The sequence below is a fragment of the Actinospineispora eucalypti genome, from assembly GCF_039543365.1.
Lineage (GTDB): Bacteria > Actinomycetota > Actinomycetes > Mycobacteriales > Pseudonocardiaceae > Pseudonocardia > Pseudonocardia eucalypti.
The window spans coordinates 284,602-339,588 of the sequence record NZ_BAABJP010000007.1 but is presented as its reverse complement, the minus strand read 5'-3'; the positions used below and the strand labels follow the sequence as shown (position 1 = coordinate 339,588).

General features: G+C 71.7%; 59 protein-coding genes and 2 tRNA genes (1 of these 61 only partly in view). 24 read left to right on the top strand and 37 right to left on the bottom strand.

Features of this window, described 5'->3' with window-relative positions:
* On the top strand, positions 1-1,016 hold the 3' portion of the coding sequence (locus ABEB12_RS09155) for an LLM class flavin-dependent oxidoreductase (RefSeq protein WP_345702683.1). Its footprint begins 4 nt before the window's first position; the window shows 1,016 of its 1,020 coding nt (coding positions 5-1,020); its start codon lies off the left edge, out of view; its stop codon occupies positions 1,014-1,016.
* Between the two features lie 329 nt (positions 1,017-1,345).
* Here the strand turns inward: ABEB12_RS09155 and rsmI are convergent, their stop codons facing one another.
* Positions 1,346-2,185, bottom strand: a complete 840-nt coding sequence (gene rsmI / locus ABEB12_RS09150; RefSeq protein ID WP_345702682.1) for a 16S rRNA (cytidine(1402)-2'-O)-methyltransferase — start codon at positions 2,183-2,185, stop codon at positions 1,346-1,348.
* 171 nt (positions 2,186-2,356) lie between these two features.
* On the opposite strand from rsmI, the gene ABEB12_RS09145 reads away from it, so the two are divergent.
* Together ABEB12_RS09145 and ABEB12_RS09140 are read left to right on the top strand one after the other, a co-directional pair.
* On the top strand, positions 2,357-3,820 hold the full coding sequence (locus ABEB12_RS09145; protein ID WP_345702730.1) for a dolichyl-phosphate-mannose--protein mannosyltransferase: 1,464 nt from the start codon (positions 2,357-2,359) through the stop codon (positions 3,818-3,820).
* Positions 3,821-3,850: 30 nt separating this feature from the next.
* Positions 3,851-4,033, top strand: a complete 183-nt coding sequence (locus ABEB12_RS09140; protein ID WP_185064555.1) for a hypothetical protein — start codon at positions 3,851-3,853, stop codon at positions 4,031-4,033.
* Positions 4,034-4,403: 370 nt separating this feature from the next.
* Here ABEB12_RS09140 and ABEB12_RS09135 read toward each other — a convergent pair whose 3' ends face one another.
* The 4 genes from ABEB12_RS09135 to ABEB12_RS09120 form a co-directional block, all read right to left on the bottom strand.
* Positions 4,404-4,901 (bottom strand): GNAT family N-acetyltransferase, encoded by a 498-nt coding sequence (locus ABEB12_RS09135; protein WP_185064553.1) that lies wholly within the window; start codon positions 4,899-4,901, stop codon positions 4,404-4,406.
* A gap of 70 nt (positions 4,902-4,971) precedes the next feature.
* A complete protein-coding gene (locus ABEB12_RS09130) occupies positions 4,972-5,481 on the bottom strand; it encodes a VOC family protein (protein ID WP_185064551.1) in 510 nt (169 codons plus the stop codon).
* 5 nt (positions 5,482-5,486) lie between these two features.
* Entirely contained in the window at positions 5,487-5,996 is a 510-nt protein-coding gene (locus ABEB12_RS09125; protein ID WP_185064549.1) for a GNAT family N-acetyltransferase, read from the bottom strand.
* A gap of 59 nt (positions 5,997-6,055) precedes the next feature.
* Positions 6,056-7,834, bottom strand: coding sequence for a metallophosphoesterase (locus ABEB12_RS09120; protein WP_185064547.1), 1,779 nt, complete (start codon positions 7,832-7,834; stop codon positions 6,056-6,058).
* Positions 7,835-7,881: 47 nt separating this feature from the next.
* Here ABEB12_RS09120 and ABEB12_RS09115 point away from each other — a divergent pair, with 47 nt between their 5' ends.
* Positions 7,882-8,253: a metalloregulator ArsR/SmtB family transcription factor gene (locus tag ABEB12_RS09115; RefSeq protein ID WP_185064545.1), complete on the top strand. Its 372-nt coding sequence runs from the start codon at positions 7,882-7,884 to the stop codon at positions 8,251-8,253.
* A 401-nt stretch (positions 8,254-8,654) separates the two neighbouring features.
* Here ABEB12_RS09115 and ABEB12_RS09110 read toward each other — a convergent pair whose 3' ends face one another.
* The 3 genes from ABEB12_RS09110 to ABEB12_RS09100 all read right to left on the bottom strand — a co-directional run bounded on the left by ABEB12_RS09110 (position 8,655) and on the right by ABEB12_RS09100 (position 10,856).
* Positions 8,655-9,416 carry a hypothetical protein gene (locus tag ABEB12_RS09110; RefSeq protein ID WP_185064543.1) on the bottom strand — a complete coding sequence of 254 codons (762 nt, stop codon included), beginning with the start codon at positions 9,414-9,416 and terminating at the stop codon, positions 8,655-8,657.
* A 101-nt stretch (positions 9,417-9,517) separates the two neighbouring features.
* On the bottom strand, positions 9,518-9,913 hold the full coding sequence (locus ABEB12_RS09105; protein WP_185064542.1) for a hypothetical protein: 396 nt from the start codon (positions 9,911-9,913) through the stop codon (positions 9,518-9,520).
* 124 nt (positions 9,914-10,037) lie between these two features.
* Complete coding sequence (locus tag ABEB12_RS09100; RefSeq protein ID WP_345702681.1) at positions 10,038-10,856, bottom strand: hypothetical protein; 819 nt, start codon at positions 10,854-10,856, stop codon at positions 10,038-10,040.
* A gap of 176 nt (positions 10,857-11,032) precedes the next feature.
* On the opposite strand from ABEB12_RS09100, the gene ABEB12_RS09095 reads away from it, so the two are divergent.
* A complete protein-coding gene (locus tag ABEB12_RS09095; RefSeq protein WP_185064540.1) occupies positions 11,033-11,470 on the top strand; it encodes a CBS domain-containing protein in 438 nt (145 codons plus the stop codon).
* A 49-nt stretch (positions 11,471-11,519) separates the two neighbouring features.
* Here ABEB12_RS09095 and ABEB12_RS09090 read toward each other — a convergent pair whose 3' ends face one another.
* The 4 genes from ABEB12_RS09090 to ABEB12_RS09075 all read right to left on the bottom strand — a co-directional run bounded on the left by ABEB12_RS09090 (position 11,520) and on the right by ABEB12_RS09075 (position 14,837).
* A complete protein-coding gene (locus ABEB12_RS09090) occupies positions 11,520-12,149 on the bottom strand; it encodes a TetR/AcrR family transcriptional regulator (protein WP_345702680.1) in 630 nt (209 codons plus the stop codon).
* 22 nt (positions 12,150-12,171) lie between these two features.
* Positions 12,172-13,080 carry an oxidoreductase gene (locus ABEB12_RS09085; protein ID WP_185064538.1) on the bottom strand — a complete coding sequence of 303 codons (909 nt, stop codon included), beginning with the start codon at positions 13,078-13,080 and terminating at the stop codon, positions 12,172-12,174.
* A gap of 477 nt (positions 13,081-13,557) precedes the next feature.
* Positions 13,558-13,833, bottom strand: a complete 276-nt coding sequence (locus ABEB12_RS09080; protein ID WP_185064536.1) for a DUF1905 domain-containing protein — start codon at positions 13,831-13,833, stop codon at positions 13,558-13,560.
* Positions 13,834-13,889: 56 nt separating this feature from the next.
* Positions 13,890-14,837: a helix-turn-helix domain-containing protein gene (locus tag ABEB12_RS09075; protein WP_185064534.1), complete on the bottom strand. Its 948-nt coding sequence runs from the start codon at positions 14,835-14,837 to the stop codon at positions 13,890-13,892.
* 70 nt (positions 14,838-14,907) lie between these two features.
* Here ABEB12_RS09075 and ABEB12_RS09070 point away from each other — a divergent pair, with 70 nt between their 5' ends.
* On the top strand, positions 14,908-16,107 hold the full coding sequence (locus ABEB12_RS09070) for an MFS transporter (RefSeq protein WP_345702679.1): 1,200 nt from the start codon (positions 14,908-14,910) through the stop codon (positions 16,105-16,107).
* A gap of 285 nt (positions 16,108-16,392) precedes the next feature.
* On the top strand, positions 16,393-16,584 hold the full coding sequence (locus tag ABEB12_RS09065) for a hypothetical protein (RefSeq protein WP_185064532.1): 192 nt from the start codon (positions 16,393-16,395) through the stop codon (positions 16,582-16,584).
* 105 nt (positions 16,585-16,689) lie between these two features.
* Here the strand turns inward: ABEB12_RS09065 and ABEB12_RS09060 are convergent.
* From ABEB12_RS09060 to ABEB12_RS09040, 5 genes are all read right to left on the bottom strand, one after another.
* Positions 16,690-16,762: transfer RNA gene (locus ABEB12_RS09060), tRNA-Ala, on the bottom strand.
* A gap of 52 nt (positions 16,763-16,814) precedes the next feature.
* Entirely contained in the window at positions 16,815-17,645 is an 831-nt protein-coding gene (locus ABEB12_RS09055) for a hypothetical protein (protein ID WP_185064530.1), read from the bottom strand.
* 165 nt (positions 17,646-17,810) lie between these two features.
* Complete coding sequence (locus ABEB12_RS09050) at positions 17,811-18,473, bottom strand: GNAT family N-acetyltransferase (RefSeq protein ID WP_185064527.1); 663 nt, start codon at positions 18,471-18,473, stop codon at positions 17,811-17,813.
* Between the two features lie 17 nt (positions 18,474-18,490).
* Entirely contained in the window at positions 18,491-19,717 is a 1,227-nt protein-coding gene (gene glp / locus ABEB12_RS09045; protein WP_185064526.1) for a molybdotransferase-like divisome protein Glp, read from the bottom strand.
* A 65-nt stretch (positions 19,718-19,782) separates the two neighbouring features.
* Positions 19,783-20,715: a sugar phosphate nucleotidyltransferase gene (locus ABEB12_RS09040; RefSeq protein WP_185064524.1), complete on the bottom strand. Its 933-nt coding sequence runs from the start codon at positions 20,713-20,715 to the stop codon at positions 19,783-19,785.
* A gap of 38 nt (positions 20,716-20,753) precedes the next feature.
* Between ABEB12_RS09040 and ABEB12_RS09035 the strand changes: the two genes are divergently transcribed.
* The 4 genes from ABEB12_RS09035 to mscL all read left to right on the top strand — a co-directional run bounded on the left by ABEB12_RS09035 (position 20,754) and on the right by mscL (position 23,183).
* The gene (locus ABEB12_RS09035; RefSeq protein WP_185064523.1) at positions 20,754-21,350 is read left to right on the top strand and encodes a 5-formyltetrahydrofolate cyclo-ligase; all 597 of its coding nucleotides are present in this window, start codon (positions 20,754-20,756) and stop codon (positions 21,348-21,350) included.
* 47 nt (positions 21,351-21,397) lie between these two features.
* Positions 21,398-21,736 carry an FmdB family zinc ribbon protein gene (locus tag ABEB12_RS09030; protein WP_185064521.1) on the top strand — a complete coding sequence of 113 codons (339 nt, stop codon included), beginning with the start codon at positions 21,398-21,400 and terminating at the stop codon, positions 21,734-21,736.
* Positions 21,737-22,071: 335 nt separating this feature from the next.
* Positions 22,072-22,758 (top strand): SAF domain-containing protein, encoded by a 687-nt coding sequence (locus ABEB12_RS09025; protein WP_345702678.1) that lies wholly within the window; start codon positions 22,072-22,074, stop codon positions 22,756-22,758.
* Between the two features lie 17 nt (positions 22,759-22,775).
* Entirely contained in the window at positions 22,776-23,183 is a 408-nt protein-coding gene (gene mscL / locus ABEB12_RS09020) for a large conductance mechanosensitive channel protein MscL (RefSeq protein ID WP_185064519.1), read from the top strand.
* A gap of 15 nt (positions 23,184-23,198) precedes the next feature.
* Here the strand turns inward: mscL and ABEB12_RS09015 are convergent, their stop codons facing one another.
* From ABEB12_RS09015 to ABEB12_RS08975, 9 genes are all read right to left on the bottom strand, one after another.
* Positions 23,199-23,534 (bottom strand): hypothetical protein, encoded by a 336-nt coding sequence (locus tag ABEB12_RS09015; protein ID WP_185064741.1) that lies wholly within the window; start codon positions 23,532-23,534, stop codon positions 23,199-23,201.
* A 9-nt stretch (positions 23,535-23,543) separates the two neighbouring features.
* Positions 23,544-24,044 carry a molybdenum cofactor synthesis domain-containing protein gene (locus ABEB12_RS09010; RefSeq protein ID WP_185064517.1) on the bottom strand — a complete coding sequence of 167 codons (501 nt, stop codon included), beginning with the start codon at positions 24,042-24,044 and terminating at the stop codon, positions 23,544-23,546.
* 68 nt (positions 24,045-24,112) lie between these two features.
* On the bottom strand, positions 24,113-24,412 hold the full coding sequence (locus tag ABEB12_RS09005) for a hypothetical protein (RefSeq protein WP_185064515.1): 300 nt from the start codon (positions 24,410-24,412) through the stop codon (positions 24,113-24,115).
* A 358-nt stretch (positions 24,413-24,770) separates the two neighbouring features.
* Positions 24,771-26,522 (bottom strand): trypsin-like peptidase domain-containing protein, encoded by a 1,752-nt coding sequence (locus ABEB12_RS09000; RefSeq protein WP_185064514.1) that lies wholly within the window; start codon positions 26,520-26,522, stop codon positions 24,771-24,773.
* 210 nt (positions 26,523-26,732) lie between these two features.
* A complete protein-coding gene (locus ABEB12_RS08995) occupies positions 26,733-27,308 on the bottom strand; it encodes a TetR/AcrR family transcriptional regulator C-terminal ligand-binding domain-containing protein (protein ID WP_185064511.1) in 576 nt (191 codons plus the stop codon).
* Entirely contained in the window at positions 27,305-27,730 is a 426-nt protein-coding gene (locus ABEB12_RS08990) for a VOC family protein (RefSeq protein WP_185064510.1), read from the bottom strand. The genes ABEB12_RS08995 and ABEB12_RS08990 overlap by 4 nt, the downstream gene beginning before the upstream one ends.
* A 16-nt stretch (positions 27,731-27,746) precedes the next feature.
* Positions 27,747-28,235 (bottom strand): DUF2165 family protein, encoded by a 489-nt coding sequence (locus ABEB12_RS08985; protein ID WP_185064508.1) that lies wholly within the window; start codon positions 28,233-28,235, stop codon positions 27,747-27,749.
* Positions 28,236-28,616: 381 nt separating this feature from the next.
* The gene (locus ABEB12_RS08980) at positions 28,617-29,957 is read right to left on the bottom strand and encodes an ATP-binding protein (protein ID WP_185064734.1); all 1,341 of its coding nucleotides are present in this window, start codon (positions 29,955-29,957) and stop codon (positions 28,617-28,619) included.
* 44 nt (positions 29,958-30,001) lie between these two features.
* On the bottom strand, positions 30,002-30,694 hold the full coding sequence (locus ABEB12_RS08975) for a response regulator (protein ID WP_185064506.1): 693 nt from the start codon (positions 30,692-30,694) through the stop codon (positions 30,002-30,004).
* 145 nt (positions 30,695-30,839) lie between these two features.
* Here ABEB12_RS08975 and ABEB12_RS08970 point away from each other — a divergent pair, with 145 nt between their 5' ends.
* Both ABEB12_RS08970 and ABEB12_RS08965 read left to right on the top strand, forming a co-directional pair.
* Positions 30,840-32,147 carry a L,D-transpeptidase gene (locus tag ABEB12_RS08970; RefSeq protein WP_345702677.1) on the top strand — a complete coding sequence of 436 codons (1,308 nt, stop codon included), beginning with the start codon at positions 30,840-30,842 and terminating at the stop codon, positions 32,145-32,147.
* Between the two features lie 44 nt (positions 32,148-32,191).
* Positions 32,192-33,331, top strand: coding sequence for a metallophosphoesterase (locus tag ABEB12_RS08965; RefSeq protein ID WP_345702676.1), 1,140 nt, complete (start codon positions 32,192-32,194; stop codon positions 33,329-33,331).
* On the opposite strand, the gene ABEB12_RS08960 is transcribed toward ABEB12_RS08965, so the two are convergent.
* Both ABEB12_RS08960 and bluB read right to left on the bottom strand, forming a co-directional pair.
* A complete protein-coding gene (locus tag ABEB12_RS08960) occupies positions 33,312-34,220 on the bottom strand; it encodes a lytic transglycosylase domain-containing protein (RefSeq protein WP_345702675.1) in 909 nt (302 codons plus the stop codon). The genes ABEB12_RS08965 and ABEB12_RS08960 overlap by 20 nt on opposite strands.
* Before the next feature lie 66 nt (positions 34,221-34,286).
* The gene (gene bluB / locus ABEB12_RS08955) at positions 34,287-34,922 is read right to left on the bottom strand and encodes a 5,6-dimethylbenzimidazole synthase (RefSeq protein WP_345702674.1); all 636 of its coding nucleotides are present in this window, start codon (positions 34,920-34,922) and stop codon (positions 34,287-34,289) included.
* A gap of 74 nt (positions 34,923-34,996) precedes the next feature.
* Between bluB and ABEB12_RS08950 the strand changes: the two genes are divergently transcribed.
* Positions 34,997-35,072 (top strand) — tRNA-Arg (locus tag ABEB12_RS08950).
* Positions 35,073-35,746: 674 nt separating this feature from the next.
* Positions 35,747-36,775, top strand: a complete 1,029-nt coding sequence (locus ABEB12_RS08945) for a methyltransferase (protein ID WP_185064503.1) — start codon at positions 35,747-35,749, stop codon at positions 36,773-36,775.
* 146 nt (positions 36,776-36,921) lie between these two features.
* On the opposite strand, the gene ABEB12_RS08940 is transcribed toward ABEB12_RS08945, so the two are convergent.
* The 4 genes from ABEB12_RS08940 to ABEB12_RS08925 form a co-directional block, all read right to left on the bottom strand.
* Positions 36,922-37,101: a hypothetical protein gene (locus ABEB12_RS08940; protein ID WP_185064501.1), complete on the bottom strand. Its 180-nt coding sequence runs from the start codon at positions 37,099-37,101 to the stop codon at positions 36,922-36,924.
* 264 nt (positions 37,102-37,365) lie between these two features.
* Entirely contained in the window at positions 37,366-38,355 is a 990-nt protein-coding gene (locus ABEB12_RS08935; protein ID WP_185064499.1) for an alpha/beta fold hydrolase, read from the bottom strand.
* Between the two features lie 69 nt (positions 38,356-38,424).
* Entirely contained in the window at positions 38,425-39,402 is a 978-nt protein-coding gene (locus ABEB12_RS08930) for a WYL domain-containing protein (RefSeq protein ID WP_185064493.1), read from the bottom strand.
* 44 nt (positions 39,403-39,446) lie between these two features.
* A complete protein-coding gene (locus ABEB12_RS08925) occupies positions 39,447-40,088 on the bottom strand; it encodes a L,D-transpeptidase (protein WP_345702673.1) in 642 nt (213 codons plus the stop codon).
* Positions 40,089-40,498: 410 nt separating this feature from the next.
* Between ABEB12_RS08925 and ABEB12_RS08920 the strand changes: the two genes are divergently transcribed.
* On the top strand, positions 40,499-41,107 hold the full coding sequence (locus ABEB12_RS08920) for a TetR family transcriptional regulator (RefSeq protein ID WP_185064489.1): 609 nt from the start codon (positions 40,499-40,501) through the stop codon (positions 41,105-41,107).
* The gene (locus tag ABEB12_RS08915) at positions 41,104-42,711 is read left to right on the top strand and encodes an acyl-CoA dehydrogenase family protein (protein WP_185064487.1); all 1,608 of its coding nucleotides are present in this window, start codon (positions 41,104-41,106) and stop codon (positions 42,709-42,711) included. Before ABEB12_RS08920 ends, ABEB12_RS08915 begins: the two co-directional genes overlap by 4 nt.
* Here the strand turns inward: ABEB12_RS08915 and ABEB12_RS08910 are convergent.
* On the bottom strand, positions 42,622-44,205 hold the full coding sequence (locus ABEB12_RS08910; protein WP_345702672.1) for an FAD-dependent monooxygenase: 1,584 nt from the start codon (positions 44,203-44,205) through the stop codon (positions 42,622-42,624). The genes ABEB12_RS08915 and ABEB12_RS08910 overlap by 90 nt on opposite strands.
* Positions 44,206-44,255: 50 nt before the next feature.
* Here ABEB12_RS08910 and ABEB12_RS08905 point away from each other — a divergent pair, with 50 nt between their 5' ends.
* Entirely contained in the window at positions 44,256-44,978 is a 723-nt protein-coding gene (locus ABEB12_RS08905; protein ID WP_185064484.1) for a TetR/AcrR family transcriptional regulator C-terminal domain-containing protein, read from the top strand.
* Here the strand turns inward: ABEB12_RS08905 and ABEB12_RS08900 are convergent.
* From ABEB12_RS08900 to ABEB12_RS08890, 3 genes are read right to left on the bottom strand one after another with little or no spacing between them, the layout of a single operon-like run.
* Positions 44,975-45,838: an SDR family NAD(P)-dependent oxidoreductase gene (locus tag ABEB12_RS08900; protein ID WP_185064482.1), complete on the bottom strand. Its 864-nt coding sequence runs from the start codon at positions 45,836-45,838 to the stop codon at positions 44,975-44,977. The genes ABEB12_RS08905 and ABEB12_RS08900 overlap by 4 nt on opposite strands.
* Positions 45,835-46,818 carry an alpha/beta fold hydrolase gene (locus tag ABEB12_RS08895; RefSeq protein ID WP_185064480.1) on the bottom strand — a complete coding sequence of 328 codons (984 nt, stop codon included), beginning with the start codon at positions 46,816-46,818 and terminating at the stop codon, positions 45,835-45,837. The genes ABEB12_RS08900 and ABEB12_RS08895 overlap by 4 nt, the downstream gene beginning before the upstream one ends.
* A 12-nt stretch (positions 46,819-46,830) precedes the next feature.
* Positions 46,831-47,868: a dihydrodipicolinate reductase gene (locus ABEB12_RS08890; protein WP_185064478.1), complete on the bottom strand. Its 1,038-nt coding sequence runs from the start codon at positions 47,866-47,868 to the stop codon at positions 46,831-46,833.
* A 288-nt stretch (positions 47,869-48,156) separates the two neighbouring features.
* Here ABEB12_RS08890 and ABEB12_RS08885 point away from each other — a divergent pair, with 288 nt between their 5' ends.
* The gene (locus ABEB12_RS08885) at positions 48,157-49,236 is read left to right on the top strand and encodes a metallophosphoesterase (protein WP_221498522.1); all 1,080 of its coding nucleotides are present in this window, start codon (positions 48,157-48,159) and stop codon (positions 49,234-49,236) included.
* A 50-nt stretch (positions 49,237-49,286) separates the two neighbouring features.
* Positions 49,287-49,784, top strand: coding sequence for a GyrI-like domain-containing protein (locus ABEB12_RS08880; protein ID WP_185064476.1), 498 nt, complete (start codon positions 49,287-49,289; stop codon positions 49,782-49,784).
* A 28-nt stretch (positions 49,785-49,812) separates the two neighbouring features.
* Here ABEB12_RS08880 and ABEB12_RS08875 read toward each other — a convergent pair whose 3' ends face one another.
* Positions 49,813-50,028, bottom strand: a complete 216-nt coding sequence (locus tag ABEB12_RS08875) for a hypothetical protein (RefSeq protein ID WP_185064473.1) — start codon at positions 50,026-50,028, stop codon at positions 49,813-49,815.
* 429 nt (positions 50,029-50,457) lie between these two features.
* Between ABEB12_RS08875 and ABEB12_RS08870 the strand changes: the two genes are divergently transcribed.
* From ABEB12_RS08870 to ABEB12_RS08855, 4 genes are read left to right on the top strand one after another with little or no spacing between them, the layout of a single operon-like run.
* Positions 50,458-51,744 carry a cytochrome P450 gene (locus tag ABEB12_RS08870; protein WP_185064472.1) on the top strand — a complete coding sequence of 429 codons (1,287 nt, stop codon included), beginning with the start codon at positions 50,458-50,460 and terminating at the stop codon, positions 51,742-51,744.
* Complete coding sequence (locus ABEB12_RS08865; RefSeq protein ID WP_221498521.1) at positions 51,741-53,375, top strand: methylmalonyl-CoA mutase family protein; 1,635 nt, start codon at positions 51,741-51,743, stop codon at positions 53,373-53,375. Before ABEB12_RS08870 ends, ABEB12_RS08865 begins: the two co-directional genes overlap by 4 nt.
* Positions 53,372-53,806, top strand: a complete 435-nt coding sequence (locus tag ABEB12_RS08860; RefSeq protein WP_221498520.1) for a cobalamin-dependent protein — start codon at positions 53,372-53,374, stop codon at positions 53,804-53,806. Before ABEB12_RS08865 ends, ABEB12_RS08860 begins: the two co-directional genes overlap by 4 nt.
* The gene (locus tag ABEB12_RS08855; RefSeq protein WP_185064468.1) at positions 53,803-54,747 is read left to right on the top strand and encodes an alcohol dehydrogenase catalytic domain-containing protein; all 945 of its coding nucleotides are present in this window, start codon (positions 53,803-53,805) and stop codon (positions 54,745-54,747) included. The genes ABEB12_RS08860 and ABEB12_RS08855 overlap by 4 nt, the downstream gene beginning before the upstream one ends.
* The last annotated feature ends 240 nt before the right edge of the window (positions 54,748-54,987 follow it).

The window sequence follows — 54,987 nt, the reverse complement described above, 5'->3', positions numbered from 1 at the left end:
CACGCTCCGAGCTCCCCGACATCCCGCTGTCCGTGCTCGACCTCGCGCCGGTCGGCGCCGGTTCGCACGCCGGCGCGGCCCTGCGCGACACCATCGAGCTGGCCCGGCTGACCGAGCGCCTAGGCTTCCAGCGGTTCTGGGTGGCCGAGCACCACAACATGCCGGGCATCGCCAGCTCCGCGCCCGCCGTGCTGCTGGCCCACCTGGCCACCGCGACCGAGCGGATCCGCCTCGGCTCCGGTGGCGTGATGCTCCCCAACCACGCGCCGCTGGTGGTCGCCGAGCAGTTCGGCATGCTCGAGGCGCTGCACCCCGGGCGGGTGGACCTGGGTATCGGCCGCGCCCCCGGCACCGACCCGGTCACCGCGCAGGCCCTGCGCCGCCGGGCCGACGCGCTATCCGTGGACGAGTTCCCCGAGCAGCTCACCGAGCTGATGGGCTACTTCGTCGGGGCCAGCCAGCGGGGCGTGCTGGCGGTGCCGGGGGCCGGCAACCAGCCGGACGTGTGGCTGCTGGGCTCCAGCGGGTACAGCGCCCAGGTGGCCGGGCTGCTCGGACTGCCGTTCGCGTTCGCGCACCACTTCTCGGCGGCCAACACGCTGCCCGCGCTGGCCCTCTACCGCGAGCGGTTCCGCCCCTCGGCCCGGCTCAAGGAGCCGTACGCGCTGGTCGCCGCGTCGGTGCTGGCGGCCGAGGACGACGAGCGGGCGCGCTACCTCGCCGGTCCCGGCGCGCTGTCCTTCCTGCGGCTGCGGCAGAACAAGCCCGGCCAGGTGCCGACCCCCGAGGAGGCGGCCGACTACCCGTACTCCGACCTGGAGAAGGGCTTCGTCGAGGAACGCATGGCCAGCCAGATCATCGGCGCCCCCGACACGGTGCTGAAGGGCATCACCGAACTCCTCGAAAGCACCCAGGCCGACGAGCTGATGATCACCACCCTCACCCACGGCGCGGCGGACCGCCGCCGCAGCTTCGAACTGGTCGCCGAGCTAGCCGGGTTGCCGGCCCCGACGTAAGAGCGGTGCCGGTTCTAAAGACGACCCGGACAACGGAGGGGCGGCCTGCCGTGCCTTGAGTGCCGCTCGTTGCGTTCTCTCGTGGGGGTTTGACCTTGGCTCGTGCCCCACCATGTTCCCTCGCGCAACGGATGGGGCGAATGGGACGCGGGCTCGTCCGTCCGAATGATCAATTCATCCTCACCGACATTACCGACCCGCAAAACGTCTCCCACGATGAATTGACCATGGAAAACGGCACCGGGAAACCCCGGCTCCGCAACGCAACAGGCCGTGCCCGGCCACGGCAGGCCGCCCGGCCGCGCCGTCCAAGCCGTTCTTGAACCGCTCTACTCCAGGGCCGCCTGGTAGAGGTCGCGGGATCGGACGCCGGCGTCGGTGGCCACCGCGCGGGCGGCGTCCTTGAGGCGCTCTCCGGCGGCGACCCGCTCGCGGACCCGCTCGGCCAGCGCCTCCAGCGAGGCAGCCGGGGCGACCGCGCCGCCGAGCACCACGGTGATCTCGCCCCGCACCTCTTCCGCCGAAGCCCACTCCCGCAGCGAACCCAGGGTGCCGCGCAGCACCTCTTCGTAGGTCTTGGTCAGCTCGCGGCACACCACGGCCGGCCGGTCGGCGCCGAGTACCTCCACCGCGTCGGCGAGCGTGGTCGCCAGCCGGCGCGGCGACTCGAAGAACACGCAGGTCCGGGACTCCGACGCCAGCACGGTCAGCCAACGCCGCCGCTCGCCGGGCTTGCGCGGCGCGAAACCCTCGAAGCAGAACCGGTCGCTGGGCAGCCCGGAGACCGCGAGCGCGGTGGTCACCGCCGAAGGCCCGGGCAGGCAGCTCACCGGCAGCCCGGCCGCCACGCAGGCGCCGACCAGGCGGTATCCCGGGTCGGACACCGACGGCATGCCGGCGTCGGTGACCACCAGCACGGTCCGCCCCTCGCCGATGGCCCGGACCAGCTCGGGGGCGCGGGAAGCCTCCACCGCGTCGTAGTGGCTGACCACCCGGCCGGTCACCGGGACCCCCAGCGCGGCGGCCAGCGTGCGCAGCCGGCGGGTGTCCTCGGCGGCCACCACGTCGGCCGTGCCCAGCGCCTCGACCAGCCGCGCGGACGCGTCCGCGGGATTGCCCAGCGGGGTCGCGGCCAGCAGCAGCCGGCCCTCGCCGGCACCCTCACTCACGACTCGCGAGCTTAGAGACATCCGGCAGGTGTCCGGCCGGTGCGGGGCCGCCCCCTACGATCAGAGGCCGTGGCGAGCCTGCTGGAGACCGTACGGCCGACCCAGCGGGCGCACCTGAGCCGGTTGGGCGCGTCGCCGAGGGGCGCGCGCGGGTTCCCACTGGACCGGCCGATGCCCACCGACCGGCTGCGCGGGTGGCTGGTGGCGCTGGGACTGGCCCTCATCGGCGGCGCCCTGCGGTTCTACCGGTTGGGGTTCCCCACCGACGAGGGCACGCCGGTGTTCGACGAGAAGCACTACGTGCCGCAGGCCTGGCAGATGCTGCGCAACTTCGGCGTGGAGGACAACCCCGGGTACGAGCTGGTGGTGCACCCGCCGCTGGCCAAGCAGCTGATCGCCATCGGCGAGGCGGTGTTCGGCTACGACGGGTTCGGCTGGCGGTTCTCCGCCGCGCTGGCCGGCACCGTGTGTGTGCTGCTGGTGGTGCGGATCGCGCGGCGGCTGACCCGGTCCACCCTGTTCGGCGCGCTGGCCGGACTGCTGCTGCTCTGCGACGGGGTCAGCTTCGTGCAGTCCCGGATGGGCATGCTGGACATCTTCCTGACCGTGTTCGTGCTGGCCGCGTTCGGCGCGCTGCTGGTCGACCGGGACGATGCGCGCGCCCGGATGGCCAAGGTGGTGGCCGAGGGCCGGGTGCACGACACGCCCTACGGGCCGCGCCTGGGCGTGCGCTGGTGGCGGTTCGGCGCCGGGGTGCTGATCGGCATGGCCTGCGCGGTGAAGTGGTCCGGGGTGTACTGGGTGGCCGCGTTCGGCGTGCTGTGCGTGCTGTGGGACCTGAACGCGCGGCGGGCCGCCGGGGTGCGCCGGCCGTGGGTGGGCACCGCGGTGCGCGACCTCGGGCCGGCGCTGTGGGCGCTCGCCCTCGTGCCCGTGCTGACCTACCTGGCCGGCTGGTGGGCCTGGTTCGCCAGCGAGACCGCCACCGACCGGTACGAAGTGGGCCGGGGCATCGGCACCGGCGGCCCGTGGGCCTTCCTGCCGGACGCGCTGCGTTCGCTCTGGTACTACAGCTCGCACGTGCTGTCCTTCCACACCGAGCTGCACACCAACAAGGCCGACCCGCACCCCTGGGAGTCCAAGCCGTGGGCCTGGCCGATGAGCCTGCGCCCGATGCTCTACTACTACTCCGGCGAGGGGCACGGCTGCGGCGCGGACGACTGCGTGAGCGCCACCATGCTCATCGGCACGCCGGCGCTGTGGTGGGCCAGCCCGGCCGCGCTCGGCTGGTCGGTGTGGCGGGCGGCCACCCGGTTCGACTGGCGGTACGCGGCCATCCTGGTGGGCTACGGCGCCGGGTACCTCCCGTGGTTCCTCGAGATCGACCGGCAGATGTACTTCTTCTACGCCACCACCATGGCGCCGTTCCTGGTGCTGGCGATCACCCTGGCGCTGGGCGAGATCCTGGGCAAGGCCGGGTCGGGCGCCGAACGGCGGGCCACCGGGCTGCTGGTCGTCTCGCTCTACGTGGGTCTGGCGGTGGCCAACTTCGCCTGGATGTGGCCGGTCATGGTGGGTGACTCGATCACCGTGGCGCACTGGAACGCCGAGATGTGGCTGCCCTCCTGGCGGTAATCCGTAGCCGCGCACACTAAGTTATATCGCGTGAAGCACATCACCCAGCATGAATTGCTCGAGGACTTCCCCGCCATCATGCGAGCGATCGAGAACGGCGCAGGCTTCGTGATCACCCGCGACGGTATCCCCATCGTCGACATCATCCCGCTCGGCCGCACAGAGGTTGTGGTCGATAGGAACACGTCCAACAATTCGATCTTTGGTAGTTGATGGCTTGGACGGCGCGGCTGGGCAGCCGCGGTCTCGGGTGCCGCCTGGCCCGGTTCCGAGGTGGATGCCGTCCATCGGTCACGTCCGGTTACATCGGCGAGACGCGGGTGGAGCTTGGTTCGGAGACCGCGTTCATCGACATCGACACCAGTCTGGTTCGGCCAAGATCGGACCGGACTCACGTCGATGTCGATGAAGCAAGCGGGACAGGACGCCCGCTCAGTCGTCACACACCGTGATGCTGGCGGTGGGACGGCCCACGCCGAACGCCACGGGCCGCACCCGGAGTGCGGTAGGCCAGCCCCAGCCGCGCCGTCCAAGCCATCGGCGAACCCGGTCACCGATGAACCCGGCGGCGGCCGTGCGGGCCCTATTCCGTGAGGTCCTTGGCGAAGGTCAGGCGGCCGCCGGGGCCTTCGTCCGGGGAGACGCCGGGCAGCGGGCGGTAGCCGAGGATCTCGTAGAGCGCCTTCGCGGCCGGCTGGTTGTCGCTTAAATGCATGACGACGCGCCGGTACTCGTCGTCCTTGGCCGCCTCTTCCAGCTCGTTGATCAGCGCCCGGCCGACGCCACTGCCCCGGGCGCCCGGGTTGACGTAGACGCGGACGATCTCGGCGGTCTCACCCGTCGGATCGCCGGGATAGGTGCGGTAGCCGCCGGACGCGGCGGGCCTGCGGTTGGCGTAGGCCACCAGGTAGGCGCCCCGGTTGGCCGGTTCCAGCTCCGGACCGGGCGGCGGGATCATGTCCGGGTGGTCGGGCATCTCCGCCTGGGCCGAAGCGCGCATGACCACCAGGAGACTCTCGTGCGCCTCGCCGTACTCGAACGCGCGAAAGTAGATCTCCGGCCGGTCCGGGCCAGCGTTCAACGTCCCACTACCTATCTCTTACGACACGCCAGTGGCGGCGTGCATAGAACATGTTACTGGCGAGGAACTGTTATCCAACCTGGTGACCGTACATCTCACCCAGCGGATCGGCGATCAGTTCCACCCGCGCGCCGTCCGGATCACGGAGGTAGATCGAGGTGCCGCTCTCCAGCTGGTAAGGCACCCCGGCGGCGTCCAGGCGCTCCCGGGCCGCCGCCCAGCTCTCCGGGGTGACCGAGATGGCCAGGTGGTGCAGTCCGCCGAGTACCTCGGCATACGGCCCCGGGTCCACCCCGGGCAGGTCGAAGAACGCCAGCGTATTGCCGTGGCCGACGTCGAAGAAGAAGTGCGTGGAGCCGGCCAGGTCCCGGTTCTCGAACATCTCGATCAACGGGAAGCCGAGCACGTCCTGGTAGAACTCGACGGTTCGCAGCACATCGCCGCTGATCAGCGCGGTGTGGTGGATGCCACGCGCGGCGCTGGCCGGCCGGTCGTCGCGCGGCGCGAGGTGAAGATCGCGGATCCGGTCCCGTTCGGCGGTGAGTCGGGCAATCTCGTCGGCTGGTACGGGAGCGACCATGGCTCCTAGTTTGCCTGACCGTTCAACTGTTTGACATAGGCCAACCGGCCGCTGTCGTCCTTGGGGTCGAAGTCGGTGTGTCGCCGGTACCCGGCCATCTCGTACAACGCCCGCGCGGCGGCCAGGTCCTCGGTGGCGTAGAGCAGCATCTGGCCGTACTCGTCGTCCCAGGCCCGCTCCTCCAGCTCGGCCAGCATCGTCCGGCCCAGCCCGGAGCGGCGGGCGCCGGTCCGGACGAACATCCGGCGGACCTCGGCGGTGTTTCCGGTCGGGTCGCCGGGGAATGCCCGGTAGCCGCCGGTGGCGGAGGCCTGCCGGCCCAAATAGGCCACCAAAAGCACGCCGCGGTTCTTCGCCGCGTACTCGCCCTCGTCCGGCGGCTCCAGCTCGGGACGGCCCGGCAACTCCCGCTTGGCGGCCTCCACCAACGGGCCGACCACGCTCGGGAACTCGCCACCGGCGTCCAGCGCCCGAAAGACGATTTCGGGCTGCCCGGCGTTCTCGGTCACATTCATCGCGTGTCTCGGGGCCTGACGCTCGTCTCGGGAGGGGAACGTTACGCCTGGGAAATTTACTACGGTCGCTTCGGCACGGTGATCGGTGGCTCGATCAAAGCCGGCCTCGGCTCCACCCCGTCCACCGGGATATACCACCGGCTCACCCCCTTCCCGTTCTCCGTCCGCCGGCCCCCGCCGGCGAATGTCCAGCGCACCGCCCGGTCGATCCGGACCGGGAACACCGTGAGCGTGCCGTCCGCCGCGATGCGCAGCCGCACGAAGCATTTGTAGTCCTGTATAGCCTGGCCGGCGAACAGCTCCTCGGTGTTCACGCCGTGCGGCCCGGCGTGGTCGGCGAGCAACAGGTATACCCCCACCACGGCCGGCCCGGCCAGGCCACCGACCAGCCAGGCGGCCAACGGCACAGCGGCGACCCCGGTCTCCGGCGACCAGCCCAGCGCCTCCGACCAGAGCTCGACGCCGACCACGGTGAGCGTCACCAACGCCAGGTGGGCCGCCGTGTGCAGACCGGAGACCGCCGCGCGCAGCCGGGGGTTGCGTCGCCGGCGTAAGCCGGTGAACAGGCCCAGCCCGGTCCACAGCAGGAACACCAGCACCATCAGCAGCACCAGGTCCGGCACGCTGGCCAGCCACCAGTCGGGCTCGGCCAGCGCCGGGAACGCCCGGCGCAGGGTCACCCCGAGCAGCAGGTACACGATGGCCGGGACCAGCCAGAACCCCTTGTTGCGGTAGATCGAGCCGAGGATGCCCCAGCGCAGCCGCTTGGAGGTGGCCTTGTCCGGGTAGCACCGTTCCAGCTGGTAGGTGACCGGCGGCTGCTTGCCGACGTCGTGCGACTCCACCGGCGGCAGCTGGACCCGCTCGGGCAGCTTGTGGGTGCCGAACAGGTACGCGCCGCCGCCACCGGCGGTGATCTTCTGCTGACCGGCCTCGTCCTGGCCCCGGTAGCGCGCGTAGTGGTGCAGGTCGCCGGACAGCGACAGTCGCAGCATCCGCCGGTCGGGGATGACCGTGCGCTCGAAGTACTCCAGCGGCGCGTAGCCCTCCGGGTTGTCCTTGCCGGACTCCACCCAGGCCGGCATGGCCCAGCACAGCACGATCGCGTCGTCCGGCGCGACCCGCTCGGCCACCCGGCGGAAGTAGTCCAGCTGCTCCTGGTCGATGTCGACGCCGAGCTGGATGTCGATGCCCCACAGCCACCACCCGCCGGGCAGCTTCACCGCGAAGTAGCTGCGGCGCTGCACGGTCCGCCAGCCACCGATCCAGCGGCCCTGGCAGAACTGGCGCAGGAAGCTGGTCAGGCCGTCGTACCAGTCGTGGTTGCCGGGCAGCGCCAGCAGGGTGCGCGGCCGGTCGGTCCAGGGCAGCATCATCCGGTACGGGCCGACCAGCCGGTCGGCGTAGTTGGACCGGGAGGCCACCGGGTAGCACTGGTCGCCCCCCATCACCAGCAACCGGCCGGCCCTGGTCGGGTGGGGCTGGCCGTCGGCGTCCGGCAGCTCCAGCTCCTCCTCGGCGAGTTGGCTGGCCACCGTGGCGGTCGCGTCGAACCCGTCCCCAAGGTCGGCGACGTAGTCCAGCCAGAACTCGCCGTCCTCGACCTCCCCGGAGAGGTCCAGCGGGTCGGCGGTTTCCAGGGCCTGCAGCTCGCGGCGGTCCAGGAACGCGCCGAACACCTGCGACACGGCCACCTGGGCGCCGGTGCGCGCGAGCATGGCCGGGGCCAGCCAGCGCACCTTGGGCCGGCGGGTGAAGCCCAGCGTGGCGGGGTCCTCCCGGGCGGGGCAGTCCGGGGGCTCGCCCTCGGCCGGGGGTAGCCGTTGGGGCTCAGGCATAGCGCCGTGATCTCCTAACCGGTTGGGCGCCTGACAGAATAGGACAGGTGCACCTACTCGATCCGGACAACGCGCGGGCCGTCCAGGACGGGGAGCGGGTGTGCGCGGCAATCGCGCACCTGCCGGACGGGGAGGCCCTGCACGACTGGGCCACCCGGTTCGCCCTGCTGGCCGACCAGACCCGGCTGGCCCTGCTGCTGTGCATCCACCATGCCGGGGAGATCTGCGTCTCCGACCTCGCGGTGGCCACCGGAGTGAAGGACAGCACGGTCTCCCAGTCGCTGCGGCTGCTGCGGGCGCACGGCGTGGTCACCACCCGCCGGGACGGCCGCACCATCCACTACCAGCTCACCGACCGGTCCCTGCGCGGCCTGCTGGACCAGCTCCCCACCCCCACCGTCCCGGCCAGCCACCACTGAGCCTCTCCCGTTGCGTTTGCGGTGGGTGGGGTTAAAGACGGCTTGGACGGCGGAGCTGGGTGGTCTGGCGCGGCTCGGGAGCGGCCCGCGACGTTCGGTTCGGCGTCCGCGCCGGCTTTTGATGATCAACTCATCTGATGATCAACTCACCGTGGGAGACGTTTTACTCGCGGGTAGCGTCTCTGAGGGTGAGTTGATCATGCGGGGCCGATGGTCCGACGCCAAATTCATGATCACCAGGACATGGCGGCCCCTTTCGTGGCCGTCGAGCGACCACGGTGCCCTGGTGACCATGAACGTGGGCGATCGAACGCAACAGGCCACCCAAGCCGCGGCAGACCACCCAGCTCCGCCGTCCAAGCCGTCTTTGAAACCCACTCACCCCAAACGCAACACAGGCCTCAGGTGTCGCTGTAGCAGGGGGACGCGCCGAGCATCGCCAGGCCCTGGCGGTCACCGGGGCCGAGCTTGTCGCTGGTGCTGGACCGGCCCATCACCTCACGCCGGTCGCCGACGTCGTCGAGGCCGAGCACCAGCATGGTCAGGTGCATGACCGAGGCGCGGGTGACCTGGTAGCCGTTGCGCCGGGTCTGCCAGTCGGCGAAGTAGCGGAAGTTGAGCACCACCATGCCGGTGGTGTAGCGCTCCGACTCGGGACCCGAAGGCGAGATCGGGTAGTTCACGCCGAGGCCGCCGGAACCGGCCAGCGCCGGCACCTTGGCCTGGTCGGCCCAGGCGAACATGATCGGCGCCCACTTGTCGCCGTAGCGCTCCTGCACCGGCGGCCGCTCACCGGTCGGCACCGCCTCCTCGGTGGTCCCGTCGTCGGTGAAGGTGAAGCCGCTGGCCTGGCTGATCTGGTCCAGTGCCTCCCGGACCATGTCCGCGCCCTTGTCCGGCATGTTCGCCGTGTTGATCACGTAGTGGATCGGCCGGCACGGGTCGAAGGAGACCGGGCGCCCGGACGGCGTGGAGTGCTTGAACTTGTGCGGGCCCTTGGTCGTCACCGCGACCGGCGGCGCGGCGCGGTCGTCACCGGCGTCGGACGGGAGCGGCGGGAAGTCGCCGGGTCGCCCCGTGCTGGTCGTGCCGCAGGCGGCGAGGAAGCAGGCGATCAAAGCGACAGCCAGTGGCCGCCACCTCATCCATACGGGGGTACCCATGGTCAAACCGTACTGCTCAGTCACCCTGAGAGCCGCCCCGCAAGCGGGTGATCTTGAGGATAGGCTTCGATTACTCCGCGCCGTCTCCGCAGGTCAGCGGCTCAGTTGAGCGCCGGAGAATCGAGCAAACGGGTGGCGGCCTCCAGCACCTCGGCCGACGTCGGGCCCGGCACGCCGCGCAGCGGGACGGGCAGCGTGCCGCCGTGCCGGGCCTGCCAGCGCCACGCGGCCTCCAGCACATCGGTGACCGTGCCCCGGTGGATCGAGTCGATCGCCCCGGACATCAGCAGCTCGGCCCGCACCGGCTCGGGCAGCCCCGCCACCCCGGCCAGGGTGCGCCGGCGGGCCGCGACGATCTCCGCCAACTGCTCGGCCTCGGTCGGCTCGGGGCACATCGGGCAGCGCATCGCCAGGCCGAACACCTTCGGCCCGCCACCGGCGTCCAGGATCGCGAACCGGTGCTGACGCTCGGCGGGACAGCGGAACGCCGTGATCATGATTACCTCACGCATTCACTTCGACGGGTGACGGTTCGGAATGCTAAAGCCACCCGGCCGGACGTAACGGTGATGACACGCCGTACATGCTTTTTGACACATCACTGAGGGCCGAGGGAAATTTTCATTCGTCGGGCGGGCTCTGGCGCAGTCGCAGCTGCCCGTCGGGCGGACCCTCCTCGGCCCACTCACCGGCCTCGGCCGTCCACGAACTGCCGTTCGCGCTGACCCGGTCCACGCCCGCCCGCGCCGCGTGCCCGACCAACCAGTTGGCCAATGCGCGACCCCGCTCCGGCGGCTGCGCACCGCTCAGCGCGGCCGTGCCCAGCTCCCGCTCGGCCAGCCGGACCAGGGTGCCCGGAGAGGCCGGCGCGAGCTTCAGGTTGCGGCACGCCAGCGACGCCTCGGCCTCGCCGGTGAGCGCCGCCGCGGCCGCCCTCGCCATGGGCTCCCAGCGGGCGTAGGCCAGCGGCGTGGCGGACCGCTGAACCAGTTGCGCGGCGTCCGTCACCTCCAGCCGCGTCCAGTTCGGCTGCTGGCGTAACCGCTGGTAGAAGGCGGTGCTGGCGTACACCGTGTCCATCAGTTGGGCCTCACTCCCCCACCCCTGGCTGGGGCGCTGCTGGAACAGTCCGAGGGAGTCCCGGTCGCCGTGCGGGAGGTTGCGCAGGCCGGTCTCCTGCATGGCCGTGGCGATGGCCACGGTGACCGCGTGGTCCGGCATGCCGAGCTTGCGCCCGACCCCCGCGACGGTGGCCGCGTTGTCCGCCTGCTCGACGGTCAACGGGTACTCCAGCACCCGGTCCGGCGCGGTCGCCAGGGTGACCGTGCAGCCGGGCGGCCCCGGGATCCTGGCGATCACCAGGGCCACCGCGCCGACGACCAGGAGCACCAGGGCGCCGGCCGCCACGATCCGGCGGCGGTAATAGATCGATCGGGGCACCGGCAAACCTTAGAACTCTCAGGAACGCTAGGTTTCACGTGACTCCGCAAATGGCGGCTTGACGCGGAGGCGCTGAGATGTCCTCTCAGCCAGCCGGTCAGACCGTCATTGCAGATCCAGAACCAGCGAGTTTAGCCTCGAAAGTGCCTGCACCACCGCCACGATCGGAGGTCAGCATGAAGGTCGAATCAATGCTGCGTGCCAAGGGCAGCTCGGTGATCACCATCCAGCCCTGGGCCACAGTCGAACAGGCAATCAGCCATCTGGTGGGTCCGCCGAAGATCGGCGCTGTGGTGGTGACCGGGGTGCCGCGCGGCTACACCGGGATCATCTCCGAGCGGGACGTGGTGCGGGAGATGCGGCGGCACGGCATCGCGCTGCTGCAGATGCCGGTGTCCGAGGTGATGACCCAGCACGTGCCGCACTGCGCGCCGGGGGACTCGGTCGCCGACGTGATGGTCAAGATGACCCGGACCAGGCACCGCCACCTGCCGGTGCTCTCCGACGGCGAGCTGGTCGGCGTGATCAGCATCGGCGACGTGGTCCGCTCCCGCCTGGACGAGATGGAGCTGGAGGCCGGCGTACTGCGCGACCTCTACATGGCCCGGCACTGAGCGCCGTCCCGTGTCCAGCGCGCCCGACGCCTGGATGCGGGTCGACGGTTCAGCCCCGGGCGGACTTGAGCAGGCCGTGCGCCACCAGGTCACTGGCGGTGGCGAGCAGCCGGCGTAGCTCGGCCGGATCTCGACGCAGGCGGTCCGGCCGCCACGCCAGACTGATCACCCCGTTCCACGCGGCCCAGAGCACGGTCGCCGCCTCCTCCGGGTCGACGTCCCGCAGCCGGCCGGACCGCACCCCGGCCCGCAGCGCCGCGACCAGCCGGCCGTTCTGCTCGTTGACCTCCTTCACCAACCGGTCGGCCAGCTCCCGCCCCGCCGGGTAGCGCCCCGGCTCACCGGGGAACGCCAGCATCCGGAAGTACTCCGGGTGCTCCAGATAGAACGCCAGGTACTGATCGGCCGCCGCGAACACCTGCTCCACCGGGTCCCGCCCCGGCAGGTAGGCGCGGTCCATGTGCTCCCGGTCCACCCGCAGCGCCCGCTCCACGACGGCGGCGTGCAGCCCGGCCTTCGAGCCGAAGTGGTTGTAGATCGACCCCACCGCGACGCCCGCCCGCTCGGCGATCTGCTCGACGGTCACCTCGTCCACCGCGCGTTCGCTGAAGATCTCCTCGGCGGCGCGCAGCAGTGCGTCCAGGGTGCGCCGCCGGCGCGGGTCCATGCGTTCCCCCATGCCCCGAGCTTACTTGTAACGGTTACAAGAAGCCGCGGTCGCCGAACCGCACCCCGGTCAGCCGCTCGGACTCGGCCCACAGCCGGTCCTGCACCTCGACGTCCACGGCCGGCGCGCCGCAGTGCACCCGGGCCGGCCCGCCGAACAGCTCGACCGGATCTCCCGGACCGTAGAAGTCCCCGCCGCGCGCCGCCGGGTCCAGTGCCGCGCGCAGGGTCGGCCGGGCCCCCTTGGCCGCCGTGAGGCCGAACAGCGAGCCGCCGATCACGCTGGTCGCCCAGCGCAGGCAGAACGGCAGCTCACGGAGCAGGTCGGTGCTCACCCCGCCGGGATGCGCGGCCACCGCGATGGTCGCCGCGCCGGCCCGCTCCAGCCACCGGTGCAACGCCAGGCTGAACATCAGGTTGGCCAGCTTGGCGCGCACGTAGGCCCGGCGCGGGTCGTCCAGCCGGTCCAGGTCCATCCGGCCGACGTGGTGCACCAGGCTGCTCACCGTCACCACCCGGGAACCGGCCACGTCGCGCATCCGGTCCAGCAGCAGGCCGGTGAGGGCGAAGTGGCCGAGGTGGTTGACCGCGAAGTGCAGCTCGAACCCGTCCTCGGTGCGGGCCGAGTGGCTGTTCACGCCGGCGTTGTTGATCAGGAGGTCGATCCGCCGGTGGCGCTCGACCAGTTCGGCGGCGGCGGCCCGCACCGAGGCCAGCGAGGCGAGGTCCAGTACCGCGACGGACACCTCGGCGTCCGGCACCTGCTCGTCGATCCGGGCGGCGGCCGCCTCGGCCCGTTCCCGGTTCCGGCAGGCCAGCACCACCGAAGCCCCGTACCGGGCCAGAGCCAGCGCGATCTCGAACCCGATTCCGGTGTTCGCGCCGGTCACGACCGCGACGCGGCCGGTCTGATCCGGGACGTCGGCGTCCCGCCAGGTGGTCACTTGAATAATGTATGCGATAGCTCACCCGTAACATCCACCAACCGCGGCACAATCGATCAAACCCGTAGGCTTCCGCAACATCGCCCCCACCCCTCCCACGCCGGGCGGCCATCGGCCGGTCAGGTGGCTATGTCGGTTCTAAAGATCGGCTTGGACGGCGCGGCCAGGCGGTCTGCCGCCGCTCGGGTGCCGCCTGATGCGTGCGGCCGACACTACGCACGATCACGACCGGTCGGTGCGGACAAGGGAGTGCGCGGCTTCCGTTCACCGGGATGCGGGTGCCACTGCTGGGGCGCTCGCGGGTGGTGTGCGGGCGGCCCCGCTGGTCGCCTTCCACCCCGGTCGATGGGGTGATCGTTGTCTCTGGCGGTTTGGCGTCGATTTTCGACGCTGAGTCGCCACGGATGGCGATCAACCTGCGACGAGGACCGCTAACGTCGGCCGGGCCAGCTCGAAGGGCCGGGCCGGGCCGTACAGCTAGCCGAGGCGCTCGGTGAGGTGCACGGCGACCTCCTCACCGGCCACCTTGCCGAGCAGTTTGCGCAGGTCGGCGCGCACCGGGAGCTTGTGGGTGCCGTCGCCCAGCGCCATGAACGAGCTGCGGAACGGGTGCCCGTCGATGGTGCCGCCGACCTTGACCAGGCCCCGGGTACCGAAGTACTCGGCCGAACCGTCCATCACCACGTAGGTCCAGCCACCCTTGCTCGGGCTCTTGCGCAGGGTGGCGGTGAAACGTTTGTCCAGCTCGCTCATCGGTGCCTCCTCGTCCGTCGGAACTCACGGGTATCGACCAGCAAGGCGGGGAAAACTCATCGCGCGGCGCCGTGGAACGTCCGGCGGTAGGCGTCCGGGGGCACGCCGACCGCGCGGTTGAAGTGCCGGCGCAGCGTCGCCCCGGTGCCCATGCCCACCCGGGCGGCCACCAGCTCCACCCCGTCCTCGGTGCGTTCCAGCAGCTCCCGCGCGCGGTGGATGCGCTGGGTGAGCAGCCAGCGCAGCGGGGTGGTGCCGGTGACCTCGAGGAACCGCCGGGTCAGGTGCCGGGTGCTCAGGTGCGCGCGGGTGGCCAGGTCGGTCACGGTGATCGGCTGGTCCAGGTGCTGGGCGGCCCAGTCGAGCAGCTCGGCCAGCCGGTCGTCCTCCCCGCTGGGCATCGGCGCGGCGATGAACTGCGCCTGGCCGCCCTCGCGGTGCGGGGCCACCACCATCCGCCGGGCGACCGCGTTGGCCACCGCCGCCCCGTGGTCCGCGCGGACCATGTGCAGGCACAGGTCGATGCCGGCCGCCTTGCCCGCCGAGGTGAGGATGTTGTCCTGGTCCAGGTAGAGCACCTTGTCGTCGACCCGGACCCGGGGGTAGCGCGCGGCCAGTTCCGCCGCGTGCATCCAGTGGGTGGTGGCGCGCCGGCCGTCCAGCAGCCCGGCGGCGGCGAGCACGAACGCCCCGGTGCAGATCGAGGCCACCCGGGCGCCGTTGCGGTACGCCTGGCGGAGGGCGTCCAGCAGTTCCTGGGGCGGTTCGGTGCCGGTGTCGTGGCAGGCCGGGACGATCACCGTGTCCGCCCGCGCCAGGTCGGCCAGGCCGTGCGGGGTGTCCGCGCGCAGCCACCCGCCGACCGTGGCACCGGGCGGGGCGCAGGCGATGAACTCGTACCACGGGTCGACCAGGTCGGGGCGCGGGATGCCGAACACCGCGCTGGGCACGGCGACCTCGAACAGCGGGATTCCCTCGGTGACGGCCACGGCAACCACGGTCATGTCTCAAACTGTACGCATATTGGCGTTCCAGCCACTCGCGGCGGCGGAGGCCGGCGGCCAGCATTGCTCCGTGACAACGAAACAGATGCCGGCCGGCCGCGGCTGGGTGGCCGCCGCGGTCGCGGTCGCCACGGTAGGTTGGGGCGCCAACCAGTTCGCCCCGCTGCTGCTGATGTACCGCGCCGAGCTGGGCCTTTCGCCCGCGGTCACCCAGGCCACCTTCGGCCTGTACGCGGCCGGGCTGATCCCCGGGCTGCTGCTCGGCGGGCCGGTGTCCGACCGTTTCGGCCGGCGCCGGGTGCTGCTGCCGTCGCTGGTCGTCTCGCTGCTGGCCAGCCTGCTGCTGATCGCCGGCGGAACCGGTGTCGGCTGGCTGTTCGCCGGCCGGCTGGTGGCCGGGGTGGCCAGCGGCGCGGCGTTCAGCTCAGGCACCGTGTGGATCAAGGAGCTCTCCCGGCCGGGCACACCGGGGGAACCCGGTCCGGGCGCCCGCCGGGCCACCGTGGCGATGACCGCCGGGTTCGGCGCGGGGCCGCTGGTCGCCGGGCTGCTCGCCCAGTGGGGGCCGGCGCACACCGTGCTGCCGTACCTGCCGCACCTGGCGCTGTGCCTGGTGGCGCTGCCGCTGGCGTGGCGCGCGCCGGAGACCCGGGCCCCGTCGCCGCCATCCGGTACGGAGAACTGGTCGCCGGCCGCGCGGCGTCGCTTCCTCGGCGTGGTTGCCCCGCTGGCCCCCTGGGTGTTCGGCTCGGCCACCGTGGCCCTGGCCTACCTGCCCGGCCTGGTCGCGCACCGGCTGGCCGGGCAGGCCCTGCTGTTCAGTGCGCTGGTCACCACGCTGCCGGCGCTGTCCGGGATCGCCGCGCAACCGCTGGCCCGCCGGGTGGCCACCCGGCCGACCCGGCTGCTCGCCACCTCACTGCTGGTGGTGATCGCCGGCCTCCTGCTGGCCGCCGGGGCCGCCGCGGCGGCCGATCCGGTGCTGGTCGCCGTGGCCTGCCTGGCCCTGGGCGCCGGTTACGGCTACTGCCAGGTGTGCGGCCTGCAGGAGGTCCAGCGCCTGGCCCCGCCGCACCGGCTGGCCCGCCTGACCGCCACCTACCAGGCCCTCTCCTACCTCGGCTTCGCGCTCCCCTACCTGCTGGCCGCCGCCCAGCCCCGGTGGTCGCCACCCACGCTGCTGCTGGCCACCACCGCCCTGGCCGCCCTCACCCTGGCCGCCACCGTCCGCCGGGCAAACACCGAAAGGAGGACATCCGCCCACGTGTAACCACCGGCGAGCGGGGTACTGCTAGAAAGCTTCGGTCCGACGGTTGGGGGTGCAGGCATGGGCAGCGTCCCGGCCTACGTATGGCTAACGGTGTTGGTCCCGATAGCAATGCTCCTGGCCACCGTAGCCCTGCAACGCTTCGAGGACGTGGTCTGCGTAAAACCCACCGACCACCCCGACCACCCACCCCTGAGACCTGTGCCGAGGTCTGTGCCAGCGCCCCCCGACGTGCCATCCTGATACGGGCCAACCCTGTGACGCCAGTCACCCCATCAGGAGGCCCCCATGAACCTCAACCTCCACGACGACGAAGTCGAGTTCCTCCGCGAAATCCTCGACTCGACCGCCCGCGCCCTAACCTCAGAAATCGCCCACACCGACAATCGCCTATACCGCCAAACCCTAAAAACCCGCCGCGACCAAACCCGCACCCTAAGAGCAAAACTAGAAACCCCACCAGCGAGCGAAGCAAGCTGACCCCAACCAAGGTGACCACCGCACCGTGGGGGGTCTCGGGGGGCTCGGCCCCCCGGAATTAGGAAGCTCCAAATTGGTCTGCGCACTCCGCAGACATAATCCGAGTGGAGCTGAGGGGAATCGAACCCCTGACCTACTCGATGCGAACGAGTCGCGCTACCAACTGCGCCACAGCCCCAGTACGTCCCGCCGGCTAGGAACCCGGACGCGGGACGAAGCTTATCAGCCCCTCATTGACCCGACGCGCGCCGGTATCCCCGTTGCGTGTCGTGGTCAAGATCGTGCAGGCCAGGGTCCTCGTCGTCGAGTTCGAGCACCACCGTCCCGTCGGGCCGGGGCGGCGGGGCGGCCGGGCGCAACCGGGGCAGCCCGGACTCGCCGTCCGGTTGCTCCCCGGCCGGCTCCGGTTCGTCGTCCGCGCCGGGGTAGCCGTCCAGCTCGTCGTAGTCGTCGAACTCGTCGTACTCGGTGTCCTCGGCCTCTTCCCCGGCGCGGCGCAGCTCCGCCTCCCGGACCGCGTCGGCCACCGTGCGCCGCCGACTGCCGGCCATCCGGGCCGCGCGCCGGGCGCGGATCTCCTGCTCCAGCCGGACCTGCCGGCGCAGGTAGACCAGGTAGCCGACCAGGCCGAGCAGCAGCGCACCGTGCACCGCCCAGGCCTGGTTCAGCTTCGTCACCGCCGCGATCACGCCGGAGGCCACCGCGAGCAGGGCCAGGGCGAGCACCAGGCGCTGCCGGAAGGCGTAGCGGGCGCGCGCGGCCAGCGCGGCCGCCTCGGCGTCGTAGCCGCCCCGGCCGGGACGGAACCCGCGTTGCCGGGGCAGCTCCGCCCGGTACTCCGCCGACTCGGAGGGGGCGGCCGCCCCGGCCACCGAGCCGGCCGGATCCGTAATGGGCATCGTGTTCACCTCCGCTGCGCGGGGACGGGGTCGGTTCAGCACCCGGCTGGACAGCGCCGCGTCGCTGGGACGGGACATCGGTGCACGACGGCGAGCGGCCATCGGCAGCAGCACGGCCAACCAGGTGGCCACCAGCCCAGCGAACAACAGAGAGCTGGGCACCCAAGCCTCCATGGTCGTACTGGCTTGGCCCACGGTAACCAGCGATTCCGTCGCGATCATGGCGACGCGCCGGGGCCGGTGGCGGCTGTGGCCGGTCGGAGCCGGGGATTGCTCCAAGTGGTCGTTGAGGGTTCCGCCGGACGGCCGTCCTCACCGGTGATCGACTTACCGCCGGGTGGCGCGACCCTCGCGGATCAGCCGGTAGACCGCCCCGACGTCCAGATCCTCCACGGTGAGCGCGTAGCAGAGATGGTCGCGCCACCCGCCCTCCACGTTGAGGTAGCGGCGGAACAGCCCCTCCTCGCGGAAGCCGAGCTTGTCCAGCACCCGGCGGCTGGCCTCGTTCTCCGGGCGCACGGTGGCCTCCAGCCGGTGCAGCCCGACCGGCCCGAAGCAGTGGTCCACCACCAGCGCCACGGCGGCGGTGGTGACGCCGCCCCGGGTCAGCCGGCTGTCCAGCCAGTAGCCCACGTAGGCCGACCACAGCGGGTCGCGCACCACGTTGCCCACCATGACCTGCCCGGCGAACCGGCCGCCCACGGTGATCGCGAACGGCAGCCCCAGCCCGCTGCGCCCCAACCGGCGCAACCCGTACCAGCGGGCCGGCCATTCGGCGGGGGTGTTGCGCTGGGCCCAGGAACCCGCCGCGAACGGCTCCCACGGCGCGAGGTGGTCTTCGTCGCGGGACCGGATGGCCGACCAGGCCCCGCCGTCGCGCAGCCGCACCGGGCGCAACCCCACCAACCCGCCGGGCACCCGCAGCCGGCCCAGCGTGGCCGGCCAGCCGGGGTGGCGGCCCAGCTGGATCGGGTCGGTCGGGTAGCCCACCGCCGAGGCCTCCACGCTCAGCCGCGCGGCGCGAGGAACGCCACGGTGACCTGCTCCCCCACGGTGACCTCGGTGACCCGCTCGGGCAGCTCGATCAGGCAGTTGGCCTCGGCGAGCGCGGTGAGCAGCTGCGTACCGGAGGAACCCAGCGGCTGCACCAGGTACTCGCCGGTGGCCTCCTCGCGCAGCAGCCGGGCGCGCAGGTACCCGCGCCGGCCCGGGATGGAGGTGACCGGGGAGAGCAGGCGGGCCTTGATGCGCCGCCGCCTCGGGTCGTTCCGCCCCAGCGTGGTGCGGATCAGCGGCCGCACCAGCACCTCGAACAGCACCAACGCGCCCACCGGGTTGGCCGGCAGGAGGAAGGTGGGCACCTTGTCCCGGCCCAGCCGCCCGAACCCCTGCATGGATCCGGGATGCATGGCCACCCGCGTGCCGTCCATGTCGCCCAACTCACCGAGCGCGTCCACCACCTGGTCACCCGCCGCCCCACCGATGCCACCGGAGATCACCATGATCTCGCTGTTGGCCAGGTGGTCCTCCACCGCGTCGACCAGCCGGGGCGGGTCGCGGGGCACCAGGCCCACCCGCTGCGCGTCCGCGCCGGCGTCGCGCGCGGCGGCGGCCAGCGCGTAGGAGTTCACGTCGTAGACCTCGCCCGCGCCGGGGTCGCGCGCCACGTCCACCAGCTCGTCCCCCACGGAGAGCACGGACACCCGGGGGCGGGGGTGCACCAGCACCCGGTCCCGCCCCACCGCGGCGAGCAGCCCGACCTGGGCGGCGGCGATCACCGAACCCCGGCGAACCGCGATGTCACCGGGTTGCACGTCCTCCCCGATGCGCCGGACGAACGCGGCCGAGGGCACCGCCCGGAACACGGACACCTGCGCCGGGTGGCCGTCGGTGTCCGCCACCGGAACCACCGCGTCGGCCAGGGTGGGCAGCGGCGCACCGGTGACCAGCCGGACCGCCTGGCCGGGCTGCAGCCGGTGCGGCTGGCGGGACCCGGCGGCGATCTCGCCGACCACCGGCAGCGTCACCGGGTTGTTCCGGCCCGCGCCGTAGACGTCCACGCTGCGCACCGCGTAGCCGTCCACCGCCGCCTGGTCGAAGCCGGGCAGCGCGCGCTGCGCGACCACCTCCTCGGCGCACAGCATGCTCTGCGCCTCGGTGATCGCGACTCGGACCGGGGCCGGCCGCACAGCGGTGTCCAGCACCCGGGCGAGCTGCTCGTCGACCGATCTCACGCCCCCGACATTTCCCCTTTAGTAACCGGCTACCTAGATGCGTAACGCCTGCCGGAGCCTCCGCGTCACGCCCCGCGTACCGGCTCGTCGGGGAAGGTCAGCCGATCGGTGAGCCATTCGCGCAGCGCCGGCCCGTAATCCGGGTGGGCCAGCGCGAAGTCGACGAAGGCGCGCAGGTAGCTGCCCGGGTTGCCCAGATCGTGCCGGCCGCCCCGGTGCACCACCACGTGCACCGGGTGCCCCTCGGCGATCAGCAGCGCGACCGCGTCGGTCAGCTGCAGCTCGCCGCCGGAACCGGGGCTGATCCGCTTCAGCGCGTCGAAGATCTGCCGGTCCAGCAGGTAGCGGCCGGCGGTGGCCAGCGTGGACGGCGCCTGGTCGGCCGGCGGCTTCTCCACCATGCCCCGGATCCGCTTGACGTCCGGGTCGCCCGAATCGACCGTGTCGTCTACGTCGAACACGCCGTAGGCGCTGATCTGCTCGCGCGGCACGTCGAACGCGCAGAGCACGCTGCCGCCCAGCCGCTCGCGAACGGCGGCCATCCGGGAGAGCACGCTGGGCTCGCCGGGGGCGGCCAGCACGATGTCGTCCGGCAGCAGCACGGCCACCGCGTCCTCGTCGGGACCCAGGGCGTCGCCGGCGCAGCCGACCGCGTGGCCGAGTCCCTTGGGCTCGTCCTGGGTGACCGTGCCGGCCTCGATCAGCTCGGCGGCGCGGCGCACCTTGGCGGCCAGCGCATCCTTGCCCCGCGCGGCCAGGGTGGCTTCCAGCTCGGGTTGCGGGGCGAAGTGCGCGGCCACCGCGTCCTTGCCCGGCGAGGTGACGATGAGTAGTCGGGAGGCGCCCGCCTCGGCGGCCTCGGCGGCCACCATCTCGATACCCGGCGTGTCGATCACCGGGAGCAGCTCCTTGGGCACCGTCTTCGTGGTCGGCAGGAATCGGGTCCCCAGCCCGGCGGCGGGGACGATCGCGGTACGGAACGGACGAGAAGCCTGCATGGTCGGGCAGCGTAGTCGAGAGTGGATAGCCTGCTCAGATGGTGGACACGCCGGTGAGCAAGCGGGATTGGCGGGAGCGGCTGCTGGCCGGCCGCCGGGCGGTGCCGGCCGAGGTGCGGGCGGCCGAGGCGAAGCTGCTCACCGCCGGCGCGGTGGCCGCCGCGCGGGACGCCGCCGGGCCGGTCTGCTGCTACCTGCCGGTGGGCGGCGAGCCGGGGTCCCTCGAGCTGCTCGATACGCTCCGTGATGCGGGTCACCGGGTGTTGCTGCCGGTGGTGCCGGCCGAGCGCGGACCGCTGGACTGGGCGCCCTACGGAGGAGCGGGGGCGCTGGCCGACGGCCCGTACCGGCTGCGCGAACCGACCACCCCCCGGCTGGGACCCTCGGCGGTGGCCGGGGCCGGACTGGTGCTGCTGCCCGCACTGGCCGTGGACCACCTCGGCGTGCGGCTGGGCCGGGGCGCCGGCTGGTACGACCGGACGCTGCCGCTGGCCGCGCCGGGCACCCGGCTGGTCGCGGTGGTACGGGATGAGGAACTGGTCCCCCGGCTGCCCGCCGAACCGCACGACGCACCGATGACCGGAGTGCTCACCCCACACGGTGGCCTACGCAACCTCCCGCTCGTTGCGCACTGAGCTAAACTGGCACTCAACGAGTGTGAGTGCCAAGTGGAGGTAGAGCGGTGCCGACGTATCAGTACGCGTGCACGGTCTGCGGACATCGGTTCGAAGCCGTGCAGGCTTTCACCGACGCGACGCTGACCGAGTGCCCGGAGTGCGCGGGCCGGTTGCGCAAGGTGTTCTCCTCGGTCGGGATCGTGTTCAAGGGCAGCGGCTTCTACCGCACCGACAGCCGCGCCGGCGCGGTGACCGGCGGTTCCGGCGAGAAGTCCGGCGACAAGTCGTCCTCGGACAGCAAGCCCTCCGAGGGCAGCAAGCCCGCCAAGTCGGCCGAGTCGTCCTCTTCGTCGAGCTCTTCGTCGAGCTCGACCAGCACCAGCACCACCGCCAAGGCCAGCTGACCGCCGGGCCCGCAGCCCGGGCGCGACCTGCTGATTTCCCGTCCGTCACTTCTGTTTCGCGAGCGGTACGTGAACCGGCGGTCAGCTCATGATCAGCATGACGTGGTGGTCGCTTTGCGCTGCCCGGTGCAGCCCTGGTGTCATGTTGACCAGGTAATCGATGATCATCAAGCATCCCGGGCGGTTTCGGTGGTCCAGGAGCCCCCTCACCCCGCACGCGCCCAACTGGGCGCGCGCCCGGCCATCTGACCGGGAGTTATCCACATGCCCCCGGTTGTCCACAGGCGACCGGGACGGGGCTGATTCGGCGCGCCCGCCCGAATACCTTCGTCCGGGTGACGGACAAGCGATGGCATCCCCCGTGGCGGGAACCCCTGGCTTCGGCCGCGGCCGACTGGTCGGCCCTGGTGGACCGGGTGACCCTGCGCCTCGGCTGGCGGCGGGTGGTGTGGCTGCGCCGGGCACTGGCCGGTGCGCTGGTGCTCACCGCCGGGCTACTGGCCGTACGCGGCCCGGCCGAGCCGGAGCGCGTGCCGGTGCTGGTCGCCGGCCGTGACCTCGGCCCCGGCGTCACCCTGCGCGCCGAAGACGTGCGGCTGGTGCACTGGCCTCCCGAGCTCGCCCCGAGCGGCTCGCTGCGCGAACCCGCCGAAGCGGCCGGGCAGGTGTTGGCCGGCGCGGCGAACCGGGGCGAACCGCTGACCTCCGTCCGACTGGCCGGCCCCGAGCTGATCCGCCGGGCCGGGGACGGCGCCGACGCGGCCAGCGTGCCGATCCGGCTGGCCGACTCCGACCTGGCCGCCCTGCTACGGCCCGGCCGGCTGGTGGACGTGGTCACCATCGGCCCCCGGGCGGACTCGCCGAACGTGCTCGCGGCCGGGGCGACGGTACTGGCCGTGCTCCCTGCTGACGACAAAACCGCTGGTCGGGGCCGTTTGGTTCTGGTCGCGGTGCCGCGCGCGGCGGCCACTAGGCTGGCCGCGGCCACGCTGAGCCAGGAGGTGACGATCACCCTCCGTTGATCTGAGAAGGAGAACCGGTGCTGAAGGGCTTCAAGGACTTCCTGCTGCGCGGGAACGTGGTCGACCTGGCGGTCGCCGTGGTGATCGGGGCGGCGTTCAGCTCGGTGGTCAGTGCGTTCACCGACCGGATCATCAAGCCGTTCCTGAACGCGGTGACCCCGCCGACCAGCCCCGGGATGAGCGTGCAGCTGGTCGCCGACAAGCCGAGCACCGTGGTGGACATCGCCACCCTGCTGAGCGCCACGATCAACTTCGTGGTGGTGGCGGCGGTGATCTACTTCGCCGTGGTGCTGCCCATGCGCACCATCCAGGAGCGCCGCAAGCGGGGCGAGGAGGCCGGGCCGGCCGAGCCGACCGACGTGGAGCTGTTGAAGGAGATCCGCGACCTGTTGCGCGCCCAGGCCGAGCAACGACGCGAGTCCTGAACGGGGCGTCAGCTCTTAGTTGTGGTGCGGCGGGCGGTTTTCGGTGTACCAGCGCTCGTCGCCGGAGCGGTCCGGCGCGGCCTGGCCGGCGTCGACGTCGTCGCTGGTCGACTCGGGGAGCACGTCCCCGAACACCTCGGCCAGCCGGCGCCGGCGCTCCACCTCGGCCCGCACCCGGCCCGGCTGGTCCAGTCCGGAGCGGTCGCCGTCCGGCTCGTCGGGTGCGGCGCACACCCGGTCCGGCTGGTCTGGTCCGAAGCGGTCGCTGTCCGGCTCGTCCGGTCCGGTGCGGTCGCTGCCCGGACCGTCGGGTCCGCCGTCGGCGTGGTCCGGCTCGTCGGCGTCGGCCACCGGTGGGCCTCAGCCCTCGTCGAGCCCGGAAAGTTCCTCGACCACGTGCGGCACCAGCGGGGTCAGCGTGGCCATGCCGTCCCGGATCGCGGCCCGGGATGACGCCAGGTTCACCACCAGGGTGCTGCCGGAAACGCCGACCAACCCGCGGGACAGCCCGGCGTCGATCGCGCCGGCGGCCAGCCCGGACGCCCGGATGGCCTCGGCGATGCCGGGAATCGGGCGGTCCAGCACGCCCGCCGTGGCGTCGGAGGTGACGTCCCTGGGGGACACCCCGGTGCCGCCCACGGTCACCACCAGGTCCACCCCGCCGATCACCGCGGTGTTCAGCGCGTTGCGGATGGCCACCGCCTCACCGGGCACCGTGACCACCGCGTCCACCACGAAGCCGCCCTCGTCCAGCAGCTCCGTGACCAGCGGTCCGCTGGTGTCCTCGTGCTCGGCGTGCGCCGCCCGGTCGTCCACGATAACGACCAGGGCGCGCCCTAGCCTGGGGGCAGCCATCTCCATGCCTGAGACCCTATCCGGTCGCCCCACCCCGCCCGAAGCGGCACCGGGGTCGCCAAGATCGCCGGTGGTCAGGCGTAGACGGCGATCATCGACACCACCGCGACGCCGGCGCCGAGGGCGAGCCCGGCCACGGTGACCGCCGTGTTGGTGGCCTCCCCCCGGCTGATGCGCAGGCAGCCGAACACACCGAACAACACCGCGGCCACACCGAGGGCCACCGATACCGGCACCAGGCCGCGCACCCAGCCGGTGGCGAAGCCCAGCACGGCCAGGCCGAGGGAGATGAGCCCGAACCCGTTGCGCCGCGATGCGCGGCCCAGCGGCGGCCACGTTTCGCCGGCTGATCGTGGCGTCGGCGGCTGGCTCATCGTCTGCTCCCCAAGAAGTCCGGTCGGGGAGAAAGTCGGTTGACACCTCTGGCCTGTTACCAAAGTAGGTAACTGCGCACAACTGATAACGGCCGGTGCGCAAGTGTCGCACCGGCCGACTTTGGGCAAAAAGGAGCCGCGCCGGCGTGGGGAGGGGGGACCTACGCCGGCGCGGCGGCTAAAGCCTGACCCTTAGCACAGGGCCAGGACTGACTGGATGTCCCCTACGGTACCCGCAAATGGCCGATTCGGCGCCATGAATCCGCGGCTGTTTTCGAAAGGTGACCTGTTCACCCCTCACTCGAACCACAAAAGCAACACGCGTCACGGCGCGGATAATCCCCGGGTACATGCGGCCCTACCTGGCCGGTTCCCCGCCCAGCACGACCTGGAAGGTGCGCCCGTCGCTGAGCACCACCGTGATCGTGTCGCCCGGGGCTCGGGAGCGAACCGCCGCGACAAGTTCATCCGGTGTGGTGATAGCACGGTCGTTGATCTTCACGACCAGGTCACCCGGCTTGAGGCCCGCCTTGCCGGCCGGGCCGTCCGGTGGCGCGACCGCGGCCACCCGTGCGCCCGGCTCGAGGTCGGTCGGCTCGCCCTGGGTGGGCCCGCCGACCGAGACGCCCATCAGCGGCATCGTGGCCTGCCCGGTGCGCTGGAGCTCGTCGGAGATCCGCCTGGCCTGGTTGATCGGGATGGCGAAGCCGAGCCCGACCGAACCACCCTGGTCACCCCGCCCGCCGCCGAGGCTGGCGATCGCCGTGTTCATGCCGATCAGCCGCCCGTCGATGTCCACCAGCGGCCCGCCGGAGTTGCCCGGGTTGATCGCGGCGTCGGTCTGGATCGCGTCCAGGACCTCGGGCTTGGCGTTCGGGTCCTCTTCCCGGGGAATGGACACCGCCCGGTTCACCGCGCTCACGATGCCGGTGGTGACCGTGCCGCCGAGGCCGAGCGGCGATCCGATCGCCACCACCTGCTGGCCGACCCGCACCTCGTCGGAGTTGCCCAGGGCGATCGGGCTCAGGCCGTTCACGTTCAGCGCCCGGATCACCGCCACGTCCGACGTCGGGTCGCGGCCGACGATCTGGGCCTCGGCGCGCTTGGAGTTCTGGAACAGCACGGTGAGCTTGCCGGCGCCGTTGGCGGCGTCCTCGACCACGTGGTTGTTGGTGAGGATGAGGCCGTCCTGGGTGAGCACGATGCCGGAACCCGCGCCCGCCTTGTTGCCCGCGCGCAGCCGGATCTGCACCACCGAGGGCAGCACCCGCTTGGCCACGCCCTCCACGGCCGTCTCGGCCTCGCTGGAGGTGCCGATCCCGGGCAGGGCCGAGTTCAAAACGCTGTCGGAACCGCCGGCCCGCACCCCGACGTAGCCGCCCACCAGGGCACCGAGCAGCCCGGCGACCAGCGCGATCGCCGCCGCGCCGAGCCAACGGGGACGCGGCCGGTCACCTCCGCCCCTGGCCGGCCTGGGCTTCGTCTCCGGCGGCGGACCGAATCCGGGGAAGCCCGGCGGCGGGGGCGTGCCCGGCGGCGGACCGCCGGGGCGACCGACGGCCACCGGGTACGGCGGCGGGCCGGCCGGCGCACCCGGGTACGGCACCCCGCCATTGGGGAAGGGCTGCGGGTAGGGCCCGCCGCCGGGATACGGCCCGGCCGGCGGGAACGGTTGAGTACCCGGGTACTGCTCGCCCGGGTAGGCCGGTGCGCCCGGCCGGAAGGACTCGGGCGCGCCGGACCGCGACGCCTCGGCCGGCGCAGGTCCGGCCGGGCGGGAGCTGTCGGGGTACGCCGGCCCCGATGCCTCAGGGCCGGCCGGCTGGGAGCTGTCGGGATACCGCGGCCGGTTCGCCTCGGGCTGGCCCGAGGAGGGCGGCTCGGGCCACGCCACCTGCCCCTGTCCCCCTCTGGACCACGGGGACTCCGAGTCCGGGTCGGACTCCGTCTTGATCGCCGTGGTCACATCCTCCGGGCGGGACTCGCCGTCCTCGTCGGGCCGTTGGCTGGTCCCCCGGGCATCGGCAGCGCTGCTCGAGCGCGCTTCGGAGTCCGCCGTCCGCTCCGTCGCGTCGTTCTGCTGCCCGGGCGTCTTGTCGTCGTGGGCCATACCCTCACCGTGATGTGCGATTCGGCTTGTCCGGGAGACCCGTCCGGGACCGGCCGCGCGGCGGCCAGAATCACCCGGACGAGTCTCGAGACCACGAGGGTAGGCCGCCGGCCCATCCAGCGGCCCGTCACCCCTCGAAAGATCTCCGAAGCCGCCCCCGTTAGCACTAACGAGTTCACCGGGATGAGGCACCCGCGGCTGCGCCGAGGGCTATTCGGCCCGGATGCCGGCCAGCACCAGGTCGACGGTCCGCTCCAGTAGCGCCCGGTCCAGCGGCGCGTGCCCGAACAGCCGCCGGTAGTAGAACGGCGCGGCGAGGGCGTCCAGCACGAACGGCATGTCGATGTCCCCGCGCACCTCCCCGGCGCCGATCGCCGCGCGCAGCCGTTGCTCGGTGGACGCGCGGCGGGCGTCGAACACCCGCCGGAAGAACTCCGCGCGCAGCTCCGGCTGGCCCCCCAGGTCGGCGGCGAACGGGATCAGCACGTGCCCCAGCGTCTCCTCGGTGAGTCCGTCGAGCACGGTGCCGATCCCGGCGAGCAGGTCGGCCCGCAGGTTCCCGGTGTCCGGCGTCGGCGACCGGCCCATCGCGGCGGCCAGCACGTCGGTGACCAGGTCCTGCTTGGACGGCCACCGACGGTAGATCGCCGGGCGGTACACGCCGGCCCGCTTGGCGATCTGCCCGATGCTGAGGTCCGCGTAGCCGACCTCGCGCAGCAGCTGGAGCGTGGCGGTCCGCACGGCCGCGTCGATGTCCGGGTCCCGGTGCCGGCCGGGGCCGCTCACCCGGCGAAGTCCGGCTTCGGCATCAACACCACCCGCCAACCGTCCGGGTCCTCGCACGTGACGGCGCCGTGCTCCGTCCAGTACGGGTTCTCCGGCGGAACCGGGTGACGCCCGCGCTCGGCCAGCCGCCGCACGATCCGGTCCACCTGCTCGGCGCCGTCGAAGTAGAACACCAGCAGATTGTCCATGGTCGGCGCCGTGCCCGGGCTGCCGTCCTCGTGCTGGGTGAACTCCAGGTGGTAGTCCGCGCCGGGCAGGCCGAGCATCACCCCCCGGTAGCCGGCGTGGTCGTCGAACCGGAACAGCTCGGGCAGCCCGAGGCCGCCCGCGTAGAAGTCGATCACCTCGTCCAGCCGGTCGGTCGGCCGGGCGATCCGCACCTGGCGAGCCGGCAGGGTGTCCGGCCACGGTTGCGTGGTCATGAGAGCTCCTCTCTCGTTAGATGTTGACGGTGAGGACGCTGACCAGGCCGATGAGCAGCAACGTGGTGTGGCCCTGCTGCACCGGCCCCATCTTCACCCAGTAGGAGAACCAGAGGCCGGTGAGCAGGAAACCCAGGCACAGCGCGACCAGCACCGCCAGCCCCAGGTTGGCCACCCCGATCGCACCGGCCACCGGGTAGCCCTGGAAAGCGGCCATGGCGAGCAGCGCCGCCGCCAGCCAGAGCACTCCCGCACCGATCGCCTGAACCACGACGACCAGCGCGAACGCCGCCCGATGCACCGCCGGCGCGGTGACCGCCCGCCAGAGCACGCCCCGGCCGAGCGGCGGGTCGTCGCGCAGCTCGCGCATGCTCATCATTCGTTCGACGGCCGCCGAGTTGGTGCCCGGATCGGTCAGGTTGTTCAGCACGAACAGGCTCAGGTAGGTGGCCAGCCCGGCTACCAACAGCACCTTCAGCCACAGCAACACAAGCACCGGGTCCATCCGACTCTCCTTTTCGATACAAGTCGTACTGTATCAGATTTTCTGGCCTGACTGAGACTGTCCAGAGCCCGCGTTGGTGTCGGTGGCGGGCGTGATCGCCAACCGTGGCGGCTCGGAGTACGGCCGGTTACGTTTCCGCTCGTTCATGGTCATCAGGACCTCAGGGTCACCCGGCGGCCCCAAGAACGACCACCATGTCCTGCTGATCATTAAATTGGCCGCCTGCGCCGCACCATTCGTCACTCTGGTTGCGCTAGGGAACCCACGTACCACTCGTGTAACGGAAGTGACAGCCGCGCCGCAACCGGGGCAACGGGCGCGGCCCGAGCCGGGGCAGACCACCCAGCTCCGCCGTCCGAGCCTTAGTTAACGCGAGGCGGTTCAGGTGTGGGCGAGCTCGGGGGCGCCGGGGAGGCGGACGGCCAGCAACGCTCCGCCGTCGGCGCCGCGGCCGGCGCGCACCGCGCCGCCGTGCCGCTCGGCCACCTGTTTCACGATGGCCAGGCCGAGGCCGCTGCCGGGGCGGCCGCGGTCCTCGGTGGCCCGGTAGAAGCGGTCGAATACGCGCGGCAGGTCCTCGTCCGCGATGCCCGGGCCGGCGTCCGCGACCTCCAGCATCGCGGTGCCGTCCCCCAGCGCGTGCAGGCCGACGCGCACCACGCCGCCCGGCGGGCTCCACTTCACGGCGTTGTCCAGCAGGTTCAGCACCGCGCGCTCCAACGCGGTGGCGTCCCCGTTGAGCACCCACGGCATGAGGTGCTCCTCGAACTGGACCTCGCCGGCCCGCCGGCGGGCCCGCTGCAGCGCGCGCTCCACCACCTCGACCAGGTCCACCGCCTCGTGCACCGCCCCCGGCGCGTCCTCCCGCGCCAGCTCGACCAGGTCGCCGACCAGCGTGGACAGCTCCTGGATCTGGCCGCGCACGTCGTCGAAGATCTCCCGGCGGTCGGCCTCGGAGAGCGCGCCCGCGCCCGGTTTACTGGCCGCGATGAGCAGCTCCATGTTGGTGCGCAAGGAGGTCAACGGCGTGCGCAGCTCATGGCCGGCGTCGGCGACCAGCCGGCGTTGCTGCTCCTGCGCCGCCGCCACCGCGGCGAGCATGACGTTGAAGCTGTGGGTCAGCCGGGCCAGCTCGTCGCTGCCGCTCACCGGGATGGGCCGCAGGTCGCCGGTTCTGGCCACCCGTTCGGTGGCCGCGGTCAGCCGCTGCACGGGCCGCAACCCGGCGCCGGCCACGGTGGCCCCGGCCAGCGCGGCGAGCACCACACCGGCCCCGCCGACCAGCGCGAGCACCACGCCCAGCTTGGCCAGCGTGTGGCGCACCGGGTCCATCGGCTGGGCCAGCACCAGGGCCAGCCCCTCGCCGCCGGCCGGCACCGCGAGCACCCGCTGGTCGTGGACGGTGCGCAGTGAGCTGTCCTTCTTGCCCGCCGCGACCGCCAGCTCGGGCTCGCCCACCGGCGGGGTGGGCGCGTTCTTGATCTGGAAACCGCCGCCCTGCCCGTCGACCAGCTCCACCCGGATGTCCGAGCCGTACAGCGCGGCGGCGGGCAGGTTCTGCGGCTCCTCGGCGACGCCGCTGGCCACCACCACGGCGGCCCGCTGGTAGAGCTGGTCGTCCAGGTCGGAGAACAGCGAGTGCCGGACGATCCAGAAGGCCGCCGCGGACACGCCGGCGGTGGACAACCCGACCATGATCGCGGCGAGCAGCGCCACCCGCATCCGCAGGGAGATCCGCGCGCCGAACCGCTGGCTCAACACGGTGCTCAGGGCGGGCTTTCCCGGAGCACGTAGCCGACCCCGCGCACGGTGTGAATCAGCCGGGGCTCGGACTCGGACTCGGTCTTGCGGCGCAGGTAGCCGATGTACACCTCGAGCGCGTTGCCGGTGGTCGGGAAGTCGTAGCCCCAGACCTCCTCCAGGATCCGGCCCCGGGTGAGCACCCGGCGCGGGTTGGCCAGCAGCAGCTCGAGCAGGGAGAACTCGGTGCGGGTGAGGCTGATCTCCCGCTCACCCCGGCGCACTTCGCGGGTATCCGGGTCCAGGGACAGGTCGGCGAACCGGAGCGGCGCCGCACCCGGCTCCCCCACGCCGGCGGGGCTGCGCCGGCGGAGCAGCGCACGCAACCGCGCCAGCAGCTCCTCGAGGGCGAAGGGTTTGGGCAGGTAGTCGTCGGCGCCCGCGTCCAGCCCGGCCACCCGGTCGGAGACCGCGTCCCGCGCGGTGAGCACCAGGATCGGCAGGTCGTCGCCGGTGCCACGCAACCGCCGGCACACCTCGAGACCGTCCAGTCGGGGCATCATCACGTCCAGCACCAGTGCGTCCGGCCGGGACATGTTGATCGCGGTGAGCGCGGCCTGCCCGTCGGTCGCCAGGTCTACCTGGTAACCGTTGAACGCCAACGAGCGCCGCAGCGACTCACGCACCGCCCGGTCGTCGTCGACCACGAGAATCCGCATGTCAACAGTCTTGCGCGAACGTCTGAGAGCGGCCTGAGAGCAGGCCGTGCTCCTCCAGCGGCCGCCGAGTCCACCCGATCGGCATAGCGTCGATACCCCTCCGTGATCGCGTCCCCTGGGGCCTGAGGGTATGACTCGACCTAAGATGGGGAACCTCAAGGGGGTGCGCTGGGTGCGGGACGGCAGGACGCTGATCCGGATGGCGCTGGCGGTGGCGGCGCTCGCGGTGGGGGTCAGCTCGACGCTCACCGCGCTGAAGGCCACCCCGGCGTCGATGCTGGGTGTCGATCGGGCGCCGGTGGCCGCCGAGGCCACCACCACCGTCGTCCCGTCGATCCCACCCGGCGCGCAGGGCGTCGGCATCCTGGAGCCGCTGACCCTCACCGCCAAGCGCGGCACGCTCGCCTCGGTGGCCGTCACCGGCCCCGGCGGCAAGCCGCTGGCCGGCACCATGTCCCCGGACAAGGTGACCTGGGTGTCCGCGCCGCTGGCGTTCAACAGCGCGTACACCGTCTCGGCCGCCGCCGTCGGTCCCGACGGTCACCCGGCCCCGCCGTTCACCAGCAACTTCCAGACGCTCAAGCCGGCCAACACGCTGGCGGTACGGGCCACCCGGCCCTCGAACGGCGCGACGGTGGGCGTCGGCATGCCGATCTCCATCCACTTCAACCGGGCGGTCAAGGACCGGGCCGCGGTGGAACGGCGGCTGCAGGTGCAGACCAGCGTGCCGGTGGTCGGTTCCTTCCACTGGGTGGACAACGAGCAGGTCAACTGGCGCCCGCAGGTCTTCTGGCCGGCCGGTACCAAGGTCAACGTGGTCTCCTCGCTGCGCGGCATCGACGCCGGCGGCGGCACCTTCGGCTCGGCCGACCACACGATGAGCTTCACCATCGGCCGCCACCAGGAGGCGCTGGGCGACGCCGGCAAGCACACGCTCACGCTGTTCCAGGACGGCCAGGTGATCAACACTTTCCCGGCGTCCTTCGGCCGGCCGCAGTACCCGACCCAGTTCGGCATGCACGTGGCCTTCGAGAAGCACATCACCAAGCGGATGCGCTCGGACAGCTGGGGCGGCCCCGAGGAGGGCGAGGCCGGCTTCTACGACGAGGTGCTGCCGCTGGCCGTGCGGATCTCGGGGAACGGAGAGTTCGTGCACGTCAACGGGGCCACGGTGCGCCAGCAGGGCCGGTCCAACGTATCCCACGGCTGCGTGAACCTGTCCCCGGCCAACGGGAGGACCTTCTTCGACTGGGTGCAGATCGGCGACCCGGTGAACATCGTCGGCTCCGCCAAGCCGCTGACCAAGGCGGACGGCGACATCCCCGACTGGCTGATGTCCTGGGAGGAGTACCAGGCCGGCTCCGCGCTGCACAACGCGCCGCCCGCGCCCGCATCGCCGGCGCCGCCGGCCGGCCCGCAGAACGCGGCCGTGGTCGCCCCCGCACCCGGCTGATCGACGAGCAACGCGCCGGCCGACGCTCGGGCAAGATCTGAAGAGTGTCCTTCTTGATGATGGCCGCCACGGTGGTCGTCCTGTTGCACGCCTACCTCTATTTTCGCCTGGTGCGCGACGTGCTGCCCGAGCGGCGGTGGCGGCTGGTGGGCCTGCTCGTGCTGGTGCTGCTGGCGTTCAGCACGGTGGCCGCGGTGGCGGTGGGCCGGGAGATCCGGCCCGAGCTGGGTATCCCGTTGAGCTGGGCCGGCTACCTGTGGATCGTGTTCGGGCTGTACACGGCGCTGGCGCTGCTCGTGCTGGAGCTGCCCCGGGCGCTGCTGCGCCGGCGGCTGGACCCGTCCCGGCGGACCGCGCTGGCCCGGTTGCTGACCGGTGCCGCGGCGCTGTTCGCGGCCGGCACCGTCGGCTTCGGGGTGACCCAGGCGCGGCGGCCCCGGCTGGTCCGCCGGGAGATCACCCTGGACCGGCTGGACCCCGCGCTGGACGGGATGACCATCGCCGCGCTGTCGGACGTGCACGTCGGAACGATCAACCGCCGGCCGTTCCTGCGTGACGTGGTGACCCAGGTGAACGACGCCCGCCCGGACCTGGTGGCCATCGTCGGCGACCTGGTGGACGGGTCGGTGGAGCAGCTCGGCGACATCGTCGAGGCGCTGTCCGGGCTCGACGCCCCGGCGTTCTTCGTGACCGGCAACCACGAGTACTTCTCCGGCGCGGACGACTGGTGTGAGTTCCTCACCGGCATCGGCGTGCGGGTGCTGCGCAACGAGCGGGTGGCGGTCGGCCGGCGCGGCGCTCCCCCGGGTTCGGCCACCCTCGACCTGGCCGGGATCGACGACCGCACGGCGGCCCGCTCCGGTGAAGCCGGGCACGCCCCGAACCTGGCCGGCGCGCTGGCCGGGCGGGACGAGTCGCGGCCGGTGGTGCTGCTCGCCCACCAGCCGGTGATGGTCGACCAGGCCGCCGGCCGGGGCGTGGACCTGCAGATATCCGGGCACACCCACGGCGGCCAGTTCCTGCCGATGGGTTACGTGGTGCTGCTGGACCAGCCGGTGCTGGCCGGGCTGACCCGGGTCGGCCGCACGTGGCTGTACGTCACGCGCGGGGTCGGTTTCTGGGGGCCGCCGGTACGGGTCGGCGCGCCGCCGGAGATCACCCTTCTCACCTTGCGGGCGCCGTAGCCCCCGGGTTGCGGGCCAGCCAGTCCCCCACCGGGATCGACCGGGGCTCCTGGTAACCCACCGGCAGGGCGACGTCCCCGGCGCTGGTCCGGTACTTCACCGGCCAGGAGTGCAGGCCTTGGAACACCCGGGGATCGGCGTCCATCATCGCCGCGTAGGCCCGCACCGCCCGCACGTAGCGGACGTCGTTGTTGTAGCGCTTGATCGCCCGGTCCAACCGGGCCGGGTCGGCGGCGCCGTTGCGGGCCAGGTAATTGGCCGCGCCGTTGATCGCGTCCTCGGTGTCCCAGACGTCGCCGCCGAGGCCGTAGCTGGCCCAGGTGGCCGGCATGAACTGCATCGGCCCCTGCGCGCCGGCACTGGAAAGCCCGACCACCCGGCCCATCCGGGTCTCCACCAGGTTGATCGCCGCCAGCACCGTCCACGACACGCCGAACCGCCGCTGCGCCGCCTGGTACAGCTCGCGCAGCCGCTCGGCGGGCGGCGGCTCCACGATCCGCCAAGCCGGCAGGGTCGGCCGGGGCGGCCCGGCCAACGAGGTCAGCTCGCGCTGCGCGTCGACCGCCCGGTCCACGTGCTGGCGCAGCTCCGGTGGTACGCCCGCCCGGACCGGGGCATCCCACTCCGGGTGCTCGCCGAGCAGGCGGTACGCATCCTGGGCGCGGCGGCCGGCGTCGGCCAGCGCATCCGGGGTGGTGGCCGGGTTGCGCAACGCGACCTCGGCGGTGCTGATCCGGCACGCCAGTGTTCCGGGATCATCCTGTTCGGCACACGGCCGCCGTTCGCCGGCCGCCGGCGGTTCCGGAGTGCCGTTCGGGTTGCCCGCACAGCCGACCAGGCACAACAACGCGACAACGAACACGACCAGGGATAAGGCAGGGCGACGCACTTCCTCGACCCTAGTGTCCCCCCGCAGGCGCCTAACTGGGCGCCCGCTCGACAAGCGCGTTCCGCGCTAGTGAACGCCCCAGCGACCCTCGTGCACGGCCATCTCCAGCGGCCGGCGCACCCGCCAACCGTGCCGCTCCAGGTCCGGCGTCGGCTCCAGGTAGCTCACCGGCCCCAGGCACAGCCAGGCGACCGGCCGGATGCCGGACGGCAACCCGAGCAACTCGGCCAGGAACGCCTCAGTGTAGAACGACACCCACCCAACCCCCAACCCTTCAGCCGTGGCCGCCAGCCACAGGTTCTGGATGGCCAGGCACACCGAGTAGAGCCCGGCGTCCGCGATGGTGTGCCGGCCGAGCACTGCCGGCGCCCCGCGCGCCGGGTCGTAGGTGACCACCACGCCGAGGGTGGCCTCCAGGATCCCCTCGATCTTGATCCGCTCGAACACCTCGGCCTTCTGCGCGTTCAACGTCTCGGCGAACGCTCGTCGCTGCTCACTGACGTGCTCCCGGAACGCTCCCCTGGTCGCCACGTCCCGCACCACGACGAAGTCCCACGGCTGGGACAACCCCACACTCGGCGCGGCATGCGCGGCCGCCAACACCCGGCGCAGCACCTCCGGCTCGATCGGCGCGCCGGTGAACTCCCCGCGCACGTCCCGCCGCCGGTGAATGACCTCGTACAGCTCGGCTAACCCACCCACCCGCACAGCCTGCATCCCCCGACGCCGGCCCGCCGCCCCGGGTGGCCCGCTCCCCGCTACGATTACGGCCACATGCCCTCGTAGCTCAGGGGATAGAGCATCGGTTTCCTAAACCGTGTGTCGCAGGTTCGATTCCTGCCGGGGGCACCAGGTCAGAGCCTTGACCAGCGTTCTTCGCCTCGATCTGTGGGGCCATCGCCGCCGGGGTAGACGCCCGCACCGTTGCCGGCCGTATCGGTCACGCCGGCGGAGCAACCACCCTGCGCGTCTACTCGGCGTGGGTGTCCGAGGCCGGCCTGGCCACCGCGAGTCGAGGCCGCCGCGTGAGCGTTGCCCAGCCCCGACAGAGAAGAAAGTGCCCAAGGTCGTTTTCACAATGGCGGACTTCGTCCATTGCGGGCCAGAGAGAAGTCTTCGACGGAAAGCAGTAACGCCTCGGCGACGGTTCCGAATCCCGACTCGGTGAATTTAGCCGCGCTTAGTCCGACGGACCCGTGACGCCGCGTCGACCTCGTGAGCCATCGACGCGTATCCCTCACAGGCGGAACATTCAGGCCGCCGACCTCGGCGGAGCTGAACGAGGCTGGCCTGGGGATAACCCGACGCGGGCGTAGGGTTATCCCTTCTCGAGGCCGGGGAAAGCACTATTCATTTTAGTAGGGCACCCACCATCGACTGATTCCCTGAGATCCCCAACAGTGGAAGCAACTCACGAGCAACTCTGCGGAAGTAGCCAGATCTGGACGCTGGTGAGCACGCGACGGTCTACGTCCTCGACGGTGAACGCCGCCTTTTGCACCTTGACGAGTAACGGGAGAAATCTAATGACGCAGACGCAACTCGACTCCTCTCACATAATGCAGGTGGGCATGGGGTTCTGGCCCTCGAAGACGCTCCTCTCGGCGGTCGAGTTCGAACTCTTCACAAAGCTCAGCGACGGCTCGATGACCGCCGAGGCGATCCGCGACGCGCTCGACCTTCATCCGCGCGGGATTCACGACTTCCTCGACGCGCTCGTCGCGCTCGGGTTCCTCGAACGCGACGGGGAAGGAAGCGAGGGCCGCTACCGCAACACGGCGGAGACCGCGGCCTTCCTCGACAAGCGAAGCCCCACGTACGTCGGCGGCATCCTCGAGATGTCAAATGCCCGGCTGTACGGCTTCTGGGGGGATCTGACCGAGGCGCTCAAGACGGGGAAGCCGCAGAACGAGGTGAAGCACACCGGCAGTCCGGTGTTCGAGGAACTGTACAGCGACCCGGCGCGACTCGAGCAGTTCCTGGATGGGATGACGGGCATATCGCTCGGCAACTTCCACGCGCTCGCCGAGAAGCTCGACTTCTCGCGCTATGAGACCGTCTGCGACATAGGCGGCGCAACCGGGCAGCTGTGCGCCGTACTCGCCGGCCACCACCCACACCTGCGCTTGACGACATTCGACCTGCCGGTGGTAGCGCCGATCGCCGAGCGGGCGGTCGCCGCGGCCGGCCTGGACGACCGCATCAGCGTCGCCTCCGGCGACTTCTTCGCCGACCCGCTGCCGAGGGCAGACGTGATCACGATGGGCATGATCCTCCACGACTGGAACCTTGAGCGGAAACGGCACCTGATCCGAGCGGCCTACGAGGCGCTCCCCGAAGGCGGCGCCTACATAGTCATCGAGAATCTGATCGACGATGCCCGGCGCGAGAACGCATTCGGGCTGATGATGTCGCTCAACATGCTGATCGAGTTCGGTGATGCGTTCGACTTCACCGGCGGCAACTTCGCCGAGTGGTGCCGCGAGGCAGGCTTCCGCGAGGTTGAGATTCTGCCCCTCACCGGTCCCGCGAGCGCCGGGATCGCCTACAAATAGCGGACGGCTCGGCTCCGGCCCGCGCTGCGCACCGGAGCCACCTCGATGGGCGGGAGGGTAGCCGGCCCGGCGCCGCTTGGGCCTCTTCCCCGTGGAGGGAGGCAAGGCGTTCGTTCTCTGCCGCCGCGGTCCGCGGGCAACCGGACTCAGACGCCGAGGTTCAGGTGGAGGTCCACGCCGAGCAGAGTCAGCGGCCACAGGAACATGACGAGCAGGAAGGACAAGAGGGACGAGAGGTTCGTAACTCCGTAGCCGTGAGAGATGGCGACCACCACGCCGATGATCACCCACACGAGCGTGCCCAGCGACACTCCACTTCTTCTCATGATCTCCTCCAGAGCTCAACTTCGCGCCGCGGTGACCCGGGCGGCGAGGCCCGCACGCCAGCAAACGCTATACGATTCGGGAGATCATCGTGCGTCTTCCGGGCGCGCCGAGTGGACGTCGGGCCGGTGTCCGGCACTCACGCGGCGCACACACCGACGGACCCGTTTCCGTGACGCTGCCGGCCTGCCGGATGAGCGCACGGCCCGTACAGCATCGCGCGGGCCGTGCGATCACCGGTGAACTGGCCGGCAGCCGTTGTCGGGCTAGCGGGTTGGTGCCCGGCCGCCCGCCGTGGCGAGGTCTGGCCGGTGGGCGGTTGCGGTGGTCCTCAGGAACAGTTCAAGCAGGGCGAGCAAGGTTTCTGGGGCATCCTCCGGGGTGAAGTGGCCGGCGTCCGGCAGCTCGATGACCGGCGAGTCGGGGTAGGCCTCACGGAATGCCGCGATCATGTATCGGGGGATGAGCGCGGTGTCGCGCATCCCCTCGACCAGCATCGCGGGTTTGGCGCGCACGGCGGCGACAGCGGCCGGATCCGGTGCTGGTGGTGCGTCCGCGGGGTCGGGCGCGACGAGTTGGCGCGGGAACCTGATCACACCTCGGCACTCGGCGGGGGTTCCGAACGGGCTTGCGTAGGCGCGAATCCAGGTCGGGGTGGCGTTTTCGGGCCGGGTGATGGTCTGCAGCGCGAACATCAGGTGGGTGATCGTGTTGCCGGCGTTGCCGAGCACCTGCTCGAAGGTGCCGTCGGCGTAGGCGGCCCGGGCCCAACGGAACCAGGAGCTGTCGGCCATGTTGGCCGCGAACTGTTCGTCGTAGCCGGGCAACCCGAGCGGGAGCACCGTGTTTGTGGCGAATATCCGCGCCACCCGGTCGGGGTGGCGCAGCGCGAACTCGGTGCCGATCGGGCCGCCCCAATCGTGCAGCACCAGCGTGATGTCCCGCAGGTCAAGGGTGTCGACCAGCAGCGACTCCAGGTTGTCGGCGTGCTCACCGGCCAGGTAAGTGCGGTCTTGCGGGGTGGCGCTCTTCCCGAAACCCATGTGGTCGGGAACGACGACCCGGTGCCGGGCCGACAGCGGCCCGACGAGACTGCGCCACAGATAGCCCCAGGTCGGCTCGCCGTGCAGCAGCACCAGGGTGTGCCCCTGGCCTGGTTCGCCCTCGTCGATGTAGTGGTGTCGGAAACCGGCGGCGTCGCTGTAGCGGGCCTCGTACGGCCAGGTGCCGTCGAACGTTTCCTCGGCGGGGATCAAAGCCTGTCCTCTCTCTTGATCGTCTTGGATTGCCCGATCAAGCTAAAGACAGTTCACTGACATCTTCTGTCAGTGAACTTGATACATCCCCGACAGGGTGGTGACCACCTCCGCCACGTGCCGGCGCAGCCCCTCCGGCGCAATGACTTCGACGTCGGCGCCCAGACGCAGCAGCAGCCCGGCCGTGTGCTCGACGGACTCCATCGGGATCCGCGCCCTCGACCAGTCACCCGATTCCTCCGCCCGCCCGCTGCGTCGTACCGCGCGGACCAGCGCCGGCTCCCACACGTGCGGGAGCAGATCGAGCGCTCGCGGCGAGAGCCGGATGGATGCCGACGCAGTGTGGCGGCGATCATCGAAATCCCGCAGATAGCCATCCCAATGCTCAGCCAGGTCAAACCCCGCGGGCCGGTCGAACCGCTGGTCCAGGAGGTCGAGGCGGACGATCTGGGACACCCGATACGTCCGCACCCGGCTCTCGGCGGCGGCCACCAGATACCAGCGGCCCCCTTTGAGCACGACACCGTAGGGCGCCAGGGTGCGGACCACCTCCGGTCGTGGTGCCCACCGGCGATAGCGGACCCGGATCAGGTTCTGGTTCCAGGTCGCGCTGACCACCTCGGCCAAATGGGGCGCGCGGTCCGGGTCGAGGTACCAGCCCGAGGTGTCCAGGTGAAACCGCTGCCGTAGCAGGTTCGCCCGGTCCCGCAGTTCCGCCGGCAAGGCGGCCATCAACTTCAACCGCGCGGTCGCCAACACGGCTCCCAGCCCCAGATCCGCCGCCGGGCCCGGCAAACCGGTCAGGAACAGCGCCTCCGCCTCATCGGAGGTCAACCCGGTCAGCCGGGTGCGATAGCCCGCCAACAACTCGTAGCCACCCTCGTGCCCGGCCTCTCCGAACAGCGGAACCCCCGCCGCATGCAACGACTCGATATCCCGGTAGACCGTGCGCACCGAAACCTCAAGCTCGTCCGCCAGCTGTTGCGCCGTCATCCGCCCCCTGGCCTGCAACAACAACAAAACCGACACCAACCTCGACGCGCGCACAGCCGAAGCCTGCCAGCTACCCCCGACACCTCGGGCCGAGCGTCCTAGGAGTCGCCGTCCGAGTCCCCGTCGGAGTCGTCGGAGTCGTCGTCGCCCGAGTCATCGTTGCCGGACGGGATCTGGCCCGGAGCGAGAGTGATGTTGCTGGGCTGCTGCGGCTCGGACACGCCCTTCTTCCGGTCGGCCGATTCCCGGGAGGCCCGCACCACCTGGACCTGGTCACCGATCTGCAGATCGTTGAACCACGCGACCGCGTCCGCGGTATTCAGGTGAACACAGCCCGCCGAGGCCACAGCGGGGTTACCGGAGTGGAACGCGATACCGCCGTCCTCGAAGAACACCGAGTACGGCATCGGCGCCGGCTGGCCCTTCTTGGGGCCGCTCTGGATCCGGGACTCCTGGCTCTTGTAGTCCTTCTCCTTGCGGTACACCCGCAGCGAGTGCCCGACCGGCGTGGGTTTACCCCGGCCACCGGAGGAGACCTTCACCGGACCCCTGATCACCTTTCCATCCTTGATCAGCCAGGCCCGCTCGGTGTCCAGATCGACACACGACCTTGCCGACATGGTGCACGGCGTTCCGGGCGCCAGCGGTGGCAACGCCGACGGCTTGGCGGGTGCGGCGGACGCCGGCGCGGCCAGGTAGCCGCCGGCCACCACACACAGCCCGAGCACGCCGCTCAGCACAGACCCCAGTCGACGACCGACCATCGTGGCCTTCCTGGTGGATCGGAGAACACCCAACGTGGCGGGGCTCAGCGCCCACCACATCGAGTTAGACGCGCGACACGCCAGAAGGTTGCGGTCATCCTGGTCACTGGTCTGCCCGACCGGCAAGACCGCGGCCCAGCGAAACGGTTCGTCAAGCTCACCAACACCACCAGACCGTCGGCTAGGGGTGGGTCGGCGGCACGGTGGGCTTCGGCAGCCGCACCGGCGGAATCGCGAGGGCACATCTTCCACCAGCCACGGAGTCGCGCGGCGGCCATGCGACAGAACCTCGGGTGGTTCAACCGATGGCTCAGCGGCGCTTGACGGCAGAAATGAACCGTGGTTCAGTCTTGAACCATCGTTCATACCGAGGAAGGGCCGCGACCGTGTCCAGTCCGAGAGTTGCCGCGCGGCAGGCCGATGCCCGCCGCCGAATTCTGGAGGCGGCGCGGGTGGTGGTGGCCGAGCACGGTTTCGCGGCGGCCCAGGTGGCCGTGGTCGCGTCGGTCGCGGACGTGGCGACCGGGTCGATCTATCGGCACTTCCCCTCGAAGGCCTCGCTGTTCTCGGAGATGCTGCGGGCGGTCTGCGTTCGCGAGCTCGAGGTGGTGCAGGCGGTCGCGGATGAAGCCGGGCGGACCGCCGGCCAGCGGATCGGAGATGCGGTCGCGACGTTCGTCGACCGGGCGCTGCGCGGGGGAAGCCTGGCCTACGCGGTGATCGCCGAGCCGATGGACCCCGACGTCGACCAGGTGCGGCTGGACGCGCGCGCGGGTCTGGCCCGGGCGTTCGCCGGGCTGATCCAGGAGGGGGTCGCGTCGGGCGAGTTCCCCGAGCAGGATGCCCGGATCCGGGGCGCCGCGATTGTCGGCGCCTTCCTGGAGGGCGTGGTGGCCCCACTCGCCGAGCGAACCGTCGGCCCAGCCGATCGGCGGGCGATCAGCGGGGAGATCGCCCGTTTCTGTCAGTCCGCCGTCACCGGAGGCAAGGTATGAACCCGGACAACCTGGTCCCGGACCTCAACGGGGTCAACGCCTTCACCAGGGACAAGATCGCCGCGGGCACCGTCGAGCGGCATGCCCCGTGGGCGTGGGAGCGCGCCGCTGAGCTCGGGGCGAGGGTGTGGGACCCGGGGGTACTCAAGGCGGCCCGTGACGCCCAACGGTTCACCCCCGAGCTGCGCACCCTGGACCGGCTGGGCCACGAGGTCTACGACGTGGAGTTCCACCCGGCCTACCACGAGCTGATGTCGCTGGGCTTCGGCTCGGGCGTGCACTCGCTGGCCTGGACGGCCGACCGACCCGGCGCGCACTCGGCCCGCGCGGTGCTTTCCTACCTGTGGAACCAGATCGACGGCTCGACCGCCTGCCCGATCGGCATGGCGTACGCGTCGATCCCGGTCCTGCGCGGGCAGCCCGAGCTCGCGCCGTTCGCCGCCGCCATCTCGGCGGAGGGCTACGACCCCTCGGACGTGCCGGTCGACCGGAAGTCCTCGGGCACGATCGGCTACTTCATGACCGAGAAGCAGGGCGGTTCCGACCTGCGGGCCAACGTCACCGCCGCGCGGCCGCTGGGCAATCCAGGCCCGGGCGAGACCTACCTGGTCAACGGGCACAAGTGGTTCGCCTCGGTCCCCATGTCGGATGCCTACCTGACCGTCGCGCAGACCTCGGGCGGGGTGTCCTGCCTGCTCGTTCCCCGGCGCCGCCCGGACGGGAGCCTGAACGGCGTCAAGATCAACCGGCTCAAGGACAAGCTCGGCAACCGGGCCAACGCGTCCTCGGAGATCGAGTACCACGACTCCCAGGCGTTCCTCGTCGGCGAGGAGGGCCGGGGGATCCGGACGATTCTCTCCTCCGCCGAGTACACCCGGCTGGACTTCGCGGTCGGCTCCGCCGGCCTGATGCGGGCCGCACTCTCCCAGGCGCTGCACCACAACGACCACCGCGCCGCGTTCGGCGCCCCGTTGGCCCGCCTGCCGATCCAGGCCCCGGTGCTGGCCGACCTCGCACTGGAATGGGCCGGGGCCGCCCACCTCGGGTTCCGGGTGGCCCGGGCCGAGGACTCCCCCGGTGACGTCGCGGAGAAGCTGGTCAGCCGCCTGCTCACCCCGGTGGCCAAGTTCTGGAACTGCCGGCGGGTGTCGAGCGTGGTGGAGGAGGTCATCCAGTCCATCGGCGGCAACGCCTACATCGAGGAACACCCGTGTCCCCGCTACTACCGCGAGGCGCCGCTCAACGCGATCTGGGAGGGCACCTCGAACATGATGGTGATGGACGTGGGCCGGGTGCTCACCCGCGAGCCGAAGGCGATCGAGCCGGTCCTCGAGGAGATCCGCCCGGTCGCGGCGGAGCACCCGCTGGTGGCGAGCGTGCTGGACGAGATCGAGGATCTGGTCACGGCGCCGGAGGACACCACCCGCTATCTGGTGACCCGCCTCGCCCTCGCGGTGCAGGCCGCGCTGCTGGTCCAGAACGCGCCGACCGTCGTCGCCGAGGCGTTCATCGGGTCACGGCTCGGGACCGGCTGGGGGCCGGGCTACGGCACGCTGCGCGGCGTGGACTTCCAGGAGATCATCGAGTTCGCCCGCCTCGGCTAGGTGGGACGGCGCGCCGGCCCACCGGCGCAGGGCGGCATCGAGGCCGGCCGGGTCGGCGCTGTCGGAGGCCCAGGCGACCACCCCGTCCGGGCGCACCAGCACCCCGGCCGGCGTCGCGGGGGCGTCGGCCACGCTGGTCACCCGCCCGGCCCAGGCCGAGGCGAGCCGGGCGAACGCCGCGTCCGGGGTGCGGTCGAGCAGCAGGAACCCGCCGCCGTGCCCGTGGTCGACCAGGCGGGAACCGTCGCGCAGCCCGAGGTCGGGGACGAACCGCCCGACCAGCGGATGGCCGCCGGGCAGGTCGATGCGCTGGGTGACCCCGGAGATCTGCTTGACCGCGTAGGTCGTGCCCTCCCGGGTACTCAGCAGGTCGGCCACGATCCCCCGCAGCGCGGCCGACTTGGGGTCCCCGCGCAGCAGGCCGGTCTGGGCCCGCGTCCAGTCCAGCACCCAGGCGCCGAGCGGACGGCGCTCGGCGTCGTAGGTGTCGAGCAGCCCGGCCGGAGCCCAACCGGCGACCACGGCGCCGAGCTTCCAGCCGAGGTTCGTCGCGTCGCCGACCCCGAGGTTGAGCCCCTGGCCGCCGAACGGCGGGTGCACGTGGGCGGCGTCGCCGACCAGCAGCACCCGCCCCGACCGGTAGGTCGCGGCCTGGCGGGTGTTGTCGGTCCAGCGGGTCGGGGTGGCGCGCAGTGCGGTCAACGTGACGTCGGTTCCCGAAACCCGGCGCAGCCTGGCCTGCACCTCCTCGAGGGTGATCGGCGCCGAGCGGTCACTCGGACCGCCGTCGAACTCCACCGTGGCCACCCGGCCGGGCTGTGGTCCGTAGCGGTACGCCCCCTCGGGCGACCACGCCCACCCGTTCGCCAGCTTCTCCGGGTCGGCGATGTCCACGACCGCCTGACAGCCGGTGACCTCGGGGGCAGTGCCGGGGAAGTCGATGCCGGCGAGGCGGCGCACCGTGCTGTGCCCGCCGTCGCACCCGACCAGCCAACCGGTGCGCACCTGACCGGCGGTGGTGCCGACCAGTACGCCGTCGCCGGTGTCCTCCAGCGCGGTGACCTCCACCCCCCGGCACACCGGCACCCCGAGCCGGGCGACGTGCTCGGCGAGCAGCGCCACCAGCTGGGGCTGGGGCACCATCCGCGCTCCGGCGGCGGCGGTGTGCGCGGTGAAGTCGGGATCGGACCAGTCTACCAGGTCGGCCTCGAGGGCCATCCCGGCGAAATGCCCGGTGAACCGCGTACCCACCGGGCCCAGGCCGCCGTCCACCCGGGAGATCTCCCGCTGCACCGCCTCGGCGGCGGGCAGCAGCCCGCGGCGGTCGAGCGCCTCGGCCGTCGGAATGTTGATCGACTGCGCCTTCATCGCCCGGTCCGGCTCGGCCAGGCGCTCGAGTACCCGCACCTTCGCCCCGGACAGCGCCAGCTCCCCGGCGAGCACGAGGCCCACCGGGCCGGCCCCGACCACCGTCACGTCCCACTCGTTAGACACGAACACTGTTCTATATACGAACGCTGTTCGAGTCAAGCTATGGTGACCGGGTGAACCCGAGAGAGCGGCGCGCCGCCCGCCACCGGCCGCCCGGCCCCGACACCGGTCCCGGGCCGCGGCGGCGCGCGACCCCGATCACCCCCGCGCGGGTCATCGACACCGCGCTGGGCGTCATCGCCGAAGAGGGCTACGAGGCGCTCACCATGCGCCGGCTGGCCGGTGCGCTGGACACCGGACCGGCCTCGCTCTACGCCCACGTGGTCAACAAGGCCGACCTCGACGAGCTGCTCATCGGGCGGCTGTGCGCCGAGCTGGTGCTCCCCGAGCCCGATCCGGCGGCCTGGCGGGAGCAGATCCGCGGCGTGTGCACCCAGGTACGCGACCAGTTCCTGCGCTACCCCGGAATCTCCCGCGCCGCGCTCGCCAGGTTCCCCACCGATCTGGAGACCGTGCGGGTCAACGAGGGAATGCTGGCGATCCTGCTCGCCGGGGGCATCGCCCCCCGGGCCGCCGCCTGGGCCATCGACGCCCTCCTGCTGTACGTGGCCGCCTACTGCCTCGAGGTCTCGATCGCCCGCCGGCGATCGGCGCGGGACGAGGAACCCTGGGTCCTCGACCGCGACGAGCTGCGGCGCCGGTTCACCGCCCTGCCCGCCGAGACCTTCCCCCACACCACCCGCCACGCCGCCGAACTCACCGCCGGGGAGGGCCACGACCGGTTCGACTTCACCCTCACCCTGATGGTCGACGGGCTGGCCCACCGCCAGGCTTAGGCGGTGCTCGCGCGGAACTCGGCGTAGGTGGGGGTGTGCTCGGGGAACTCCGAGGGCGGGCCGAGCCATTCGCGGTGGGAGTCCGGCCGCGACCCGTCGACGTCGGTGACGCCGTACTTGGCGCCGAGCTCGGCCCCCCATACGGTCCGGCCGCTGTACTCCCGCCTTCCCGGGTCGTTGGCCAGGGCGTCCACGACCCGGCCGGTGAACTCCGGGGACTCGAACGGCGGGAGCACGGTCCCGGCCAGCCGGCGTTCCAGCTCCGGGGTGATCCGCTCGGTGCGCAGTACGCCCATCCAGATCGACAGCACGGTCACGCCGTGCGGGCGGAGCTCCCGCGCCATGTCGTAGGCCAGCTTGTCGGTGCCCGCCTTGCCCGCGCCGTAGGACGGGCCGTGCAGGCCCGGCAGGTGGACCCGCGCGCCGGGGGCGGAGGTGAACACCAGCAGCCCGCCGGCCGCGATCAGCAGCGGCGCGGCGTAGTGCGCGGCCACGTAGTGCGACCGGAGCCCGACCTCCAGGGGTTTCAGCTCCTCGGCCAGCGGCCGCTCCCAGAAGCCCTGGCCGGGCCTCGGCGGCGCCGCCGGGAGCGCGGTGGCATTGCCGACCAGGACGTCCAGCCGCCCGTGCTCGGCACCGACCCGCTCGAACACGCCGCGAACCTGCTCGTCGTCCGCGTGATCGCACACCACCGGGACGCCGGTGCCGCCGCGCCGGCCGATCTCCTCCGCCGTGGCGGCCAGGTCCGGTTCGGTCCGGCCGGTGACGTAGACCGTGTCCCCGGTGGCCCCGAGTGCCAGCGCGATTCCCTTGCCGGCGCCCCGCGAGGCGCCGGTCACCACGACCACCCGGCCGCTCATCCCGTACTCCGTTCCGTCAGGTCGCGCAGGAACTCGAGGAACACGGTGTTCACCACGTCCGGGTGCTCCATGCTGATCATGTGTCCGGCGGCGGGCACGATGCGCACCCCCCGGACGTCCGCGTGGTACGCGGACAACATCTCCACCGGGTTCGCGCCGTGCCAGTGCGCGAGGTCCACGTCCCGGTCCGAGCCGAGGAAGTAGAAGGGCACCTTGGTGCGGCTCTCGGCGCGCTCGCGCCGGTACCGCCAGTTGAGGTCGAGCGCGAGGTACCAGCGGATACCGCCGCCGAAACCCGAGCGGGCGTAGTCGCTGACGTAGGTCTCCAGCTCCCACTCGGTCAGCCACGCCCACGGGAGCGGGGGTGGCTGGGGCAGCGCCGCGCGGTACGTGGTGCCCGGCGGGAGCCGCCACATCTCGGTGAAGTCGACCTCGCCGGAGAGGGCGTGGAAGATCTTGGTGAGGATCTCCCTCGGGTGCGCGTCCAGGTCGGCGGCGGCGGCATCCGGCTCGTCCACGAAGTAGGAGACGTGGTTGAACCGCTTGCGGCCGCGTCGCCGTTCGATTTCCAGCGGCGGCGTCTCCGAGGCGGCGAGGAACGGGTTCTGCAGCCCGATCAGCCCCCGGACCCGTTCCGGATGGTCCAGGGCCAGGTCATAGGCCGCGTACATGCCGAAGTCCAGCCCCGAGCAGACCGCCGCATCCACGCCGAGGTGGTCGAGCAGGGCACACAGGTCCGCGGTGATCCGGTCGGCCCGGTACTCCTCGATCGGCTCCGGCCCGCTGGTCTGGCCCATGCCCCGCAGGTCCGGCGCCACCACGCGGTATCCGGCCTCGGCCAGCGGCGCGATCTGGTGCCGCCAGCTGAACCAGGTGTGCGGGAAGCCGTGCAGCAGCAGGACCACGGGGCCTTCGCCCTGCTCGACGTAGTGCACGTCGAGCCCGTTCAGGCGGGCGCGGCGATGCGTCCAGTTGGCCATGCCGGGTCCCGCTCAGCCCAGGACCGGGCCGGTGACCAACGGCAGGTCCGGGTAGCTGACGATGCCCGGCTCGGCCGCCACCACCGAGGGAATGGCGTTCACCGCCGGCATCGCGGTGTAGATCATCCCCGGCCCCATGTAGTCGACGGTCCCCCTCGGCGGCAGGCACTGGGCCAGCAGCCGGTAGTTCGGCGAGCCCTCGATGGAGATCACGTGTCCGTGGGCGAGCTTGAACGGCGCCTCGGTGTGGCTGCCCATGACCCAGCGGACCCCGGACGCCGTCACGTTCCGCCCGCCGGACCAGGCGCGGTGGTAGCCCTCGATGGCCCCGACGGTGCCCTTCCCGATGGTCATGAACCCGAGGTCGTCGTCCCCGTGGGCCGGGGTGAACGTGGCCTCGAAGCTCATCCGGTCCACCTGGACACCGAGGGCGTCGGCCATCATCAGGGCCGCCTCGGCGCACACCTCGCTGGCCTTGCGGAGGTTCTCCTCCAGATCCGGGGTATCGGCCGGCCGGCCGAGACCCATCGCCGACATGGTGTCCCCCGAGGCGTACAGCGAGCAGTCGACGGACTCGGTGACGGTGATGCGGTCGACCCGCTCGCAGGCGGCGCTGCCGACGATGGCCAGCGCGTGGGTCAGCCCGGGGAAGGCGCCGCTGCCGAATATCGAGGCCCGGCCCCGCAGCGCGGCCTTGAGCACCCGGTCGCGTTCGGCCGCCGGCAGCCGGCGACCATTGATCCACTCGGCGGTGGAACAGACGTTGACCCCGGCCTCCAGGAGGCGGCACAGCTCATCGGTGTTCGACCACACCGGGTTGTACGAACAGGCGTCGGGCCGCAGCGCCAGCAGGGCCGATACGTCGTCGGTGGCCAGGATGCCCGTGGGTTCCCGGTAGCCGCACAGTTCGGCGGCGTCCTGGCCGACCTTGGCCGGCGAGTGCGCGTACACCCCGACCAGCTCCATGTCGTGCCTGGTCAGAATCCCGTGCAGGGCGCGGGAGCCGATGTTCCCGGTCGTCCACTGGATCACGCGAAGCTTCCTGGGCATGCCGGAATACTAGAACAAGTTCTACTGCTCCGTCACCGGTTCGCGGGTGTCGGCGAAAGCTTTTCGCACGCTCCCTGATCCCCCGCGGCCTGGGCAGTTCATGGTCACGTAGCAATAGGAGACGTTCTACCGGCAAGTAGGGTCTCTAACCGCTACTTGACCATGAAACCCCGCGCCCGACGCACTGGTTGCCCGTCCGAGGCGCTCGTTCAGACCACCCACAACGCCGACACCCGTACCCCCGCCCCGGCGGCGGGGCGCCGGGGCGGGGTCGACATGATGTGCGCCGTGACTACGCCTCGTGTCGCGGGCCGCACGCTGAGTCGTCGATCGATGTTGGCCGGCGCCCTGGGGGCACTGGGTGTGGTGGCCACCGGCGGGCTGGTCGTCCCGCTGGCCGGAGCGGAGGGGACGCGCAAGTACGGGTTCCCGGCCGACGAGCGGTTCCGGGTGCTGGTGACCGGGGACGCCGGCACGGACGGCGCCGAGCACTTCGCGGTGACCGGCGCCGCGCTGGCCGAGCACCGCCGCCGGCCGTTCGGCATGGCCCTCGGGCTCGGCGACAACATCTACGAGTACGGCCCGTTCAGCTCGGACGACCCGCAGTTCGAGAGCAAGTTCGAGAAGCCCAACGACGGGCTGGACTTCCCGTGGCTGATGGCGCAGGGCAACCACGACAACTCCGGACTGCTGCCCGGCACCGGTGACTGGGAGGCGCGCGGGCAGTACGAGGTCGAGTACCACGAGCGCTCCCGCCGGTGGTTCATGCCGGCGCGGTACTACTCGGTGCGGGTGCCCGAGGACCGCCCGGTGGCCGAGTTCTTCGTGATCGACACCAACCCGGTGACCTCCTACGTGCCGCAGCTGCTGCCGTACTGGACCTTCAACGGCGAGTACATGCACCGGCAGCGGCGGTGGCTGCGCGCCGGGTTGGCCTCCTCGCCGGCCCGCTACCGGTTCGTCTGCTCGCACCACCCCTACGTGAACAACGGGCCGCACGGCAACGCCGGCAGCTACGACGGGATCACCATCGGCAACTACGCCAGCGGCCGGCACCTGAAGACGTGGTACGAGCAGGACGTGCTGGGCACCGCCCACGCCATCCTGTCCGGCCACGACCACTCCCAGCAGGTGCTCGAGCCGGTGCGCGGCACCGTCCAGGTGGTCAGCGGCGCCGCCAGCAAGACCGTGAACGGCTCGTCCCGCGTGACCAACCCGTACGACTTCCAGGACTTCACCGGCTACGGGTTCATGGCGATGGACGTCAGCCCGGAAGGGGTGGACCTGGCCGTGCACCGGGTGGACACCGAGACCGAACGCTCCGAGGTCGTACACCGCCAACGCCTCGCCACCCACGCCCGGGACTGACCGGGGAGAGTTGACCCTGACACCGTGTCATGGGTTGGGGTCGGGTCGTCATGTTGAGTATCGGAGAGCTTGCCCACCGCGCCGGCGTCTCGGTCCGGATGCCGCGGATCCAGCCGCTGCCCGCGCCGCGGCTCGCCCAGGTCAGCGGGGCGGCGAACGACACCAGCGAGATCCCCGCCATGGTCGACACGCTGATCTCCCGGCTGGCCGCCACCGGCATCGGCGGAAACGGCATCCGCACCTACCACGGCCGGCCGGACGGGTCGAAGATCGACGTCGCGGTCGGGGTGACGCTGGACGCCGAGGCGGACCCGCCGGCCGGACTGGAGCTGGCCCGGCTGCCGGCCGAGGAGCGGGCGGCCGTGGTCACCCACGGCACGGCGGACGACGACGGCGACCCCTGGCTGACCGTGGACGCCGCGCTGGCGGAGCGCGGCCTGGAGTCCTACGGCGTGTACCGCCAGGTCCACGTGCGGGGCGAGGGCGAGGGCCGGCCGGTGGTCGAGCTCCAGTGCCCGGTCCGAGACAGCGGCTGCCGCACCGGATAGCGGGTGGCTGTCGAAGGCCTGACCGGGCTCAGCGCCGGCGCGGGCGGACCCGGTGCGCCAGCTGCCGCCGCGCCGCGTCGGCGGTATGCCGGTCGGTGAGCAGCAGGTCGATCATGGTTTCCACCACGTCGCCCAGGGGGATCGCCCTGACCTCCAGATCGGTGGTCAGGTCGCGACACCACTTGGCCAGCCGCCGGTGGGTGCGCGGAGAGAGTTCGATCGGCACGTGCACCGCCCCATCCATCGCGCAATGTTAACGATCTCCTAACCGCCCCTTTCCTCGTGTCCCCCGATCTGGTAACCCGACTGCGCTCAGTGGTCGGTTTGACCGGATCAACGCGCCACGCCAGGGTTGAACCCGCGAACCACGGGGGACCTGGACGACCACCTGGCCGGCGAGGACGAGGAGACGGCCCGGCAGTTCGGCTGGTGGCCCGAGCGCTCCACCCCGGAGTCGGTGGCGCGCGCCTTCGCCGAATGGGCGGACAGCTGGCGGAACGACGGCCCCGTACACACCTTCGCGGTACGCCCGGGCCGCGGGGTTCGTCCGGCGCGGCGTGCTGCCGGACGAACCCGGAGTCGATCGCTACACCCTTGAGCTTGACACACATCGAAAAGTGTCACACAGTCACATGGTGACCTGAATTACCTGGCGAGCGAGGAGCGCGGCGGGATGACCGGTGTGGACAGCACGGTAAGCCTGATCGAGTCGTACAACCCGCTGCTGCACGAGGTGCAGCACGACCCGTACCCCTACTACCGGGCGTTCCGCGAGGCGGGCGTCGGCGTGCACCACCAGCTCATGCCCGAGTCGGCGGCGGCGACCAAGACGGACAACCACCTGGTCGCCGGGAAGACCACCGAGTTCTGGTCGGTGTTCGGCTACGCCGACGTGCTGCGCGTGGTGCAGGACCCGGTGGTGTTCCGGTCCGGGCAGGGCCCGGGACCCGAGCGCGCGCTGGCCCCCAACGGGGTCGGCGCACTGATCTGGGCCGACCCGCCCAACCACCGCATCCAGCGCGGCCTGGCCAACAAGGCCTTCTCCCCCCGCCGGGTGCACGCGCTGGAGGGCCGCATCCGGGAGATCGCGCACGAGTTCGCCGACCGGTTCGCCGCGCGCGGGCAGGGCGACCTGCAGGCCGAGTTCGCCGACCGGGTGCCCGGCACCATCAACACCGAGCTGCTCGGCATCCGCGCCGAGGACCAGCCCAAGTACCACGCGTGGGTGCTGGCCTGGGTGGACGCGTTCGCCGGCGACGAGGCGGCGCAGCAGCGGGCGCTGGACGCCTCGCTGGACTTCTTCGGCTACTTCACCGAGCTGATCGGCGCCCGCCGGCAGATCCTGGCCGACGGCGGCGAGCTGCCGGACGACCTGCTCTCCGCGCTGATCACCGCCGAGGTGGAGGGCCAGCGGTTCGACGACCTGACGCTGATGCTGATCCTGCAGGTGCTGATCACCGGCGGCGAGGAGACCACCTCGGGCGGCATCGGCGGCGCCATCCACCTGCTCTGCCAGCACCCCGAGCAGCTGGAGCTGCTGTACCGCGACCGGTCGCTGCTGCCGAACACGGTGGAGGAGATCCTGCGCCACCAGTCACCGGTGCAGTCCATGTTCCGCAACACCAGCGCCCCGGCCACCATCGCCGGCGTGGACATCCCGGCCGACGCCAAGGTGCGCCTGGTGTTCGGCGCGGCCAACCGGGACCCGGCCGTGTTCGACCGGCCCGACGACTTCGACATCACCCGTGACCTGCGACAGCTGCGCGGGCAGCTGGGCTTCGGGGGCGGCATCCACGCCTGCCTGGGCGCCGGCATGGCCCGCCGCATGCTGGCCATCGCGCTGGACACCGTGCTGGACCGGCTGCCCGGCCTGCGCCTGGCCGACCCGGACGCCGTGGTCCGGGGGGACAACCTGATCGTGCGCCGGCTCAAGCACCTGCCCATGGAGTGGTCCCGGTGACCACCTGGGAGATTGACTCCGAGGACATCTCGGTGCGGCTGTCCCGCACCCGCACCTGGGGCGGGCTGGACACGGAGAGCCACTACGGCCCGGGTCCGCTGGACTACAGGCGCGACCTCGGCGACCCCGGGGAGTTCCCGTTCACCCGGGGCTCCTACCCCCGGATGTACCGGGGACGGATGTGGACGCTGCGCAACATCGTCGGCTACGGCGGCCCGGAGGACACCCGGGAGGGCGTGGAGGCCGCGCTCAAGGCCGGCGGCGCCGGCATCGACGTGGTTTCCGATGTGCCGACCGGCCAGGCGATGGACCCGGACCACCCGGTGCTGGGGCCGGATGTGGGCCTGGAGGGCTGCTCGATGCCCACCGTCGACGACCTGGACCTGCTCACCCGGGACATCGACCTCACGAAGACCGACGTGGCCTGGCACACCGTGATGATGACCTACCCGATGGTCCTCGCGCTGGCCCGCCGGCGTGGCTACGACCCGTCGAAGCTGCAGGGCGGGCACATGCCCGACCACCTCACCCACGCGATCATCGGCTGGGGCCACGGGGTGATCCCGCCCGCGCTGGGGCACCGCTACCACACCGACTGCCTGGCCTACGCCTGCCGGCACACGCCGAAGTGGGCCAGCGGCTTCCCGCAGGGCTACGAGATCCGCGAGCTGGGCATCGGGCCGGCCGGGGAGATCGCGGTGGGCATGGCCATCGTGAACCAGACGCTGGCCGACCTGGCCGCACGCGGGGTTTCGGCGGACGAGGTGGCACCCACGCTGGCCTGGATCTCCACCTCCGGCATCGACCTGTTCGAGGAGGTGGCCAAGTTCCGGGCGCTGCGCCGGATCTGGGCCCGCACCATGCGCGAGCGCCACGGCGCCCGGGACGAACGGGCCATGCGGCTGCGCATCTCCTGCCACTCGTCCGGCCGCACGATGACCTACCAGCAGCCGCTGAACAACATCGTGCGCGGGGCCAGCGAGATGATTGCCGCGCTGTGCGGGGGCGTGCAGTCGATGGAGGTGTGCAGCTACGACGAGGCCATCGGCATCCCCACCCCGGAGGCCCGCGAGCTGGCCATCCGCACCCAGCAGATCGTGGCGCACGAGGTGGGCGCGGCCCGGGTGGCCGACCCGCTGGGCGGCAGCTGGTACGTGGAGGCGCTCACCGACCGGGTGGAGGCCAAGGCGCTGCGGCTGCTGGCCGAGATCGAGAAGATCGGCATCGTGAAGGCGGTCTCGGACGGCGTGCTGGAGCGCTGGTGCGAGGACGCCGAGATGCGCCAGCTGGAGGAGATGGAGACCGGCGAGCGGATCATCGTCGGGGTCAACCGGTTCGCCCGGCCGGACGAGCCGGAGCCCCGCCGGTTCGCCGTGGAACGATGGCGCATCGACCGCCACCTGCGGCGGTTCGCCGAGTTCAAGGCGGCCCGCGACCCCGAGCGGCTGGCCCGCCGGATGGACGACGTCTACGCGGCGGTGCGGGCCGGCGGCGAGTTCCACGGCGCGCTGGTCGAGGCGTTCCTGGCCGGCGCGACGATCGGCGAGGCGTGGGGCACCGTGCGGGTCGCCGCCGGCTACCCGTACGACGCCTTCGACGCGCTGGACTCGCCGTTCGGGCACCTACGGTGACCATCCGCGCGGTGCTGGGCATGCTCGGCGCCGACGTGCACAACAAGGGCCTGCGCACCTTCGCCCGCCGGCTGCGCGACCGCGGCGCCGAGGTGATCTACCTGGGCGACCACAACACCGCCGCGCGGCTGGCCGGCGCCGCCGTGGCCGAGGACGCCGACGTGGTCGGGGTCAGCTTCGGCATGGCCAGCTACCTGGAGCACTGCCAGCGGCTGGTGGCGGCGCTGCGGGAGATCGGCGCCGAGGACATCCCGGTGATGGTCGGCGGCCTGATCCACCGGGCCGACGCGGACGCACTGCACCAGGTCGGCGTGGCCGGCGTCTTCACCCCCGGCCACACCATGGACGAGGTGGTCGCCTGGCTGGAGGAAACCACCGGGAAGCCCCTCGGGAATAGCCGGCCGGCTTCGGCCGGTTGGCACGGATCATGAAGGCGATCGGGGTTTGGGAGTACGGCGGGCCGGAGCGGCTCGAGGAGATCGAGCTGCCGGACCCGGAGCCCGGCGAGGGCGAGGTGCGCATCCGGGTGCACGCGGCGACGGTCAACCCGACCGACACGCTGCTGCGCGCCGGGGTACACGCCAAACGGCTGGGCGACCGGAAGCCGCCGTTCGTGCCGGGCATGGATGCGGCCGGTGTACTGGAAGCCGTCGGCCCCGGCGTGGACGGCCGGTTGCGCGTGGGCCAGCGGGTGATCGCCCTGGTGGTGCCCACGGGGCCGCACGGCGGCGCGTATGCCGAACGGATCGTGCTGCCGGCGGCCTCGGTGGTGCCCGCGCCTACCGGTGCGGACCTGCCCGCCGCGTCGACCCTGCTGATGAACGCGCTGACCGCGCGGATGACCTTGGACGCGCTGGCGCTGGCCCCCGGCGACACCGTCGCGGTGACCGGCGCGGCCGGCACCCTGGGCGGCTACGTGATCCAGCTGGCCAAGGCGGACGGGCTGCGGGTCGTCGCGGACGCCAAGCCGGCGGACGAGGCCCTGGTCCGGGAGCTCGGCGCGGACCACGTGGTGGCTCGCGGGGACGGGGTGACGGACCGGATCCGCTCGCTTGCGCCGGGCGGGGTGCCGGGGCTGGTGGACGCGGCGGTGCTGAATGAAGCGGTGTTCCCGGCGATCGCCGACGGCGGCGGGCTGGCCACTATCCGGGGTTGGCGCGGCCCGGGCGAGCGGGGCATCCGGGTGCACCCGGTGCTGGTCTCCGAGCGGGCCACCGACACCGACGCACTGGACCGGCTGCGCCGGCAGGTGGAGGAGGGGGCGCTGACCTTGCGGGTGGCCGACGTGCTGCCCGCGGCGCGCGCGGGTGAGGCGCACCGGCGGTTGGCCGAGGGCGGTGTGCGGGGGCGGTTGGTGCTGGACTTCTCGTAGGTTTTAGGTGTTCGGGTGACGGTTTAAAGATCGCTTGGACGGCGCGGCTGGGTGGTCTGCCGCCGCTTGGGTGCGGCCCCTTGCGTTTGGGGAGCGAGGGTGATCGTCGTTTGTGGCGGTTTGCCGTCGATTTTCGACGCTGGAGCGCCAGAAATGACGATCACCCACTCTGGCAAACGGTTTCCCATGATCACCATGACATGGTGGCTACCCAGGACCCCGGGGGGACCGCCAGGTCAT

Coding starts and splice junctions, on each gene's coding strand:
- ABEB12_RS08915 (WP_185064487.1), top strand. CDS start 41,104: ATGAACCCGGACAACCTGGTCCCGGACCTCAACGGGGTCAACGCCTTC.
- ABEB12_RS09065 (WP_185064532.1), top strand. CDS start 16,393: ATGAACCTCAACCTCCACGACGACGAAGTCGAGTTCCTCCGCGAAATC.
- ABEB12_RS08870 (WP_185064472.1), top strand. CDS start 50,458: ATGACCGGTGTGGACAGCACGGTAAGCCTGATCGAGTCGTACAACCCG.
- ABEB12_RS08990 (WP_185064510.1), bottom strand. CDS start 27,730: ATGACCACGCAACCGTGGCCGGACACCCTGCCGGCTCGCCAGGTGCGG.
- ABEB12_RS09110 (WP_185064543.1), bottom strand. CDS start 9,416: ATGGGTACCCCCGTATGGATGAGGTGGCGGCCACTGGCTGTCGCTTTG.
- ABEB12_RS09075 (WP_185064534.1), bottom strand. CDS start 14,837: ATGACCGTGGTTGCCGTGGCCGTCACCGAGGGAATCCCGCTGTTCGAG.
- ABEB12_RS08875 (WP_185064473.1), bottom strand. CDS start 50,028: ATGGATGGGGCGGTGCACGTGCCGATCGAACTCTCTCCGCGCACCCAC.
- ABEB12_RS08985 (WP_185064508.1), bottom strand. CDS start 28,235: ATGGACCCGGTGCTTGTGTTGCTGTGGCTGAAGGTGCTGTTGGTAGCC.
- ABEB12_RS09105 (WP_185064542.1), bottom strand. CDS start 9,913: ATGATCACGGCGTTCCGCTGTCCCGCCGAGCGTCAGCACCGGTTCGCG.
- ABEB12_RS09095 (WP_185064540.1), top strand. CDS start 11,033: ATGAAGGTCGAATCAATGCTGCGTGCCAAGGGCAGCTCGGTGATCACC.
- ABEB12_RS09080 (WP_185064536.1), bottom strand. CDS start 13,833: ATGAGCGAGCTGGACAAACGTTTCACCGCCACCCTGCGCAAGAGCCCG.
- ABEB12_RS08975 (WP_185064506.1), bottom strand. CDS start 30,694: ATGCGGATTCTCGTGGTCGACGACGACCGGGCGGTGCGTGAGTCGCTG.
- ABEB12_RS08970 (WP_345702677.1), top strand. CDS start 30,840: ATGGGGAACCTCAAGGGGGTGCGCTGGGTGCGGGACGGCAGGACGCTG.
- ABEB12_RS09010 (WP_185064517.1), bottom strand. CDS start 24,044: ATGGAGATGGCTGCCCCCAGGCTAGGGCGCGCCCTGGTCGTTATCGTG.
- ABEB12_RS09130 (WP_185064551.1), bottom strand. CDS start 5,481: ATGGTCGCTCCCGTACCAGCCGACGAGATTGCCCGACTCACCGCCGAA.
- ABEB12_RS09000 (WP_185064514.1), bottom strand. CDS start 26,522: ATGGCCCACGACGACAAGACGCCCGGGCAGCAGAACGACGCGACGGAG.
- ABEB12_RS08855 (WP_185064468.1), top strand. CDS start 53,803: ATGAAGGCGATCGGGGTTTGGGAGTACGGCGGGCCGGAGCGGCTCGAG.
- ABEB12_RS09125 (WP_185064549.1), bottom strand. CDS start 5,996: ATGAATGTGACCGAGAACGCCGGGCAGCCCGAAATCGTCTTTCGGGCG.
- ABEB12_RS08940 (WP_185064501.1), bottom strand. CDS start 37,101: ATGAGAAGAAGTGGAGTGTCGCTGGGCACGCTCGTGTGGGTGATCATC.
- ABEB12_RS08880 (WP_185064476.1), top strand. CDS start 49,287: ATGTTGAGTATCGGAGAGCTTGCCCACCGCGCCGGCGTCTCGGTCCGG.
- ABEB12_RS09090 (WP_345702680.1), bottom strand. CDS start 12,149: ATGGGGGAACGCATGGACCCGCGCCGGCGGCGCACCCTGGACGCACTG.
- ABEB12_RS08900 (WP_185064482.1), bottom strand. CDS start 45,838: ATGAGCGGCCGGGTGGTCGTGGTGACCGGCGCCTCGCGGGGCGCCGGC.
- ABEB12_RS08895 (WP_185064480.1), bottom strand. CDS start 46,818: ATGGCCAACTGGACGCATCGCCGCGCCCGCCTGAACGGGCTCGACGTG.
- ABEB12_RS08945 (WP_185064503.1), top strand. CDS start 35,747: ATGACGCAGACGCAACTCGACTCCTCTCACATAATGCAGGTGGGCATG.
- ABEB12_RS09145 (WP_345702730.1), top strand. CDS start 2,357: ATGCCCACCGACCGGCTGCGCGGGTGGCTGGTGGCGCTGGGACTGGCC.
- ABEB12_RS08980 (WP_185064734.1), bottom strand. CDS start 29,957: ATGCGGGTGGCGCTGCTCGCCGCGATCATGGTCGGGTTGTCCACCGCC.
- ABEB12_RS09035 (WP_185064523.1), top strand. CDS start 20,754: ATGGTGGACACGCCGGTGAGCAAGCGGGATTGGCGGGAGCGGCTGCTG.
- ABEB12_RS09040 (WP_185064524.1), bottom strand. CDS start 20,715: ATGCAGGCTTCTCGTCCGTTCCGTACCGCGATCGTCCCCGCCGCCGGG.
- ABEB12_RS09005 (WP_185064515.1), bottom strand. CDS start 24,412: ATGAGCCAGCCGCCGACGCCACGATCAGCCGGCGAAACGTGGCCGCCG.
- ABEB12_RS08890 (WP_185064478.1), bottom strand. CDS start 47,868: ATGCCCAGGAAGCTTCGCGTGATCCAGTGGACGACCGGGAACATCGGC.
- ABEB12_RS09120 (WP_185064547.1), bottom strand. CDS start 7,834: ATGCCTGAGCCCCAACGGCTACCCCCGGCCGAGGGCGAGCCCCCGGAC.